This window comes from Plantibacter sp. H53 (genome assembly GCF_001650455.1).
GTDB classification, from domain to species: Bacteria; Actinomycetota; Actinomycetes; order Actinomycetales; family Microbacteriaceae; genus Plantibacter; species Plantibacter flavus_A.
In genome coordinates, this window is sequence record NZ_LWCT01000048.1 from 112,834 (window position 1) to 169,426 (window position 56,593).

Annotated in this window: 59 protein-coding genes (2 of these 59 running past the window's edge); all 59 read right to left on the minus strand. The window is 68.3% G+C overall.

What is annotated here, in order from left to right; all coding sequences use genetic code 11:
• Window positions 1–201, minus strand: the 5' end (the start) of a protein-coding gene (rpsI, locus tag A4X17_RS16155) for a 30S ribosomal protein S9 (RefSeq protein ID WP_064296683.1). 285 nt of this gene lie to the left of the window's left edge; the window shows 201 of its 486 coding nt (coding positions 1–201); it begins with the start codon at window positions 199–201; the stop codon falls past the left edge of the window.
• 28 nt (window positions 202–229) lie between these two features.
• The gene (gene rplM, locus A4X17_RS16160) at window positions 230–676 is read right to left on the minus strand and encodes a 50S ribosomal protein L13 (protein ID WP_064296684.1); all 447 of its coding nucleotides are present in this window, start codon (window positions 674–676) and stop codon (window positions 230–232) included.
• Window positions 677–852: 176 nt separating this feature from the next.
• Window positions 853–1,797 (minus strand): tRNA pseudouridine(38-40) synthase TruA, encoded by a 945-nt coding sequence (gene truA, locus A4X17_RS16165; protein ID WP_064296685.1) that lies wholly within the window; start codon window positions 1,795–1,797, stop codon window positions 853–855.
• Window positions 1,787–2,800, minus strand: coding sequence for a GNAT family N-acetyltransferase (locus A4X17_RS16170; RefSeq protein ID WP_064296686.1), 1,014 nt, complete (start codon window positions 2,798–2,800; stop codon window positions 1,787–1,789). Before A4X17_RS16170 ends, truA begins: the two co-directional genes overlap by 11 nt.
• A 94-nt stretch (window positions 2,801–2,894) precedes the next feature.
• Window positions 2,895–3,452: a 50S ribosomal protein L17 gene (gene rplQ / locus A4X17_RS16175; protein WP_064296687.1), complete on the minus strand. Its 558-nt coding sequence runs from the start codon at window positions 3,450–3,452 to the stop codon at window positions 2,895–2,897.
• A gap of 44 nt (window positions 3,453–3,496) precedes the next feature.
• Entirely contained in the window at window positions 3,497–4,489 is a 993-nt protein-coding gene (locus A4X17_RS16180) for a DNA-directed RNA polymerase subunit alpha (RefSeq protein WP_056008091.1), read from the minus strand.
• Window positions 4,490–4,646: 157 nt separating this feature from the next.
• Window positions 4,647–5,045, minus strand: a complete 399-nt coding sequence (gene rpsK, locus A4X17_RS16185) for a 30S ribosomal protein S11 (RefSeq protein ID WP_056008094.1) — start codon at window positions 5,043–5,045, stop codon at window positions 4,647–4,649.
• A 41-nt stretch (window positions 5,046–5,086) separates the two neighbouring features.
• Window positions 5,087–5,461, minus strand: a complete 375-nt coding sequence (gene rpsM, locus A4X17_RS16190; protein WP_064296688.1) for a 30S ribosomal protein S13 — start codon at window positions 5,459–5,461, stop codon at window positions 5,087–5,089.
• Window positions 5,462–5,623: 162 nt separating this feature from the next.
• The gene (gene rpmJ / locus A4X17_RS16195) at window positions 5,624–5,737 is read right to left on the minus strand and encodes a 50S ribosomal protein L36 (protein ID WP_021759549.1); all 114 of its coding nucleotides are present in this window, start codon (window positions 5,735–5,737) and stop codon (window positions 5,624–5,626) included.
• 80 nt (window positions 5,738–5,817) lie between these two features.
• Window positions 5,818–6,039, minus strand: a complete 222-nt coding sequence (infA, locus tag A4X17_RS16200) for a translation initiation factor IF-1 (protein WP_017885304.1) — start codon at window positions 6,037–6,039, stop codon at window positions 5,818–5,820.
• Window positions 6,040–6,188: 149 nt separating this feature from the next.
• Window positions 6,189–7,073, minus strand: coding sequence for an aminodeoxychorismate lyase (locus A4X17_RS16205; protein WP_064296689.1), 885 nt, complete (start codon window positions 7,071–7,073; stop codon window positions 6,189–6,191).
• A 53-nt stretch (window positions 7,074–7,126) separates the two neighbouring features.
• The gene (gene map / locus A4X17_RS16210) at window positions 7,127–7,921 is read right to left on the minus strand and encodes a type I methionyl aminopeptidase (protein ID WP_064296749.1); all 795 of its coding nucleotides are present in this window, start codon (window positions 7,919–7,921) and stop codon (window positions 7,127–7,129) included.
• A gap of 66 nt (window positions 7,922–7,987) precedes the next feature.
• Entirely contained in the window at window positions 7,988–8,596 is a 609-nt protein-coding gene (locus A4X17_RS16215; protein ID WP_064296690.1) for an adenylate kinase, read from the minus strand.
• On the minus strand, window positions 8,593–9,921 hold the full coding sequence (gene secY / locus A4X17_RS16220) for a preprotein translocase subunit SecY (protein WP_064296691.1): 1,329 nt from the start codon (window positions 9,919–9,921) through the stop codon (window positions 8,593–8,595). Before secY ends, A4X17_RS16215 begins: the two co-directional genes overlap by 4 nt.
• 93 nt (window positions 9,922–10,014) lie before the next feature.
• Window positions 10,015–10,611 carry a 50S ribosomal protein L15 gene (rplO, locus tag A4X17_RS16225; protein WP_079705265.1) on the minus strand — a complete coding sequence of 199 codons (597 nt, stop codon included), beginning with the start codon at window positions 10,609–10,611 and terminating at the stop codon, window positions 10,015–10,017.
• Complete coding sequence (gene rpmD, locus A4X17_RS16230; RefSeq protein WP_079001710.1) at window positions 10,611–10,793, minus strand: 50S ribosomal protein L30; 183 nt, start codon at window positions 10,791–10,793, stop codon at window positions 10,611–10,613. Before rpmD ends, rplO begins: the two co-directional genes overlap by 1 nt.
• Window positions 10,793–11,461 (minus strand): 30S ribosomal protein S5, encoded by a 669-nt coding sequence (gene rpsE, locus A4X17_RS16235; protein WP_229939737.1) that lies wholly within the window; start codon window positions 11,459–11,461, stop codon window positions 10,793–10,795. The genes rpmD and rpsE overlap by 1 nt, the downstream gene beginning before the upstream one ends.
• Window positions 11,462–11,499: 38 nt before the next feature.
• Window positions 11,500–11,859, minus strand: a complete 360-nt coding sequence (rplR, locus tag A4X17_RS16240) for a 50S ribosomal protein L18 (protein ID WP_064296693.1) — start codon at window positions 11,857–11,859, stop codon at window positions 11,500–11,502.
• Window positions 11,860–11,861: 2 nt separating this feature from the next.
• Window positions 11,862–12,398 carry a 50S ribosomal protein L6 gene (gene rplF / locus A4X17_RS16245; RefSeq protein WP_064296694.1) on the minus strand — a complete coding sequence of 179 codons (537 nt, stop codon included), beginning with the start codon at window positions 12,396–12,398 and terminating at the stop codon, window positions 11,862–11,864.
• Window positions 12,399–12,404: 6 nt separating this feature from the next.
• Window positions 12,405–12,803, minus strand: coding sequence for a 30S ribosomal protein S8 (gene rpsH, locus A4X17_RS16250; RefSeq protein ID WP_064296695.1), 399 nt, complete (start codon window positions 12,801–12,803; stop codon window positions 12,405–12,407).
• Between the two features lie 145 nt (window positions 12,804–12,948).
• The gene (rplE, locus tag A4X17_RS16255; protein ID WP_056008119.1) at window positions 12,949–13,533 is read right to left on the minus strand and encodes a 50S ribosomal protein L5; all 585 of its coding nucleotides are present in this window, start codon (window positions 13,531–13,533) and stop codon (window positions 12,949–12,951) included.
• On the minus strand, window positions 13,533–13,892 hold the full coding sequence (rplX, locus tag A4X17_RS16260) for a 50S ribosomal protein L24 (RefSeq protein WP_056008121.1): 360 nt from the start codon (window positions 13,890–13,892) through the stop codon (window positions 13,533–13,535). Before rplX ends, rplE begins: the two co-directional genes overlap by 1 nt.
• 3 nt (window positions 13,893–13,895) lie before the next feature.
• Entirely contained in the window at window positions 13,896–14,264 is a 369-nt protein-coding gene (gene rplN, locus A4X17_RS16265) for a 50S ribosomal protein L14 (RefSeq protein ID WP_064296696.1), read from the minus strand.
• A gap of 31 nt (window positions 14,265–14,295) precedes the next feature.
• Window positions 14,296–14,616: a 30S ribosomal protein S17 gene (gene rpsQ / locus A4X17_RS16270; protein WP_056008125.1), complete on the minus strand. Its 321-nt coding sequence runs from the start codon at window positions 14,614–14,616 to the stop codon at window positions 14,296–14,298.
• A gap of 2 nt (window positions 14,617–14,618) precedes the next feature.
• Window positions 14,619–14,954 (minus strand): 50S ribosomal protein L29, encoded by a 336-nt coding sequence (gene rpmC / locus A4X17_RS16275; RefSeq protein WP_064296697.1) that lies wholly within the window; start codon window positions 14,952–14,954, stop codon window positions 14,619–14,621.
• Window positions 14,954–15,373: a 50S ribosomal protein L16 gene (gene rplP / locus A4X17_RS16280; RefSeq protein WP_064296698.1), complete on the minus strand. Its 420-nt coding sequence runs from the start codon at window positions 15,371–15,373 to the stop codon at window positions 14,954–14,956. The genes rpmC and rplP overlap by 1 nt, the downstream gene beginning before the upstream one ends.
• A 2-nt stretch (window positions 15,374–15,375) precedes the next feature.
• Entirely contained in the window at window positions 15,376–16,164 is a 789-nt protein-coding gene (rpsC, locus tag A4X17_RS16285; protein WP_064296699.1) for a 30S ribosomal protein S3, read from the minus strand.
• A complete protein-coding gene (rplV, locus tag A4X17_RS16290; protein ID WP_056008137.1) occupies window positions 16,164–16,556 on the minus strand; it encodes a 50S ribosomal protein L22 in 393 nt (130 codons plus the stop codon). Before rplV ends, rpsC begins: the two co-directional genes overlap by 1 nt.
• Window positions 16,557–16,582: 26 nt before the next feature.
• Entirely contained in the window at window positions 16,583–16,864 is a 282-nt protein-coding gene (rpsS, locus tag A4X17_RS16295; RefSeq protein WP_064296700.1) for a 30S ribosomal protein S19, read from the minus strand.
• A gap of 12 nt (window positions 16,865–16,876) precedes the next feature.
• Window positions 16,877–17,716: a 50S ribosomal protein L2 gene (rplB, locus tag A4X17_RS16300; protein WP_064296701.1), complete on the minus strand. Its 840-nt coding sequence runs from the start codon at window positions 17,714–17,716 to the stop codon at window positions 16,877–16,879.
• A 28-nt stretch (window positions 17,717–17,744) separates the two neighbouring features.
• The gene (gene rplW / locus A4X17_RS16305) at window positions 17,745–18,044 is read right to left on the minus strand and encodes a 50S ribosomal protein L23 (RefSeq protein ID WP_056008147.1); all 300 of its coding nucleotides are present in this window, start codon (window positions 18,042–18,044) and stop codon (window positions 17,745–17,747) included.
• Complete coding sequence (gene rplD, locus A4X17_RS16310; RefSeq protein ID WP_064296702.1) at window positions 18,041–18,706, minus strand: 50S ribosomal protein L4; 666 nt, start codon at window positions 18,704–18,706, stop codon at window positions 18,041–18,043. Before rplD ends, rplW begins: the two co-directional genes overlap by 4 nt.
• Window positions 18,707–18,710: 4 nt before the next feature.
• Entirely contained in the window at window positions 18,711–19,364 is a 654-nt protein-coding gene (gene rplC / locus A4X17_RS16315) for a 50S ribosomal protein L3 (RefSeq protein ID WP_064296703.1), read from the minus strand.
• 24 nt (window positions 19,365–19,388) lie between these two features.
• Window positions 19,389–19,697 (minus strand): 30S ribosomal protein S10, encoded by a 309-nt coding sequence (rpsJ, locus tag A4X17_RS16320; protein WP_005050520.1) that lies wholly within the window; start codon window positions 19,695–19,697, stop codon window positions 19,389–19,391.
• Window positions 19,698–20,166: 469 nt separating this feature from the next.
• Window positions 20,167–21,987 carry a DUF4012 domain-containing protein gene (locus tag A4X17_RS16325; RefSeq protein WP_064296704.1) on the minus strand — a complete coding sequence of 607 codons (1,821 nt, stop codon included), beginning with the start codon at window positions 21,985–21,987 and terminating at the stop codon, window positions 20,167–20,169.
• A 170-nt stretch (window positions 21,988–22,157) separates the two neighbouring features.
• Entirely contained in the window at window positions 22,158–23,348 is a 1,191-nt protein-coding gene (gene tuf / locus A4X17_RS16330) for an elongation factor Tu (RefSeq protein WP_064296705.1), read from the minus strand.
• A 141-nt stretch (window positions 23,349–23,489) separates the two neighbouring features.
• Window positions 23,490–25,604: an elongation factor G gene (fusA, locus tag A4X17_RS16335; protein WP_064296706.1), complete on the minus strand. Its 2,115-nt coding sequence runs from the start codon at window positions 25,602–25,604 to the stop codon at window positions 23,490–23,492.
• 87 nt (window positions 25,605–25,691) lie between these two features.
• A complete protein-coding gene (rpsG, locus tag A4X17_RS16340; RefSeq protein ID WP_064296707.1) occupies window positions 25,692–26,162 on the minus strand; it encodes a 30S ribosomal protein S7 in 471 nt (156 codons plus the stop codon).
• Entirely contained in the window at window positions 26,162–26,536 is a 375-nt protein-coding gene (gene rpsL / locus A4X17_RS16345) for a 30S ribosomal protein S12 (RefSeq protein WP_056008169.1), read from the minus strand. The genes rpsG and rpsL overlap by 1 nt, the downstream gene beginning before the upstream one ends.
• Before the next feature lie 347 nt (window positions 26,537–26,883).
• Window positions 26,884–28,359, minus strand: a complete 1,476-nt coding sequence (locus A4X17_RS16350; protein WP_064296708.1) for a hypothetical protein — start codon at window positions 28,357–28,359, stop codon at window positions 26,884–26,886.
• A gap of 120 nt (window positions 28,360–28,479) precedes the next feature.
• Entirely contained in the window at window positions 28,480–29,121 is a 642-nt protein-coding gene (locus A4X17_RS16355) for a hypothetical protein (RefSeq protein WP_064296709.1), read from the minus strand.
• A 37-nt stretch (window positions 29,122–29,158) separates the two neighbouring features.
• Window positions 29,159–31,609 carry a transglutaminase-like domain-containing protein gene (locus A4X17_RS16360; RefSeq protein WP_064296710.1) on the minus strand — a complete coding sequence of 817 codons (2,451 nt, stop codon included), beginning with the start codon at window positions 31,607–31,609 and terminating at the stop codon, window positions 29,159–29,161.
• Window positions 31,606–32,985 carry a DUF58 domain-containing protein gene (locus A4X17_RS16365; protein WP_082916229.1) on the minus strand — a complete coding sequence of 460 codons (1,380 nt, stop codon included), beginning with the start codon at window positions 32,983–32,985 and terminating at the stop codon, window positions 31,606–31,608. Before A4X17_RS16365 ends, A4X17_RS16360 begins: the two co-directional genes overlap by 4 nt.
• Complete coding sequence (locus A4X17_RS16370) at window positions 32,982–33,950, minus strand: MoxR family ATPase (RefSeq protein ID WP_064296711.1); 969 nt, start codon at window positions 33,948–33,950, stop codon at window positions 32,982–32,984. Before A4X17_RS16370 ends, A4X17_RS16365 begins: the two co-directional genes overlap by 4 nt.
• A gap of 36 nt (window positions 33,951–33,986) precedes the next feature.
• A complete protein-coding gene (locus tag A4X17_RS16375; RefSeq protein ID WP_064296712.1) occupies window positions 33,987–39,245 on the minus strand; it encodes an Ig-like domain-containing protein in 5,259 nt (1,752 codons plus the stop codon).
• Window positions 39,246–39,353: 108 nt separating this feature from the next.
• Window positions 39,354–40,109 (minus strand): hypothetical protein, encoded by a 756-nt coding sequence (locus A4X17_RS16380; RefSeq protein WP_231884419.1) that lies wholly within the window; start codon window positions 40,107–40,109, stop codon window positions 39,354–39,356.
• A 53-nt stretch (window positions 40,110–40,162) separates the two neighbouring features.
• Complete coding sequence (locus A4X17_RS16385; protein ID WP_064296714.1) at window positions 40,163–41,806, minus strand: serine/threonine-protein kinase; 1,644 nt, start codon at window positions 41,804–41,806, stop codon at window positions 40,163–40,165.
• A gap of 1 nt (window position 41,807) precedes the next feature.
• The gene (locus tag A4X17_RS16390) at window positions 41,808–43,166 is read right to left on the minus strand and encodes an FHA domain-containing protein (RefSeq protein ID WP_157583574.1); all 1,359 of its coding nucleotides are present in this window, start codon (window positions 43,164–43,166) and stop codon (window positions 41,808–41,810) included.
• Window positions 43,167–43,176: 10 nt separating this feature from the next.
• Window positions 43,177–43,998 (minus strand): PP2C family serine/threonine-protein phosphatase, encoded by an 822-nt coding sequence (locus A4X17_RS16395; protein WP_064296716.1) that lies wholly within the window; start codon window positions 43,996–43,998, stop codon window positions 43,177–43,179.
• Window positions 43,995–44,543 carry a hypothetical protein gene (locus tag A4X17_RS16400; RefSeq protein WP_064296717.1) on the minus strand — a complete coding sequence of 183 codons (549 nt, stop codon included), beginning with the start codon at window positions 44,541–44,543 and terminating at the stop codon, window positions 43,995–43,997. Before A4X17_RS16400 ends, A4X17_RS16395 begins: the two co-directional genes overlap by 4 nt.
• Entirely contained in the window at window positions 44,543–46,189 is a 1,647-nt protein-coding gene (locus tag A4X17_RS16405; RefSeq protein ID WP_064296718.1) for a hypothetical protein, read from the minus strand. The genes A4X17_RS16400 and A4X17_RS16405 overlap by 1 nt, the downstream gene beginning before the upstream one ends.
• Entirely contained in the window at window positions 46,186–47,130 is a 945-nt protein-coding gene (locus A4X17_RS16410; protein ID WP_064296719.1) for a hypothetical protein, read from the minus strand. Before A4X17_RS16410 ends, A4X17_RS16405 begins: the two co-directional genes overlap by 4 nt.
• Entirely contained in the window at window positions 47,130–47,624 is a 495-nt protein-coding gene (locus A4X17_RS16415; protein ID WP_064296720.1) for a hypothetical protein, read from the minus strand. Before A4X17_RS16415 ends, A4X17_RS16410 begins: the two co-directional genes overlap by 1 nt.
• Before the next feature lie 122 nt (window positions 47,625–47,746).
• On the minus strand, window positions 47,747–48,043 hold the full coding sequence (locus A4X17_RS16420) for a WXG100 family type VII secretion target (protein ID WP_056008215.1): 297 nt from the start codon (window positions 48,041–48,043) through the stop codon (window positions 47,747–47,749).
• Window positions 48,044–48,164: 121 nt separating this feature from the next.
• Entirely contained in the window at window positions 48,165–52,685 is a 4,521-nt protein-coding gene (locus tag A4X17_RS16425) for an FtsK/SpoIIIE domain-containing protein (RefSeq protein WP_064296721.1), read from the minus strand.
• 48 nt (window positions 52,686–52,733) lie between these two features.
• Window positions 52,734–53,354, minus strand: coding sequence for a hypothetical protein (locus A4X17_RS16430; protein WP_157583576.1), 621 nt, complete (start codon window positions 53,352–53,354; stop codon window positions 52,734–52,736).
• Entirely contained in the window at window positions 53,341–55,734 is a 2,394-nt protein-coding gene (locus tag A4X17_RS16435) for a hypothetical protein (protein ID WP_064296723.1), read from the minus strand. The genes A4X17_RS16430 and A4X17_RS16435 overlap by 14 nt, the downstream gene beginning before the upstream one ends.
• Window positions 55,734–56,012 (minus strand): hypothetical protein, encoded by a 279-nt coding sequence (locus tag A4X17_RS16440; protein ID WP_139205334.1) that lies wholly within the window; start codon window positions 56,010–56,012, stop codon window positions 55,734–55,736. The genes A4X17_RS16435 and A4X17_RS16440 overlap by 1 nt, the downstream gene beginning before the upstream one ends.
• 132 nt (window positions 56,013–56,144) lie before the next feature.
• Window positions 56,145–56,593, minus strand: partial view of a hypothetical protein gene (locus tag A4X17_RS16445; protein WP_064296725.1) — the end only. The gene runs 868 nt beyond the window's last position; only the last 449 of its 1,317 coding nucleotides appear in the window; its start codon lies beyond the right edge, outside the window; the stop codon is at window positions 56,145–56,147.

A 56,593-nucleotide genomic window follows, 5' to 3' on the forward strand; every position in this document is an offset into this window, starting at 1 on the left:
GTCCTCGAGCGTGCGGCCGTTGACCGTGATGGTGCCGCTGCCGGGGACGAGACGCACGCGGGCGATGGCCTGCTTGCGACGGCCGACGGCTGCGCCGGGGACGCTCAGCACGGCGCGAGGCGCGGTGACTGCTGCTTCAGGAGCCGACTCGGTGGAGTAGCTCTGCGGGGTCTCTTCGATGGAATCTGCGATGTTCGCCACTGTGTAATCCTTTTTTCTTGTCCGGTGCTTACTGGGCGACCTGGTCGAGCGTGAACGGCTTGGGCTGCTGAGCGGCGTGCGGGTGCTCGCTGCCCGTGTAGACCTTGAGCTTCTTCAGCTGGTCGCGGCCAAGCGTGTTCTTCGGCAGCATGCCGCGGATCGCCTTCTCGACGGCGCGGATCGGGTTCTTCTCGAGGAGCTCGGCGTAGGTGACGGCCGAGAGCCCGCCCGGGTAACCGGAGTGGCGGTAGGCCTTCTTCTGCAGGAGCTTGGCGCCGGTGAGGGCCACCTTGTCGGCGTTGATGATGATGACGAAGTCGCCACCGTCCATGTGGGGGGAGAAGGTCGTCTTGTGCTTGCCGCGCAGGAGCGCTGCAGCGTGGCTGGCCAGGCGGCCGAGGACCACGTCGGTGGCGTCGATGACGACCCAGTCGTGCGTGATCTCACTGGCCTTCGGGGAATACGTGCGCGTCACAATAGTGCTGCTTTCTGGTCGGAGTTGGTCGTTCGTGAATCCCGCTCCTGTTGGGTGTTCCGAACGGAACGCCCGAGGTGGAGGGCTCAACTTCGGGTACCGCACCGCAGAAGGCGCAGGCACCAACGGGAGAGTCTACGCGACGACGTCCCGGCGGTCAATTCCCGCCGGGAACCTCACTCGGCGCTCGTTTCCACGTGCTCGTGGCTCCGCCGCTGGCGGGTCTCGGCGGCCCGCGCGTGCAGCAGCCCGGGCTCGGGATACCCGACCTCGACGAGGGTGAGCCCGCGCGCCGGCATCACCCGGAAGTCGATCTCGCGCCGCCCACCGTCGCGGAGCCGGACGACTTCGTCGAGCGACATGCGCCCCTCACCCACGGCGACGCAGGCACCGACGAGCGCCCGCACCATGCTGTGGCAGAACGCGTCGGCGGTGAGGCTCGCTACGAGCACGCCGGCTTCGTCCCGCTCCCAGCTGAAGGACTGCAGGGTCCGGATGGTCGTCGCGCGCGGCCTCGGTTTGCAGTACGCCTGGAAGTCGTGGAGCCCCACGAGCGAGGTGGCTGCCCGGTGGAGCAGCTCGACGTCGAGCGACGTCGTCGTCCAGCTCGTCGTCCGCCGGAGGATCGGGTCCTTCCGGACGTCGGCGTCCGCGAGGCGGTAGCGGTAGTGACGCCAGACCGCAGAGAATCGCGCGTCGAAGCCCTCCGGCGCCGGTTCCGCCGTGTGGATCACGACGTCGCGGTCCATCCCGAGCACGCCGTTCAATCGACGTGCCAGGAGGGAGCTCGCGGTCTCGTTCCGCGGCGTACCGTCGTGGTACTCGGCGTGGCGCCCCTGCAATCGGGTGATCTTCGCGAGCTGTGGCTCGGTGAGGTCGAGGTGCGCCACCTGACCGGCCGCGTGCACTCCGGCGTCCGTCCGTCCGGCCACCACGAACCGTGGCATCGGCGGGACGGCCTTGCCGAGCACGCGGTAGAGCGCCTCCTCCAGGACCCCCTCGACCGTCCGGAGCCCCGGTTGCTTCGCCCATCCGGCGAAGTCCGTGCCGTCGTACGCGATGGCGAGCCGGAACCGCTGGGTCGGGAGGACGTCCGCTGGCGCGACCTGCTCAGCGCTCACGGACGTACGCCAGATCACGCGTCGTCGCGACGAAGCCCTGTCGTTCGTACAGCCCGAGTGCACCCGTGGGGCTGGCCGTGTCGACCTCCAGCGTCGCCCGCTCGAGGCCGGCTGCCTGGATCCGACGAAGCGCCGTGGCGAGCAGTGCCGGTGCGAGTCGTCGGCCACGCCAGTCGCGCACGGTCCCGACGAGGGCGATGTACGCGCTGGTGAACCCTTGCGCGGACCAGCTGTCCTCGTCCACCTCGACCAGCGTGAAGCCGACGACCCGTCCGACGTCGTCGATCGCCACCACCGAGAGGTCGGCTCGGAAGTGGGACCCGCCGACGAACTGCTCCCACATCGCCGGGACCGTCTCCAGGCTGCCCCAGTGATCCCGGAACGAGTCGTTCCGAGCCTCTCTCGTGCGTTCGGCCACGTCCGGGTGGTAGGCCTCGAGCCGGACACCGTCGGGCACGTCGATCTCGTCGACGGGCGCGGAGAGATCGCGTTCCATGATCGTGAAGTACCGCGCCACGGCGAAGCCGAACCGCTCCAACAGCCGAGCCGCCCCCGGGTTCCGTTCGTCGACGTAGGCACGGGACGAAGCCGGGGCGTCAGTCTCCACGGAAGCCAGCTGCTGCTCGGACCGTTCCATCGACCACGCGAGCAACGCTCGGCCGATCCCCCGCTCACGCCATGCGGGATGCACGCCGCCGAAGACGTACGAATACACGGACACGTCTCGTGACGGCGACAGGATCACCATCGCGTAGGCGACCAGCGTGCCGTCGGCTGCGATCGCCAGCAGGCTGTCCGCAGCCATGTCGATCCACGCGTGGTCGAACTGGTCCGCGATCTCGTCGCGGCTCGTCACCCGGTGGGGGTTGTCGAACGGATCCATGGCGCGGCACAGCGCCACGATGTCGTCGATGTCCGCGCGGACCGCCGGACGCCACTGGTCGACGTCGGGGTGCTGTGGCAGGGCCGGCTGGCCGGCCGGAACGGCGGGAGTGGTACTCATGTCTCCAGCCTAGGACACCGTCGCAGCGCCGCCAGGAACGACGGAACCCCGCTCTCCAGGTGGAGAGCGGGGTTCCGTTCGTGTGTCGCTGAACCTACTTGGCGTCCTTCGCGGGAGCCTCGTCGGTGGTCTCGCCGGCGTCGACGGACTCGCCGTCGGTCTCGGTCGCCTCGACGGCTTCCGTCGCCTCTGCGTCGGCCTCGACCTCGGCGGGGGTCTCCTCGGCCGGAGCCTCGTCGACCGGCGCTGCGGCGTGCTTCGCGGACTGCTTGGCCGGCTTCGCCTTCGGCGTGACGGGCTCGAGGACGAGCTCGATCACGGCCATCGGAGCGTTGTCGCCCTTGCGGTAACCGGTCTTGATGATGCGCGTGTAGCCACCCTGACGGTCGGCGACGAGGGGCGCGATCTCCGTGAAGAGCTCGTGGACGACGCTCTTGTCGGTGATGGTCGCGAGCACCCGACGGCGGGCGTGCAGGTCGCCGCGCTTTGCGAAGGTGATCAGGCGCTCAGCGAGCGGACGCAGGCGCTTCGCCTTGGTCTCGGTGGTCTGGATGCGCTTGTGGGTGAACAGCGCAGCAGCGAGGTTGGCGAGCAGGAGACGCTCGTGGGCAGGTCCGCCTCCGAGGCGGGGTCCCTTGGTGGGAGTAGGCATTCTTGTCTCTCTTCAGGTTGGAAAGTCGTCAGGTGGATCGCGTGCTAGGAGACGGTCTCGTCGTCGTAGCCGCTGTAGAAGTGGGCGCCGTCGAACCCGGGAACCGAGTCCTTCAGGGAGAGGCCCATTTCGGTGAGCTTGTCGCGAACTTCATCCACCGACTTCTGTCCGAAGTTGCGGATGTTCATGAGCTGCGTCTCCGACAGCGCGACGAGCTCGCTGACGTTGTTGATGCCCTCGCGCTTGAGGCAGTTGTACGAGCGCACGGAGAGGTCGAGGTCCTCGATCGGGATCGAGAGCTCGCCCGGCAGCACGGCGTCGACCGGCGCGGGGCCGATCTCGATGCCCTCTGCGGCGGTGTTGAGCTCGCGAGCCAGGCCGAACAGCTCGGTCAGCGTGCGACCGGCCGACGCGATGGCGTCGCGCGGCGTGATGGCCGGCTTCGACTCGACGTCGACGACCAGGCGGTCGAAGTCGGTGCGCTCACCGGCACGAGTCGCCTCGACGCGGTAGGTCACCTTGAGGACGGGCGAGTAGATCGAGTCGACGGGGATCTGACCGGCCTCGCTGAACTCGTTGCGGTTCTGCGTGGCCGACACGTAGCCACGGCCACGCTCGATGGTGAGTTCGAGCTCGAACTTCGCCTTGTCGTTGAGGGTCGCGATGACGAGGTCCGGGTTGTGGACCTCGACGCCGGCCGGAGCCGAGATGTCGGCTGCGGTGACCTGGCCTGCGCCGGTCTTGCGGAGGTACGCCGTGATCGGCTCGTCGTGCTCGCTGGAGACGACGAGGCCCTTGATGTTCAGGATGATCTCGGTGACGTCTTCCTTGACACCGGGGATCGTGCTGAACTCGTGCAGCACGCCGTCGATGCGGATGCTGGTGACGGCTGCACCCGGGATGGACGACAGCAGGGTGCGACGGAGCGAATTCCCGAGGGTGTACCCGAAGCCTGGCTCGAGCGGCTCGATGATGAACCGGCTGCGGAACTCCGAGATGGATTCTTCGGTGAGCGTAGGGCGCTGTGCGATGAGCACTATGGATTCCTTTCGGCTAAGTGTCCGCTATATGACACTTGCGTTGGCGAGGTAGTGAATGGTGTTCGCTGGCCCTGGTCACCAGGACCATGCCGTGATCCGTCCGCGGCGATCGGACGATCGCTACGGACGGATCACGGCCGGTGAACCGAAGGAATTAGACGCGGCGACGCTTCGGGGGGCGGCAGCCGTTGTGTGCCTGAGGCGTGACGTCGTTGATCGAGCCGACCTCGAGGCCCGCGGCCTGGAGGGAACGGATCGCGGTCTCGCGGCCGGAGCCGGGTCCCTTGACGAAGACGTCGACCTTCTTCATGCCGTGCTCCTGCGCCTGACGCGCAGCCGACTCGGCGGCGAGCTGTGCGGCGAACGGGGTCGACTTACGCGAACCCTTGAAGCCGACGCCACCGGACGAAGCCCAGCTGATGACCGCGCCCGAGGGGTCGGTGATCGAGACGATCGTGTTGTTGAACGTCGACTTGATGTGGGCCTGGCCCACGGCGATGTTCTTCTTTTCCTTCTTACGCGGCTTCCGAACGGCCGACTTTGGTGCTGCCATGAATATCTCCTGAGTCCTATGACGAGGCGACTAGGCGGGGCCTAGCGAGCCTTCTTCTTGCCGGCGACGGTGCGCTTCGGGCCCTTGCGGGTGCGCGCGTTGGTCTTGGTGCGCTGGCCGCGGACCGGAAGTCCACGACGGTGACGGATGCCCTGGTAGGACCCGATCTCCACCTTGCGGCGGATGTCGGCGGCGACCTCACGGCGGAGGTCACCCTCGACCTTGAAGGTGCCCTCGATGTAATCGCGCAGGGCGATCAGCTGGTCATCGGTGAGATCCTTCACGCGGATGTCTCCGCTGATGCCGGTGTCGGCGAGGGTCTTGAGTGACCGCGTGCGGCCAACACCGTAGATGTACGTCAGTGCAACTTCCACGCGCTTGTCGCGTGGGATGTCTACGCCGGCGAGACGTGCCATGGTGGCTTCTCCTAGGAGTTGTGGAGGTGTGGAGCAGTTCCGGTGCTCGGGCCTCCGACCCGAGGTGTCACCCGCGGCGCACGATGTGCTGCGGGATCTGGAACTGCCGTTAGAGGGGTGGTGCTGTGTTGCTCAGGGCTGCGTGCTGCAGGTCCTCTGAGATCAACCCTGGCGCTGCTTGTGGCGCGGGTTCTCGCAGATGACCATGACGCGGCCGTTGCGACGGATGACCTTGCACTTGTCGCAGATCTTCTTGACGCTGGGCTTGACCTTCATAGTTCTCTCTTTTCGCTGTCATCGTGCCGGGCCCACCACCGGGTGGTGGAGGCGCGTCCGGCCGTTACTTACAGCGCGACCTACTTGTAGCGGTAGACGATCCGACCACGGGTCAGGTCGTAGGGGGTCAGTTCCACGATCACGCGGTCCTCTGGGAGGATGCGGATGTAGTGCTGACGCATTTTGCCCGAAATGTGGGCAAGTACCTTGTGTCCGTTGGTCAGCTCAACGCGGAACATCGCGTTGGGCAGAGCCTCGACCACTTGGCCCTCGATCTCGATGACGCCGTCTTTTTTGGCCATAGCCTCACTGTCGCTCAGGTTGAGTCGCACTGGTCGTGCGGATGGATTGCGGTGCGGATGTCGGCTCGCCGAAGGCATGCAGAAAGCACCAAAGATCGATTCTATGCTATGTTTCCGGGTTTCGCCAACTCAACGTCGGCCACGACCTCTCAGTCGGTGCGGGAGAGCAGCGCGTCGTTGATCTGCGTCGTGAGACCGGCGTCCACCGCCAGCGCACGTCCGTCCACCGCATGCACCGGTGCCGCCAATCGGACGCTGGAGAGCAGCCACGCCGCTTCCGCGTCGAGCACGTCCTCCGGCGTCAGCATCCGGTACTCGTGCGCGAGCCCCTGCTCCTCGAGATGGGCCCAGAGCGCGAGCTGCGTGGTGCCGGGGAGGATGCCGCTCGACGGCGGCGGCGTCACGAAGGTCCCGTCGATCCGCACGACCACGGTGGAGGTCGGACCCTCGAGGACGAAGCCGTCGCTGCTGACGAAGAGCACGTCGTCCGCTCCGCGACGGTGCGCCTCACGGAGCGCGGCCATGTTGACCGCGTACGACAGCGTCTTGGCACCGGCGAGCAGCCACGGCGAACGCTGCTGCACGTCGCTCGGGAGGCCTCGGTCGAGCAGGACGACCTCGATGCCGTTCTCGCGCTCCGGAAACCCGTCAGCCGGCGTCGCCGAGACCCACGCGGTCGGGCGTCCGCCACTCCCCCGCGTCACGACGAGTCGGACGGCGCTCTGATCGACGTCGGGGAGTTCCGCGACCGCACGGGCGATGGCGAGCCGCCACTGTGCGTGGTTCGGCGCCGGCAGATCGAGGATCGCCGCCGACTCGGTCAGTCGATCGAGGTGCGCCTCGACCGACTGCGGGTGCCGGCCGACGACACCGATCGTCTCGAAGATCCCGTCCCCCCGCGCGGGGCCCAGGTCGAAGACGCTCAAGACGCCGGACCCGTCGCCGGCCGGCGTGATCGTGGCCGCGAGGTCGGCGTCGTCGACGACGGTGTCTGCGGGGAGGACGTCGAGAAGGAACACGATCGGCACGCTCATGCCGAGCAACTCTACCGGGACGTGCGAGGTCCGGACGGCGATCGGGCGGGCGGTCAGGCTGGACGGACCGGGGTGACGCCGAATGCGGCGAGGGCCGCGGCCCCGCCATCGTGAGCGGTCAGGACCCAGATGCCGTCGCGGTGCACGGCGACGCTGTGCTCCCAGTGCGCCGCCGAGCCACCGTCGAGCGTGGCGACCGTCCATTCGTCGTCGCGGACGAAGGTGTCGGGGCTCCCGGCGACCACCATGGGTTCGACGGCGACCACGAGTCCGGGTTTCACTTCGGGGCCGCGCTGGCGGACGCGGTAGTTGAACACCGGCGGAGCCTCGTGCATCGTGCGTCCGATGCCGTGCCCGACGTAGTCCGTGAGGATCCCGTAGGGCTTCCCCACGGGTGAGTGGTCCTCGACGTACTCCTCGATCGCGGCACCGACCTGGTTGAGGTGTCGGGCGGTCACGAGTTCGGCGATCCCGGCCCACAGCGAGCCCTCCGTCACCGCCGAGAGACGCTCGCGCTCGGTGACGAGCTCCGGGCGCGTGGGATCGGGTAGCACGATGGTCATCGCGGAGTCGCCGTTCCAGCCGTCGATCTCGGCGCCGCTGTCGATCGACACGATGTCGCCCGCCTGCAGCACGCGGGGTCCGGGGATGCCGTGGACCACGTCCTCGTTGACCGAGGTGCAGACCGTGTGGCGATAGCCGGGGACGAGCTTGAAGTTGGAGTGCCCGCCGGCCGCGACGATGGCCGCCTCGGCAGCCGCGTCGAGTTGCAGCGTCGTCACCCCGGGGGCGACGAGCGCACGTACCGCATCGAGCGAGGCCGCAGTGGCCAGCCCCGGCGCGATCATGGCGCGGATCTGGTCAGGGGTCTTGTAGATCGACTTCCGGAACACCGTGGTGGATGCGTCGGTGCGTCAGACGGCCGGAACGATGATGCCGCGAGCGGCGAGGGCCGCGTCGATCCGCGCAGTGACGTCGTCGACCTCGCCGAGACCGTCGACTGCCACGACGAGCCCCCGGGCCGTGAAGACCTCGATCAGCGGCGCGGTCTCGTGTGCGTAGAGGTCGAGCCGGTGGCGGATGACCTCCTCCGTATCGTCGGTGCGACCCTGCTCGGCGGCACGCTTGAGGAGTCGTGAGACGACCTCTTCCGTGTCGGCCTGCAGCTGCACGACGGCGTCGAGGCTCGCGTCGTTCTCAGCGAGCAGAGCGTCGAGCGCGACGACCTGGTCGGTGGTCCGCGGGTACCCGTCGAGCAGGAAGCCCTCGACGGCGTCGGGCTGGTGGAGCCGGTCGCGGACGATCTCGTTCGTCAAGGAGTCGGGGACGTACCCGCCCTCGCTCACGATCGCCTGGACCTGCTTCCCGAGCGCCGTACCCTCCTTGATGTTCGCGCGGAAGATGTCGCCCGTCGAGATCGCGGGGATGTCGAAGCGCTCCGCGAGGAAGGCCGCCTGGGTGCCCTTGCCGGATCCCGGAGGACCGACGATGAGCAGACGGGGCTTGCCGGCCGCCGCGCTCAACGCAGGAGCCCTTCGTAGTGGCGCTGCTGGAGTTGCGAGTCGATCTGCTTGACCGTCTCGAGTCCGACACCCACGATGATGAGGATCGAGGCCCCACCGAACGGGAAGTTCGCGTTCGCACCGACCAGGGCCAGCGCGATGAGCGGCAGGAGGGCGATCAACCCCAGGTAGATCGATCCGGGCAGGGTCACGCGGGTCAGCACGTAGTCGAGGTACTCGGCCGTCGGGCGTCCGGCACGGATGCCGGGGATGAACCCGCCGTACTTCTTCATGTTGTCGGCGACCTCTTCAGGGTTGAAGGTGATCGCGACGTAGAAGTAGGTGAAGCCGACGATGAGCAGGAAGTACATGAGCATGTACAGCGGGTGGTCACCCTTGGTGAGGTACTGCTGGATCCACAGGACCCAGGGCGCCGGAGTGCCGGTCGTCGGCTGGTTGAACTGCGCGATGAGGGCCGGCAGGTACAGGATCGACGACGCGAAGATGACGGGCACCACACCGGCCATGTTGACCTTGATGGGGATGTAGGTGTTGTTGCCGCCGTACGTCCGGCGTCCGACCATGCGCTTCGCGTACTGCACGGGGATGCGACGTTGCGACTGCTCGACGAAGACGACGAGTCCGACGATCACGAGGCCGACGGCGAGCACGAGGAGGAAGACCTCCGGGCCCTTCGCGGTCCAGATGGCGGCCAGCGAGCCCGGGAACGTGGCTGCGATCGAGGTGAAGATGAGGAGCGACATGCCGTTGCCGACGCCGCGCTCGGTGACGAGCTCGGCCATCCACATGACGAGGCCGGTGCCCGCGGTCATGGTGACGACCATGAGGAGCATGCCGTACCAGGTGCCGCCCTGGGCGGTGATGAGGTCGGCGCAGACGCCGCCCTGGTTGCCGAACAGTGCACCGCTCTTGGCGACCGTGATGAGCGTCGTCGACTGGAGGATGCCGAGGAAGATCGTGAGGTACCGCGTGTACTGCGTCAGCTTGCCCTGGCCGGCCTGGCCTTCTTTGTGCAGCGTCTCGAAGTGCGGGATGACCACGCGGAGGAGCTGGACGATGATCGACGCGGTGATGTAGGGCATGATGCCCAGCGCGAAGATGGAGAGTTGGAGGAGCGCGCCACCACTGAAGAGGTTGACGAGCTCGTAGAGGCCTGATGCGCCGGCGGCCTGCTGGTTCGCGAGGCACTGCTGCACGTTCGGGAAGTTCACGAACGGAGCGGGGATGAAGGACCCCAGCCGGTAGATGGCGATGATCCCGAGTGTGAACCCGATCTTGCGACGAAGATCCGGGGTCCGGAAGATCCGGCCGATGGCGCTGAACAAAAGGGGCCTCCTGTGAGATGTTGCGGGGTCGGCCCGGGTGACCGGCATGATGCCGGCCACCCGAGTGAGCTCCTGTGCGGAGCCGGCCGAGGGCTACTTGACGCTGCCCCCGGCTGCCACGATCTTCTGCTCAGCTGAGCCGGAGACCTTGTCAACCGCGACATTCAGCTTAACCGAGATGTCACCGTTTCCGAGAACCTTGACCTTCTCGTTCTTCCGGACGGCACCCTTGGCGACGAGGTCCACCGTGGTGACGTCGCCACCCTTCGGGTACAGCTCGGCGAGCTTCTCCAGGTTCACGACCTGGTACTCGACGCGGAAGGGGTTCTTGAAGCCACGGAGCTTCGGGGTGCGCATGTGCAGCGGCATCTGCCCACCCTCGAAGCCGACCTTGACGTTGTAACGCGCCTTCGTACCCTTGGTGCCGCGACCGGCGGTCTTACCCTTGGACGCCTCACCACGGCCGACGCGCATCCGGGACTTCTTGGCACCGGCGGCGGGACGGAGGTGGTGCACCTTCAGGACCTGCTCGCGCTTCTCAGCGGGCTCGTCCTTCGCGGGCTTCTTGGCTGCAGCGGCCTTGGGGGCCGCCTTCGCCTTGGGCTCGGCCTTCGCGGCAGCCGTCTTCGGAGCTGCCTTGGCAGCGGCCTTGGGGGCCTTCTCCTCAGTGGTTTCGTTCTTCTCAGCCATTAGTCGATCTCCTCAACCTGTACGAGGTGAGCAACAGTGTTCACGTAGCCGCGGTTCTGCGCGTTGTCCGGGCGGACGACGACAGCACCGATGCGACGGAGACCCAGGCTGCGAAGCGTGTCGCGCTGGTTCTGCTTCTCACTAATTCTGCCCTTGATCTGGGTGATCCTCAGCTGGGCCATCAGGCACCTACCTTCGCAGCAGCGGCCGCCTGAACGGCCTCTGCCTCTGCACGGAGCAGGCGGGCCGGAGCGACCTGGTCGAACTCGAGACCACGACGGGCTGCGACGGCACGAGGTTCCTCGAGCTGCTTCAGCGCCGTGACGGTCGCGTGGACGATGTTGATCGTGTTGGACGAACCGAGCGACTTGCTCAGCACGTCGTGGATGCCGGCGCACTCGAGGACGGCGCGGACGGGACCACCGGCGATGACACCGGTACCAGCGGCGGCGGGGCGCAGGAGCACCACACCGGCTGCTGCCTCACCCTGGGTGGGGTGCGGGATGGTCGAGCCGACGCGCGGGACGCGGAAGAAGTTCTTCTTCGCCTCTTCGACGCCCTTCGCGATCGCGAGCGGGACTTCGCGGGCCTTGCCGTAGCCGACGCCGACCATGCCGTTGCCGTCACCGACGACCACGAGGGCGGTGAAGCTGAAGCGACGACCACCCTTCACGACCTTCGAGACACGGTTGATGGTCACGACGCGCTCCAGGAACTGGCTCTTGTCGCTGTCGCGGCTACCGCGGTCGCGGTTGGGGTTGCGCTCACGGCCTCCGCGGCGCGCCTCGCGCGGCTCGCGGTCGCCGGTGGGCGCCGTCGATGCCGCGGTCTCGACCGGGGCCTCGGCCACGGTCGCCACAGGCTCTTGCTGCTGCTTGTTGTCTTCGCTCACAGGTTCAATCCGCCCTCTCGAGCACCATCGGCAATTGCTGCCACGCGACCTGCGTAGCGGTTGCCTCCACGGTCAAATACGACATCGTCGATGCCGGCTGCCTTGGCACGCTCGGCGATGAGTTCGCCGACCTTGCGCGACTTGGCGGTCTTGTCGCCGTCGAACGTCCGGAGGGTGTCCTCCATGGTCGAGGCGGAGACGAGGGTGTGACCCTTCGTGTCATCGACAACCTGCACGAACACGTGACGGGCTGAACGGTTGACGACGAGGCGCGGACGGACCGCGGTGCCCTCGACCTTCTTGCGCAGACGCGTGTGACGACGGCCACGTGCGGCAGTCTTCGTTGGACGAGCCATGGTTACTTACCAGCCTTTCCGGCCTTGCGACGCACGATCTCGCCGGCGTAGCGCACACCCTTGCCCTTGTACGGCTCGGGCTTGCGGATCTTACGGATGTTGGCGGCGACCTCGCCGACGGCCTGCTTGTCGATACCGGCGACCGTGAGCTTGTTGTTGCCCTCGACGGTCAGCGTGATGCCGACCGGCGGCTCGACGGTGACGGGGTGCGAGAAGCCGAGCGCGAACTCGACGGCGCTGCCCTTCTGAGCGACGCGGTAACCGGTACCGACGACCTCGAGGCCCTTGGTGTAGCCCTGGGTGACGCCGATGATCTGGTTCGCGATGAGCGTGCGGGTCAGGCCGTGGAGCGAGCGCGAGTTGCGCTCGTCGTCGGGACGCGTGACGAGCAGCTGTGCGTCTTCGAGCTTGACCTCGATGGGGCTCGCGACGGTGAGCTGGAGCTCACCCTTCGGGCCCTTGACGGTGACGTTCTGACCGGCGACGTCGATGGTGACGCCTGCCGGGATGTCGATGGGGAGTCTTCCAATACGAGACATGACTGGCTACCACACGTAGGCGAGGACTTCCCCACCCACGCCCTTCTTCTCGGCCTGGCGGTCCGTGAGGAGGCCGCTGGAGGTGGACAGGATGACGACGCCGAGGCCGCCGAGGACCTTGGGGATCTCGTTCGACTTCGCGTAGACGCGGAGGCCGGGCTTCGAGACGCGCTTGATGCCGGCGATGGAGCGCTCGCGGTTCGGGCCGAACTTGAGGCTCAGTGAGAGCGTCTGTCCGACGGCCGCGTCAGCGACCTCCCAGCCGGAGATGTAGCCCTCGGACTTGAGGATCTCGGCGATGTTCACCTTGAGCTTGGAGTGCGGCATCGACACGGTGTCGTGGTGCGCCGAGTTCGCATTGCGCAGTCTGGTCAGCATGTCTGCGACCGGATCTGTCATGGTCATATCGAGTGTTTCCTTTGTTCACCAGGTTTCGACATCCTGTGCAAGGGTGCCGACCTGTGGTGGTTGAACCGTTCTGGGCAGGAGTGCCCCGAACGGGCGGAAGCCCGGTCCTCGACATACACCGAGGACCGGGCAGAAGCTCAGCCTACTTGGACTCAGCCGCCTTGAACGGGAAGCCGAGCGCCTTGAGCAGCGCGCGACCCTCGTCGTCGTTCTTGGCCGTGGTCACGACGGTGATGTCGAAGCCGCGGACACGATCGATCTTGTCCTGGTCGATCTCGTGGAACATCGACTGCTCCTGGAGACCGAAGGTGTAGTTGCCGTTGCCGTCGAACTGCTTGTCCGAGAGACCGCGGAAGTCGCGGATACGCGGAAGAGCGAGGCTCAGCAGGCGGTCGAGGAACTCCCACGCGCGGTCGCCACGAAGCGTGACGTGAGCGCCGATGGGCTGACCCTCGCGCAGCTTGAACTGCGCGATGGACTTGCGTGCCTTGGTGACCTGCGGCTTCTGGCCGGTGATCTTGGTGAGGTCCGAAACAGCGCCGTCGATGACCTTGCTGTCGCGAGCGGCCTCGCCCACACCGGTGTTGACGACGACCTTCACGAGTCCGGGCACCTGGTGCACGTTCGTGAAGCCGAAGTCCTTCTGCAGCTGCGGAAGGATCTCAGCGCGGTACTTCTGCTTGAGACGGGGCTGGATTTTGCCAGTCGCCACTTCTGTGTCGGTCATTACAGGTCCTTACCTGACTTCTTGGCGTAACGAACGCGGACCGTCTTGGTGACGCCGTCCTTCGTGACTTCCTCGTTGCGGTGGCCGACCTTGGTCGGGCCCTTGGTCTCCGGGTCGACGAGCGCGACGTTGGAGATGTGGATCGAAGCCTCGACGGTCTCGATGCCGCCGGTCTTCGTTCCACGCTGGGTCTGGCCGACACGGGAGTGCTTCGTGACGTAGTTGACGCCCTCCACGATCACCCGGTTCTTGTCCGCCAGGACCTCGATGACGCGACCCTGCTTGCCGCGGTAACCACCGCGGTCCTGCTTCGGGCCGGAGACGACCTGAACCAGGTCGCCCTTCTTGATCTTTGCCATGACTTAGATAACCTCCGGCGCCAACGAGACGATCTTCATGAACTTCTTGTCACGAAGCTCGCGACCGACCGGTCCGAAGATGCGGGTACCACGGGGGTCCCCGTCAGCCTTCAGGATGACAGCGGCGTTCTCGTCGAACTTGATGTACGAACCGTCGGAACGACGGGTCTGCTTGCGGGTGCGGACGATGACCGCCTTGACGACGTCGCCCTTCTTGACGTTGCCACCGGGGATCGCGTCCTTGACGGTCGCGACGATGGTGTCACCGAGGCCCGCGTAGCGGCGGCCGGAGCCACCGAGCACGCGAATGGTCAGGAGCTCCTTGGCGCCGGTGTTGTCGGCGACCTTGACTCGTGATTCTTGCTGAAGCATTGTTCGCTTTCCTCTCAGTAAGCCGCGAGGCCTACTTGGCCTTCTCGAGAATCTCGACCAGACGCCAGCGCTTGGTGGCGCTGGTGGGGCGGGTCTCGCTGATCAGGACGAGGTCGCCGATGCCGGCGGAGTTCGCCTCGTCGTGAGCCTTGACCTTGGAGGTGCGGCGGATGACCTTGCCGTAGAGCGGGTGCTTCACGCGGTCCTCGACCTCGACGACGATGGTCTTCTCCATCTTGTCGCTGGTCACCAGACCACGGCGGGTCTTGCGGTAGCCACGAGCAGCGGCGTCCTTGACGTCGTGCTCGGCCGACTCGTGACCCTCGGGGGCCTTGTCAGTAGCGGTAGCCATGTCTAGGCCTCCTTCGTGGTCTCGGCGTCGGCTGCAGCGGTGTCCTCGGACTTCGGTGCGGCCTTGGCCTTCTTGGTCTTCTTCTCGGCCTTGGCCTCGACGACCTCGACGGTCGGCGTGGCCCGGATGCCGAGCTCGCGCTCACGGATGACCGTGTAGATGCGAGCGATGTCGCGCTTCACGGCGCGCAGGCGGCCGTGGTTCTCGAGCTGCCCCGTGGCCGACTGGAAGCGCAGGTTGAACAGCTCTTCCTTGGCCTTGCGGAGCTCCTCGATGAGGCGCTGGTCTTCAAAGGTGTCGAGCTCGACGGGGGTGAGCTCCTTGGATCCGATCGCCATTATGCGTCGCCCTCCTCGCGCTTGATGATGCGTGCCTTGAGGGGCAGCTTGTGGATTGCACGGGTCAGCGCCTCGCGGGCCAGGGTCTCATCGACTCCGGCGACCTCGAACAGCACACGACCCGGCTTGACGTTCGCGACCCACCACTCGGGCGAACCCTTACCGGAACCCATGCGGGTTTCGGCGGGCTTCTTGGTCAGCGGACGGTCGGGGTAGATGTTGATCCACACCTTTCCGCCACGCTTGATGTGACGCGTCATGGCGATACGAGCGGACTCGATCTGACGGTTGGTCACGTAAGCGGGCGTCAGGGCCTGGATACCGAACTCACCGAACGACACCTTGGTGCCACCGGTCGCCTGGCCGGAACGGCCGGGATGGTGCTGCTTCCGGTGCTTGACTTTGCGTGGGATCAACATGGTTATGCCTCAACTCCTGCGGCGGCGGGCGCCTCGGCAGCTGCCTTGGGGGCGCTGCTCGGACCGGCGTTCCGACGGGGGCGGTCGCCACCGTCGCGACGTTCCGGACGCGTCGACTTCTGGTTGGCCTGCTCGCGAGCAAGCTCCTTGTTGGTGATGTCGCCCTTGTAGATCCAGACCTTCACGCCGATACGGCCGAACGTGGTCTTCGCCTCGTAGAAGCCGTAGTCGATGTTCGCGCGGAGGGTGTGCAGCGGCACACGGCCTTCGCGGTAGAACTCGGAACGGCTCATCTCGGCGCCGCCGAGGCGGCCGGACACCTGGATGCGGACACCCTTGACGGTGGACGTGCGCTGAGCGCCCTGCAGGCCCTTACGCATCGCGCGGCGGAATGCCACACGTGCGGAGAGCTGCTCGGCGATGCCCTGCGCGACGAGCTGAGCGTCGGCCTCGGGGTTCTTGACCTCGAGGATGTTCAGCTGGATCTGCTTCTTCGTGAGCTTCTCGAGGTCGGCGCGGATGCGCTCGGCCTCGGCGCCACGGCGACCGATCACGATGCCCGGACGGGCGGTGTGGATGTCGACGCGGACGCGGTCACGGGTGCGCTCGATCTCGATGCGGCTGACACCAGCGCGGTCGAGCGAGGTCGCCAGCAGACGGCGGATCTTGACGTCTTCCGCGACGAAGTCGCTGTAACGCTGACCCTTCTTCGTGCTGTCGGAGAACCAACGCGACACGTGGTCGGTCGTGATTCCCAGACGGAAGCCGTATGGATTGACTTTCTGACCCATTACTTGCTCACCTTCTTGGCCTTGGCAGCGCCGGCAGTCTCATCAGGCGTCGAGAGCTCGACTGTGATGTGGCTGGTGCGCTTGAGGATGCGGAACGCGCGGCCCTGTGCGCGGGGACGGAAACGCTTGAGGGTTGCACCCTCGTCGACGTACGCCTTCGCGATGTACAGGTCCTGCTCGTCAAGGAACACGTTGTCCTTGTCGGCCGTGACGCGAGCGTTCGCGATGGCCGAGGCAACGAGCTTGTAGATGGGCTCGCTGGCGCTCTGTGGTGCGAACTTCAGGATGGCCAAGGCCTCCTGAGCCTGCTTGCCACGGATGAGCGCGACGACACGACGGGCCTTCTGGGGGGTGACGCGGATGTGTCGCACGCGGGCGATCGACTCCACCATTTCTCTTCCTCCTTCACGTCACCGCGTTAGCGGCGACGGCCCTTCTTGTCGTCCTTCACGTGTCCACGGAAGGTGCGGGTGGGCGCGAACTCGCCGAGCTTGTGCCCGACCATCGTCTCGGTGACGAACACCGGGATGTGCTTGCGACCGTCGTGGACGGCGATGGTGTGACCCAGCATCGCCGGGATGATCATCGATCGACGCGACCAGGTCTTGATCACGTTCTTGTTGTTGGCCTCGTTCGCCGTGACGACCTTGCGGAGCAGGTGGTCGTCGACGAAGGGGCCCTTCTTGAGACTGCGTGGCATCTTCTCTTACTCCTACTTACGCTTCTTGCCGGCGGTACGACGACGAACGATGAGCTTGTCGCTTTCCTTGTTGGGGTGGCGCGTGCGGCCTTCCTTCTGGCCCCACGGGCTGACCGGGTGACGTCCACCGGAGGTCTTGCCCTCACCACCACCGTGCGGGTGGTCGATCGGGTTCATCGCGACACCACGGACGGTCGGGCGGACGCCCAGCCAGCGCTTACGGCCGGCCTTACCCCAGTTGATGTTCGACTGCTCGGCGTTGCCGACCTCACCGATGGTGGCGCGGCAGCGCAGGTCGACGTTGCGGATCTCACCGGACGGCAGACGGAGCTGCGCGTACGGGCCGTCCTTCGCGACGAGACGCACCGACGCACCCGCGGAGCGGGCCATCTTCGCGCCGCCGCCGGGACGGAGCTCGATCGCGTGGATGACCGTACCGGTGGGGATGTTCTTCAGCGGCAGGTTGTTGCCGGGCTTGATGTCCGCGCCGGCACCCGACTCGACCACGTCGCCCTGGCTGAGCTTGTTCGGAGCCAGGATGTAGCGCTTGGTGCCGTCCACGAAGTGGAGCAGCGCGATACGCGCGGTGCGGTTGGGGTCGTACTCGATGTGAGCGACCTTGGCGTTGACGCCGTCCTTGTCGTTGCGACGGAAGTCGATCAGACGGTACTGGCGCTTGTGGCCACCACCGATGTGACGCGTCGTGATGCGGCCCTGGTTGTTGCGACCACCGGTCTTCGACAACGGACGAAGCAGCGACTTCTCCGGCGTGGTGCGGGTGATCTCCGCGAAGTCCGCGACAGACGAACCGCGACGACCAGGAGTCGTGGGCTTGTACTTACGAATAGCCATTTCTTATTCCTCTTCGTTCCCGGCCGTCTTAGCCAACAGCCGTGAAGATGTCGATGGAACCCGACTTGAGCGACACGATGGCGCGCTTGGTGTCCTTGCGCTTGCCGGTGCCGAACTTGGTGCGACGGGTCTTGCCCTGACGGGTGAGGGTGTTGATCGAAGCGACCTCGACACCGAAGATCTTCTCGATGGCGAGCTTGATCTCGGTCTTGTTCGAGCGCGGGTCGACGAGGAAGGTGTACTTGCCCTCGTCGATCAGGCTGTAGCTCTTCTCGGAGACGACCGGCGCGAAGATGACGTCGCGGGGGTCCTTGTTGATCGCGGTCATGCCGAGACCTCCTCGGTTGCGGCCGTGTTGCCGGTCTTGCTGGCGACGAATGCCTCGAAGGCGGCCTTGGTGAAGACGATGTCGTCGGAGACGAGCACGTCGTATGCGTTCAGCTGGTCGTACGACAGCACGTGCACGTTCTGCAGGTTGCGGACGCTGCGGAGGCTGAGCTCGTCGTCGCGCTGGAGGACGATCAGGACGTGCTTCGAGGAAGCGACGTTCGTCAGGTACTCGGACACGGCCTTCGTCGACGGCTTCTCACCGATCGAGAGGGAGTCGACGACGTGCAGGCGGCTGCCGCGTGCGCGGTCGGAGAGGGCGCCGAGGAGAGCCGCGGCGATCATCTTCTTGGGGGTGCGCTGTGCGTAGTTGCGGGGCACTGGACCGTGGACGATGCCACCGCCGGTCATCTGAGGTGCACGGATGGAGCCCTGACGAGCGTTACCCGTACCCTTCTGCTTGAACGGCTTGCGGCCGGCACCGGACACTTCGCCGCGGCGCTTGGTCTTGTGCGTCCCCTGGCGGGCGGCAGCGAGCTGCGCGACGACCACCTGGTGGATGAGCGGGATGTTGGTCTGAACGTCGAACACCTCGGCAGGAAGGTCGACGGTGCCGGCCTTCTTGAGCTTGGTGTCGAGCACGTCGAGAGTAGCGATAGCCATGGAACTACGCTCCCTTCACTGCGGTGCGGACGAATACGATACGGCCACGAGCGCCGGGAACGGCACCCTTGACGAGCAGCAGGCCCTTATCGGCGTCGATCGCGTGAACCCGGAGGTTCAGCACGGTGACGCGCTCGCCACCCATACGACCGGCCATGCGCATGCCCTTGAAGACACGGCTCGGGGTCGAGGAGGCGCCGATGGAGCCCGGCTTGCGGTGGTTGCGGTGAGCACCGTGAGATGCGCCCATGCCCTTGAAGTTGTGACGCTTCATGACACCGGCGAAACCCTTACCCTTCGAAGTGCCGACGACGTCGACCTTCTGGCCGGCCTCGAAGACACCGTCGACGGTGAGCTCCTGGCCGAGCGAGTACTCGGATGCGTCGGCGGTGCGGACCTCGGTGAGGTGGCGACGCGGCGTCACGCCGGCCTTGTCGAAGTGACCCGCGTCAGGCTTGCTGACCTTGCGGGGATCGATCTGGCCGTACGCGATCTGCACGGCGTCGTAGCCGTCGACCTCGGGGGTGCGAACCTGCGTGACCACGTTGGGCGTGATCTCGATGACGGTGACGGGGACGAGCTTGTTGTTCTCGTCCCACACCTGGGTCATGCCGAGCTTGGTGCCGAGCAGACCCTTGCTGGTCTTCGTGTTAGACATGTCTTCCTTCCGTCTCTACCGAGCTCAGAGCTTGATCTCGATGTTGACGTCCGCCGGCAGGTCGAGACGCATGAGCGAGTCGACGGCCTTCGGGGTCGGGTCGATGATGTCGATCAGACGCTTGTGGGTGCGCATTTCGAAGTGCTCCCGGCTGTCCTTGTACTTGTGCGGCGAACGGATCACGCAGACCACGTTCTTCTCCGTCGGAAGCGGCACCGGGCCGACGACGGTTGCGCCTGCACGGGTGACCGTGTCGACGATCTTGCGCGCCGAAGTATCGATGACCTCATGGTCATACGACTTCAGTCGGATGCGGATCTTCTGTCCCGCCATGTGTGACTCACTCTCTGTCTCGCGTCATGCGGATCGCTCCGTATTGGACGCATATCGTGCGCTTTGCAACGTTCGGTTGCTCCACGCCATTGGCACTACTGGTGTCGCACCACTGTTCTGCTGTCAACGACCACTGGTGTCTTGCGACCCTCGTGGTCATCCACCGGGTTCCACCCCGACTCGTGGTCGGCGCTGGGCGTAGCACTGCTACGACCTGGATTGCGATGAAGTGATTGGTGTTCTGCTACCCGCGGCCTAGGCTCGATCCCTGTCGCGTTGCCGCGTCTGGGAGCTCCTATGCACTACCTGGCAGTGATTCGCCGGAGCGCGCACAGGCACGCTCGTCCGAAGTACTGAACTGGACTAGTTTGCCACGGATCCACCATGCGTGCAACCCGGGCGTGTCGCGGGCGTCGGATGGTCAGGATCCGCCCAGTCTCGGGCGTCCCGAGCACCGAGGCGCCGCTGCTCAGCAGAGCTCGACGACGTTGTCGACCTCGACCGGACGCACCCCCGGAGTGCCCAGGAACCGCACGGCGTCGACCGTCGCACCGGACACGTCCGCATCGACGTCGAGCGTCACCGTCGCGCCCGGCGCGATCGTCACCACCATGTAGGCCACCGGGCGTCCGTCGTCCGACCCGGCCGTGTACGGGACCTCGGTGCCGTCCACGCGAACCGAGCGGATGTCGGCACCGTCGGGCGCGTAGGCCATGACCCGCAGGCGCATCCAACCACGAGGGAGCCCCTCACGCTCGTGGAACCCCGCGATGTAGTCGAACGCCTCCGTGTCGAGCTCCGACTCCGTGTCGATCGTGTTCGAGAGTTCCGACGCGACCATCACTGTGCGAGTCCCGTCGACGTCGCACGAGCCCGCACGGACACGGACCTGCTGTCGGAGGTAGTACTCGAGCTTGGAGCCGACCGCGTCCGAGAGGTACAGCCCGAACGGCACCGAACGGGACGAACGCTCGGGCAGGCCGCCGCCGACCCCGGCGAGCACCAACGCCCGTTCCTCGACGCGGTCGGGACTCCAGGCGAGCAGACGCCGCTCGTCGACCGCCTGCACCCAGCCGCCGATCGCCCGGGGGACCGACATGGACCCCGCCTGCAGCTGCGAGGTGAGCGCCTGGACGACGGCGGTGAAGGTGGCGTCCTGCGCGCGGTTCGCCTCGTCGCTGAGACCGGGGTGATCCCGGTACACACCGTTCAGGAGTTCGTCGACCACCGTGTCGCTCGACAGCTCCGTACCGTCGGCGAGGACCACGGGTCCGGTCGCTCGCAACAGGTGGGACAACGCGACCGGGTCGACGGCGAGGACCAGATCGGGCGTGACGCCCTGACTCTCCTGCCACAGCCGGGAGGCCGCCTGCGCACCGTAGGGGAAGTCCGGCCTCGCCGTCACCTCATGGATGGAGGTGCCCGCGGTAGCGTATCCCTCGGTCCGGTAGAGCGCGTCGGCATCGGCCGGGAGGGGCACCACCGGATCGGCGTGCGACACGAAGTCCGCGCCGCCGAGGGTCCTCGTCACGCTGAGCACCCCATCCTCGATGTGCACGAGCACCGAAGCTCCCGCGATGCCCCCGAGGGCTCGGCTCTCCGCCGAGTTCTGGAACAGGACGACCACGTCTCGCGGCCCGTCCTCCCCCAGGAACCCGGGCAGCGCCCGAAGCACCGGTGCGAGCCGAGTAGCGAGCGGTGACGCCTCGCGCAGCGGACCGTCGAGCCCGACCAGCGCCGACGCCACCTGCGGGAGGAGCACCGAGTGGTCGAGGCGGTCGAGGCGCGCCACCTGCTCCTCGAGCCGCTCCAGCGCACGCGCCGAGGTGCGTGCGATGCTCCCCACCCGCGCCGCGTCCAGTCGTCCGTCGACCGCCAGTCCGTCGAGGGACAGGCCGAGGACCGGCTCGACGACCTCGTCGACGACGACGTGCGCCGCCTCGACGGCCGTGCGCACCGCCTCGAAGTTGGCCCCGGAGACGGGCACGCGTTCCGCGAGCCACCAGTCAGGCCGCTGCGTCGACGCCAGGGCCCGCTCGACCGCATCGCCGGCACGCTGCACGCCGTCGGGATCGATCGCGTCGGTGCCGACGCCATCGACGCCCGCTCGGATCGCCTCGATCTCAGGCAGGACCGAAGCGAGATCGTCCCGGACGGACATGGCCTCCACCGCCGCCGACACGGTGGCTCCGACGATGCCGAGCAGGATGGACAGGACGAAGACGCCCGGGATCAGGACACGTGGGCGCGACAGACGACGCGGACGGATGGACGAACGGGACACGGTCACCTCGGGCGGCTCGATACAGAATGGGTCGTCCGATATCTTACATATGAGTCCCCGGGGCGCTAATCGGCCGACAGCAGGAACGACGAAGGGCCCGGAGCGAAATGCTCCGGGCCCTTCGTGTGGAACCGTGTCGACCCTGAGGTCGATCAGGGGTTCGCGTCAGCGGATGCTTACGCGAGCACCTTGGTGACGGTGCCGGCGCCGACGGTGCGGCCACCCTCACGGATGGCGTAACCGAGGCCGACCTCCATGGCGATGGGCTGGATCAGCTCAACGGTCATGTCGGTGGTGTCGCCGGGCATGACCATCTCGGTGCCCTCGGGCAGGGTGATGACGCCGGTGACGTCGGTGGTGCGGAAGTAGAACTGCGGACGGTAGTTCGCGTAGAACGGGTTGTGACGCCCACCCTCATCCTTGGACAGGATGTACGCGGTGCCCTCGAAGTTCGTGTGCGGCGTGACCGAACCCGGCTTCACGACGACCTGGCCGCGCTCGACGTCTTCACGCTTCGTGCCACGGAGCAGGAGACCACAGTTCTCGCCGGCCCATGCCTCGTCGAGCTGCTTGTGGAACATCTCGATACCCGTGACGATCGTCTTCTGCGTCGGGCGGATGCCGACGATCTCGACCTCGGAGTTGATCGCGAGCGTGCCACGCTCGGCGCGGCCCGTGACGACGGTTCCACGACCGGTGATCGTGAAGACGTCCTCGATCGGCATGAGGAAGGGCTTGTCCTTGTCGCGCACGGGGTCGGGGACGTTGGCGTCCACGGCGTCCATGAGGTCGAGGATGCTCTGCACCCACTTCTCGTCGCCCTCGAGCGCCTTGAGGCCCGAGACGCGGACGACCGGTGCGTCCTCAGCGAAGCCCTGCGAGGCGAGGAGCTCGGAGACCTCGAGCTCGACGAGCTCCAGGATCTCCTCGTCGTCGACCATGTCGGACTTGTTCAGCGCGACGAGCAGGTAGGGCACGCCGACCTGCTTGGCGAGCAGCACGTGCTCACGCGTCTGAGCCATCGGGCCGTCAGTGGCGGCGACGACCAGGATCGCGCCGTCCATCTGCGCAGCACCGGTGATCATGTTCTTGATGTAGTCGGCGTGACCGGGGGCGTCGACGTGCGCGTAGTGGCGCTTCGGGGTCTCGTACTCGACGTGCGAGATGTTGATCGTGATACCACGCTGACGCTCTTCCGGCGCGGAGTCGATCGACGCGAAGTCGCGCTGCACGTTGGTCGCGGACGGGAACTTGTCCGCCAGGACCTTCGAGATCGCCGCGGTGAGCGTGGTCTTGCCGTGGTCGACGTGACCGATCGTACCGATGTTGACGTGCGGCTTGGTCCGCTCGAACTTGGCCTTTGCCACTGTGAGTCCTCCTCAGGACGTTGTGCGGGACGCCGGGCACCATTCGATGCCCGACGCACTGCAGGGATGTGTATTCATGTTACGCGATCCGCCCGGGTGTTCGCACACCCGGCCGGACCGCGGTGAAGAGAGAGTGAGTGACTACTCGCCCTTGTTCTTCTGGATGATCTCGTCGGCGACAGCCTTCGGGACCTCCGCGTAGCTCTCGAACGTCATCGAGTACACGGCACGACCGGAGGTCTTCGACCGGAGGTCGCCGATGTAGCCGAACATCTCGGAGAGCGGCACGTTGGCACGGATGACCTTGACGCCGGTGGCGTCGTCCATGGACTGGATCTGTCCACGGCGCGAGTTGAGGTCTCCGATGACGTCGCCCATGTACTCCTCGGGAGTACGCACCTCGACCGCCATGAGCGGCTCGAGGAGGACGGGGTTGGCACGCGAGTAGGCCTCCTTGAGACCCATCGAGCCGGCGATCTTGAACGCCATCTCCGAGGAGTCGACGTCGTGCGCCGCACCATCGGTGATGATCGCCTTGACACCCACGACCGGGTAGCCGGCGAGGCCACCGACCTGCAGGGCGTCCTGGAAACCGGCGTCGATCGACGGGATGTACTCGCGCGGGATGCGACCACCGGTCACGGCGTTCACGAACTCGTAGGTCGTCTCCGGAGTGACGTCCATCGGCTCCAGATCGAACTGGATCTTCGCGAACTGACCCGAACCACCGGTCTGCTTCTTGTGCGTGTAGCCGTACTTCTCGACCTTGCGCTTGATGGTCTCGCGGTACGCGACCTGCGGCTTGCCGACGTTGGCCTCGACGTTGAACTCGCGCTTCATGCGGTCGACGAGGATGTCGAGGTGGAGCTCGCCCATTCCCTTGATGACCGTCTGGCCGGTCTCGGTGTTCTGCTCGGTGCGGAACGTCGGGTCCTCTTCGGCCAGCTTCTGGATCGCGGTGCCCAGCTTCTCCTGGTCGGCCTTGGTCTTCGGCTCGATCGCGACCTCGATGACGGGCTCCGGGAAGCTCATCGACTCGAGGACGACCTGGTGCTGCGGGTCGGACAGGGTGTCACCGGTGGTGGTGTCCTTCAGGCCGATGACCGCGTAGATGTGACCGGCGGTGACGAAGTCGACCGGGTTCTCCTTGTTGGCGTGCATCTGGAAGATCTTCCCGATGCGCTCCTTCTTGCCCTTGGTCGAGTTGATGATCTGCGCACCGGAGTCGAGACGACCCGAGTAGACGCGGACGTACGTCAGGCGACCGAAGAACGGGTGCACCGCGACCTTGAACGCGAGCGCGGTGAAGGGCTCGGTCGAGTCGGGGTGACGCTCCACGACCTTCTCCTCGTCGCGCGCGTCGTGGGCCTCGATGGCCGGGACGTCGAGCGGGGAGGGGAGGTAGTCGATGACCGCGTCGAGCATCGGCTGGACGCCGCGGTTCTTGAACGCGGAGCCGCAGAGGACCGGGTACATGGTGCTCGTGATGGTGAGGTGACGGATCGCGGCCTTGATCTCCGCGACGGTCAGCTCTTCGCCACCGAAGTACTTCTCCATGAGTGCGTCGTCGGTCTCGGCGACGGCCTCGAGGAGCGCGGTGCGGTACTCGGCCGCCTTCTCCTTGAGGTCTTCCGGGATCTCCTCGATGGCGTACTTGGCGCCCATCTCGACGTCACCCTTGGCGTCTCCGCGCCAGGTCAGCGCACGCATCTCGACGAGGTCGACGACGCCCTCGAAGTTGGACTCGGCACCGATCGGCAGCTGGATGACCAGCGGCTTCGCGCCGAGACGGCTGATGATCGTGTCGACGGTGAAGTAGAAGTCGGCGCCGAGCTTGTCCATCTTGTTGACGAAGCAGATGCGCGGGACGTCGTACTTGTCGGCCTGACGCCAGACGGTCTCGGACTGGGGCTCGACGCCCTCCTTGCCGTCGAACACCGCGACCGCGCCGTCGAGGACGCGGAGCGAACGCTCGACCTCGACCGTGAAGTCGACGTGGCCGGGGGTGTCGATGATGTTGATCTGGTTCTTGTTCCAGAAGCAGGTCGTCGCGGCGGACGTGATGGTGATGCCGCGCTCCTGCTCCTGCGCCATCCAGTCCATCGTCGACGCACCGTCGTGGGTCTCGCCGATCTTGTGGTTGACGCCCGTGTAGAACAGGATGCGCTCGGTGGTGGTGGTCTTGCCGGCATCGATGTGGGCCATGATGCCGATGTTGCGGACCTTGTTCAGGTCGGTGAGCACGTCTTGTGCCACGGGGTCCTCCGGGGATAGGTAGGGGTGAGCTGATTCACTCAGGTGTGCGAGGGCGGACGGATCGTCCGCCCTCGCATCGGGCGGCGACTACCAGCGGTAGTGCGCGAACGCCTTGTTCGACTCGGCCATCTTGTGCGTGTCTTCACGACGCTTGACGGCTGCACCGAGACCGTTCGATGCGTCGAGGATCTCGTTCTGGAGACGCTCGGTCATCGTCTTCTCACGGCGGCCCTTCGCGTAGCTCACGAGCCAGCGCAGAGCGAGGGTGTTGGCGCGGTGAGGCTTGACCTCGACCGGCACCTGGTAGGTGGAACCACCGACGCGGCGCGAACGCACCTCGAGCGTCGGGCGGACGTTGTCGAGCGCCTTCTTGAGCGTGACGACGGCGTCGCCCTGGTTCTTGGCGGTGACGCCTTCGAGTGCGTCGTAGACGATGCGCTCAGCGAGGCCCTTCTTGCCGTCCAGCAGGATCTTGTTGACGAGCTGGCTGACGATGGGGGCGCCGTAGACGGGATCGGCGACGACGGGACGCTTCGGAGCTGGACCCTTGCGAGGCATTACTTCTTCTCCATCTTCGCGCCGTAGCGGCTGCGAGCCTGCTTGCGGTTCTTGACGGCCTGCGTGTCGAGGGCGCCACGGACGATCTTGTAACGGACACCCGGGAGGTCCTTCACACGACCACCACGGACCAGGACCAGCGAGTGCTCCTGGAGGTTGTGGCCCTCACCGGGGATGTACGCGGTGACCTCGGTGCCGTTGCGCAGCTTCACGCGGGCGACCTTGCGCATCGCCGAGTTCGGCTTCTTCGGGGTGGTGGTGTACACGCGGGTGCACACGCCGGCCTGCTGGGGGTTGCTCTTCAGGGCGGGCGCCTTGGTCTTGACGACCTTGGGGCTGCGGCCCTTCCGAACCAACTGCTGAATGGTTGGCACTACTTGCTCCTTGATGATGACTGCACGGTGACAGTGGTACTGCAGCATTCGTGGACCGGTCTCCCGGACCACGAGGTCGTATGGACCCACCGGTGACGCGCGAGTGCACGTCACTGAAGTGGTGGGTATGCCGTGGGGGCGATCTGCAACCGGGACCAGCCCGGCGGGGATCAACCCGATGGTGCAAGACTGCTGTCCGCTCCCCCGAGCCAGGCTCCGGAGAACGTGGACAGCACGAGAGCGCACGACAGCGCGCACACCCAACCAAGACTAGCCCGCGGAGGGCCTGTGGTCAAACGACGACGACCCCCGGGAGCAGTGCTCCCAGGGGTCGTACAGCTGTCGGTCTAGGGGAAGGGGACGAACGTCGCGCCCTCGTCGGTGAAGCCCTCGACCGTGCCGCCGACGATGAAGTCGACCGGGTTGATGCTGTAGCCCGGGCCGGTCTGGCCGGTGGCCGGGTCGGTCAGCGTGCACGTCATCGACATGCGCCCGACGGTCTCGGAGTCGACGGCCCAGCCGCCGCCCGAGAACTCGCCGACCGTGAAGGTCGGGCGCGTGTCGAACTTCCAGGTCACGCCGGACGGCGTGAAGCCGGTGTCGTTGCGGATCTCGAAGGGGCACCCCTCGGGGGCGAGCTCCGTCGCGGCGCCGCAGCCGTCGATGTACGCGTTGACGGCCTCCTCGACGGCGGTCGTCCCGGCGTCGGTGAGGGCGACGGCGAGCGTCGCGGGTTCCGCGGCCTGACCGAAGCCCACGGCCGTCGTGGTGGTCGCCTCGGCGGTGTACCAGTCGCTCTCGCTGAGGGCGACGTCGTAGGTGCCGGGGAGTGCACGCAGCTGGTACGACCCCTCGGCGATCGGCTCGACGTCGGTGAGGTCGACACCGCCGACCGTCGCCACCGCGTCCTCAGGGGCGACCACGTCGACCTGGACCGTGCTGAGTTCCGGAGCCTCGAGCTTCCACTTGTCGAAGAGCACGGCGTCCTTGCCGACCTTGGTGAGCGTGAACTCCTGGTCGACGCTCTCGCCACCCTGGGTGAGGCGGGCTTGGACGGTCGCGGTGTTCCCGTTGGTCGTGGTCTTCCCGATCGTGTAGCCGGAGACCTTGCCGGACGCGGCCTTGTACGCGTCGTCCGTCAGGAGCACGTCGGCCGCCGACACCTCGGTGCCGGAGAGCTTGAGCGCCTGTTCGGCGTCACCCGACTTGAGGGCGTCGAGGTAGCTCTCGACCGTCACCTGCGGGGCGTGGAGCGCGTTGCCGACGGTGACACCGACGACGCCACCCACGATGATGAGGAGGAGGGCGCTGCCGCCGGCGATGATGCCGGTGAGCCCCTTCTTCGAGAGCTTCTTCTTCGGCGGCTGCTGGCCGCCGCCATACCCGCCGGCGCCCTGCGCGTAGGGCGCCTGACCGTACTGCTCGGTGGGCTGCTGACCGTACTGTCCCGTGGGCTGCTGGCCGTACTGACCGGTGCCCTGCTGACCGAACTGCTCGGTCGGCTGCTGGCCGTACTGCGCCGTCTGACCGTACTGACCGGTCTGCTGGCTGTACTGGTCGGACTGCTGGCCGTACTGGCCCGTCTGCTGGCTGTGCTGGCCGGACGACTGCTCACCGTACTGGCCGGACTGCTGCCCGTACTGCCCGGACGGCTGGGTCGGCGACTGTCCGTACGGCGACTGCTGTCCGTACTGGCCCGCCTGCTGCTGGCCCGAACCCGACTGCTGCGGGCCGTTGCCCTGCCATCCCTGCTGCGGGTCGGGCTGGGCGGGCGGTCGCTGCCACTGGGGCTGCTGCGGGTTCTGATCTCCGGGATCGGTCATGGTGTTGCGCCCCCAATGAGCATGGATCGTGCTGATGACAAGTGCTCGAAAGTATAGTGACGGGTGTCGGACAGCACGATGGGGAGATCTCCCCTCCTGCGTCCGGGTGAGCCCCGACGACTACCAGGGCGAGGTGGGGGAATCGAGCTCGAGCGCGAGGTCGTCGAGGAGTGCGGCGACCTGCGGTTCGACGTACCGTTCGACGGCGTCGTGGATGGCGAGCCGGTGCCCGACGAGGAGTTCGCAGATGCGGCGCCCGGTCTCGTTCGCGCACTGGTCGGCGAGGGCGATCTCGGTGCGCAGCGCCTCCTTCGCGTCGTCGGACAACGGCGGGGGTGGTGGAACGGTCCTCGCCTGGGACTCGCCGAGCTCCGCGAGGGTGAAGAGGTAGGGCTGCTCCGGATCCGGATCGGGGTCGAGCTGCAGGCCGTCGAACTCCGGGTCGAGCCCCTCCCCCGGACGGTAGGAGCGCTGCGCCTCGCGCAGGTCGGCAGCGCGGAGTTCGGCACGAAGGACGGGGAGGTTCCGCTCGGTGTACTCCGCCACCGCGTGGTCGACGAGGGCCTTCATCCGGGTGGCGAGGCCGTGCTGCACCTGGTGCGGCACGTCGTCGACGAGGCCTGCTGCGCGGAGGATCGGGGATCCGATGCACCGGCGGCAGATCCGGGTGCGTCCACGGTGTGCGGCGGGGTGCCAGCGCGGCAACCACCGGAGCCAGGCGTCGACGGCCTGGCTCACACTGGTCTCGAGCGAGCGCTCCATACTCACCGAGGGTAGTGCCTCGGTGGCCGCAACGACCTCAGCGACTTCCGGTGGCGCGCTGGTCGCGTGCCGCTCGACGGACGAGCGAACCGGACGGCTGCAGCCGACTCACGAGACCGCGTTTCGCGCGGTAGCGGAACCGGCTCCGCTGGCGGGCGAACCAGCCGAGCGCTCCCTGCGCCCGTGACGCCTCGGCCTCCGACCGCTGCCACAGCTCGTCGGCCGTCGTGTCGTCCACGTCACGACCGGAGAAGACGACGTCGTCGGTCGTCCCCGCGAGCGCGGTGAGCGTGGTCGCGCCCGCCGGTTCCTGGGCTCCGAGCACGGACGCCGTGGTCGACCGCGTCGCGGCCGCAGGCACCGAGTACCCGAGCTCGGCGTAGCGGTCGATCAGCTCGTCCCACGCACCGGCCGCACTGCGGTCACCACCGCCCGCGCGGCGACGCTTCGTCCGCCGACGCTTCGCACCCGAGATGGCGAGGAGCGGGATGACGTACAGCGACACCGGGACACCCACGATCAGCGCGAGCCACCACACCCACTCCGGGATCACGAGTCCGTCGTTCTTGTCCTTGTCGTCGCCGTCGTCGATCGAGGCCTCGGTGAGGAGGCTGTCGTCGAGGTTGTCGCTGCGCGGCGGCTGACGCACCTGCGGCTGCGGCTCGGTCTTCGGCTTCGGGTCCTGGTCCTGCGGGATCTCGGTCTCATCGGGGGTCGGCGAGAACGCGACCCAGCCGTAGCCCTCGAAAGGCACCTCGACCCACGCCGTCACGTCGTCCCCGACGACCTGCACAGAACCCTGGCCCTCGGTCACCTCGGGTGCGAAGCCCATGACGACCCGCGCGGGGTAGCCGAGCGAGCGTGCCATGAGCGCGAACGCCGAGGCGTACTGCTCCTCGTCGCCAACCATCGGTGTGCGGGTGAAGAGCTCCGACATCCGGTCGGCACCGTGGCCGGCGCGCGACGGAGAGCTGTCCGAGGCGAGCCCGTGGCTGAGGAACCCGGTGGTGCGGAGGGTCTGTTCGATCCGCCGCAACTGGGCCATGGGGGTCGTCTCGGCGCCGACGAACTCCGAGGCCTTCGCGACCACGATGTCCGGGATGTTCGTGACGGGCGGCAGCTCGACCGCTGCGGTCGGCGTCGTCGCGAGGGCCGTGTCGCTCGGGACCGCCTGCGTGGTGGTCCGCTCCTCGTAGTCGTCACCCGTGCCGATGCCCGAGGTGATGACGGCCGCGCCACTCTCGGCGTTGTAGCGGATGTCCTCGGATCGCTCCGCCGCCTTGCCGTCGAGGGTGAGCGCGCTCGGGTACCCGACGCTGGGCACCCAGATGTCGTCGTAACCGGTGATGTCGATTGACACCCGTCGGTTGCTCCCCGGTGTCATGAGCTGGGGTGCGGGGAGGTGGTCGCCGACGAGCTCGAAGGCACCGGAACCGTCGGTCGCCGTGGAGGGCCCGGAGACGGTCCACAGACGGCCGTCGTAGCTGTCCATGGCCGCCAGACGGATCCGATCCCCCGGCTCGAGGCCGGTCGCGGTGAAGAGCTTCGTCTCGGCGAGGTCCTTCGTGTACTCGCGGAACCCGGCGAGCGGGCTCGGGTACTCCAGGGGGTCGAACGGCGGGGTGACGACCTCGCGGAGGACGAACCGTGAGTCCGTGGGAGGCGAGGCGACGACGGCCGCACCGCCGCCGACGACGACCGCGACCGCGGCGAGGACCGCCGTGCCGATGATCTTCTTGCGACGGAGGACGGCGGTGGTCGACGCTGCCGCGTTCTCGCCACGACCGGCACCCGGCCGCCAGCCGAGCCAGAGGAGGGCGATGAGCGCGAACGCGATCCCGCGGACGGCCGCCAGGAAGGGCGTCTGCGTGCCGAGGAGGACGCCGAGGGCGTAGAGCACGGTCGGGCCGACGAGCACGATCGCGCAGCGCACGGCGACCTGCGGACGGCGCGGCAGCCAGCGGACGGCGAGCACGGCGGAGACGACGCCGACGAGCAGCCCTGCGACGTAGGGCAGGGTCATGATGTACGCGGGCGCGCTCAGCGGGGTCTGCAGAGTGACGAAGTCCTTCCACCCGAACACCGCGCCGATGCTGATCCCGCCCAGGGTCCGCAGGTTCGGGAGGACCGCGAACGTCGCCACGGACGGCATCGCCAGGGCACTGCCGAAGACGTAGAAGACGAGGACGGTCGAGAGGCCGGTCAGGAGGGCGTTCAGCCGGAGGGCGTGGGAGGCGACGCCCACCGCCATGCCGAGCGCGAGGCCTCCGAGGCCCGCGAGGAGGAACCCGGTGCCACTGAGCGCCGCTCCGAAGCCGAGCAGACCGAGGGCCGCGAGGACGAAGACGACCGCGAGGTCGATCCAGGAACGGCCGGGCAACGGCCAGGGCGCGGTGAAGGTCGGAACGATGCCCTGGACGTCGACGTCCGCCGCCGAGCCGGGAACGCGCCCGGGGCGCACCGTCGTGCGCTCGTCGACCCCGCTCACAGGGCCCTCGACATGACCTTGGCGAGGTCGCTCAGCGCCCCGACGGTCATGACGTTCATCCCGGCGACGTCCTTGATGCTGGCTCGAGCGCCGCGCTCGACGCGGATGCCGAACACGTTGACGTCGGGACCGAAGAGACGCTGGATCCCCCGGTACTCCTGTGCCTCGAGTCGCGAACCGGCGACGATGATGACGACGCTCGGTGCCGGCAGGCGCTTCGTGGTCTCCCGGGCGAAGGTGCGCGGGGTGTCGAAGGTGCCCTCGGCGAGCTGCAGCCGGCAGCTGTCGTCGAGGAAGGACGTGACCGTGTGGGTCCGGAGCGCGAGTCGATCGGTCACGACGCTGATCGGCACCTGGTCGAGGATCACCTGGGTGGCGATGGACGCGGTGAGCGACACCGCCAACTCGAACTCGTCCTCGTCCTCGGCGTAGTAGCGGGAGTCGGTCGTCATCACCATGGTGAGCTGCGACCGCCGCGTCTCCTCGAACTGCCGGACCATGAGCTGGCCGGTCTTCGCGGACGACTTCCAGTGGATGTAACGGCGGTCGTCGCCGGCGACGTATCCGCGGAGGGCGTGGAAGGAGATGTCGTTGTTGGTGATGGTCTTCGTGACGAGGCCCTCGAGGTCGCGGATGAGACCGGCGGCCGTCGGGTGGAGGCGCGTGGTCTCGGGATGCACGAAGAGCTCGACCGGCTCCGTCCAACGCACCTCGCGACGCAACAGACCGAGCTGGTCGCCGCGGACCGAGACAGCGGGCCCGGCGGGGATCACGGCTCGCCGGTTCGTCGGTACGGCGAACAACTCCTCGTGCTCGCCGTCCTTCGGGATGGCCGGGATCGCGAACTCCGCCAGGCCGTAGCCCACGGGGACCTCGAGGCGCGTGGGCGTCGTGGCACGGTTGCCGGGGTTGGCGATGAGGACCTGCCCGATCGCGCGCTCCCCGACGGTGACCCGGCTGGGGTTCAAGTGGATGGAGATGCGGAAGGTCGACCGTCCGAAGAGGTAGGCGACGGAGGCGAGCAACGCGGCCAGCGGCACGAAGCCGAGGAAGACGAGTTCCGCCCACCCCAGGATGAAGCCTGCGACGGTCGCGATGACGCCGATCGCCAGCACGACCCAGCCGAGGCCGCTGACCACGGTGAGCACAGGCTGCGCCGCCGTCCAGGCGACCCTGACCCAGGGCACGACGACGGCGCCCACGCCGTCGACGAGGCCGCGGACCGGGTTCGGCCGTCGGGCCGGGACCGGCCCACCGTCGTCGTGCGCGTCGGGGCCGTCCGGGCTCGTCTCGGCAGGCGCGCCGACCGTCGCCGTGCGGACCGGGTCGGATCCGTCCGGCGCGGCGGCGGCGCGCTGCTCGAGGGTCTCGCTCATGCTGCGCGGTACGCCGGCGGAGCGATGCTGACGAGGACCCGGGCCACGACGTCCTGCGCGGTCACGCCGGCGAAGTCGGACTCGGGGTCGATGATGATGCGGTGCGCGAGGACGGCCTGCGCGAGGTCGTTGACGTCGTCGGGGGTGACGTAGGTGCGCCCCTGCGAGATGGCCCACGTCTTGACGGCGCGCACGAGCGCGAGGGCACCGCGCATGCTGACGCCGAGGGCGACGTCCTGGTCGTCCCGCGTGGCCGCCACGACGTCCGCGACGTACTCGAGGATGCTGCCGTCGACGTGCACCTCGGTCGCGAGCTGCGCCATCGTGATGACGGCGTCGGAGCCGATGATCGGCTGCACCTTCGTCGCGCGGGCCCGGTTGGAGGCGTCGAGCAGCAGGTTCACCGAGGTCTGGCGGTCGGGGTAGCCGAGCGTCGTCTTGATGAGGAACCGGTCGAGCTGCGCCTCGGGCAGCTTGTACGTCCCGGCCTGCTCGATCGGGTTCTGCGTCGCGATGACCATGAACGGTTTGCCGGCCTCGTAGCTCGTGCCGTCGATCGTGACGATGCCCTCCTCCATCACCTCGAGGAGCGCCGACTGCGTCTTCGGCGAGGCGCGGTTGATCTCGTCCGCGAGCACGATCGAGGCGAAGATCGGTCCCTTGTGGAACTCGAAGACGCCCTTGCCCTGGTCGTAGATGGTCACACCCGTGACGTCGGACGGCAGGAGGTCCGGCGTGAACTGGATGCGCGAGCTCGTGCCGTCGAGCGTGTTCGCGAGGGCCTTCGCGAGCACGGTCTTGCCGGTGCCCGGGTAGTCCTCGAGGAGCACGTGGCCCTCCGAGAGCATGGCCGTGACGACGAGCTTGATGACGTGCTCCTTGCCGAGGATGGCCTGCTCGACGTTGCCGACGAGCTTGCCGAAGGCATCGGCGAACCAGGTGGCCTGTTCCTGCGTGACAGTCATGGGTGTGCTCTCCGTGAAGTGAAGGTCGTTGTGGTTCTAGAGGTTGTTCCAGGCCGAGCCGGACATCGAGCCGATGGTGAACGTCTCACCGGTGGCGTTGTTCCGGAACGTCGCGGCGATGGTCTCGCCGCCGGTCATGACGCCGAGATGGTTGTGGTGCGTGAAGCTCCCGTTACCACCGACGGTCACGTTCATGGACGTGCCGATCGCGCGTCCATCGCGGGTGATGTCCACGGTGTAATTGCCCTGGGGCACGTTCTGGTAGTTCACACCGACGTCGTAGCAGCCGGTGCCGCCACTCTGACAGGCATGCGCGCCCCCGGACTTGAACAGGGAGCCGCTGGGCTTCGGCGGCGGCGGATCCTTGACCGTGGCCTCCGCCGGTCCGCCCTCCGGGCCGGTTCCGCCGGGCCCGGTCGCGGACACGTACACCTGATAGGTGCCCGCGCCGATGCCGCCGACGGAATCGCTGGTGCTCCCCGTCGTCCCCGTCTTCACGGTGCTCGAACCGCTCATGATCCGCCAGCTGTAGCTCGTGACCTGTCCACCGTCATCCGCTGGCCTCGCCCACTGCATGGTGAGGGTCGCCGGGGCATCTCCGGATGCCCGCAGCGACACGTTCTGCGGCGCGGTCGGGACGCCGTATGCGGTGGCCGTGACCGTCTCGGAGTCCGCGCTGTTGCCGACGGCATTGTGCGCGTAGGCGGAGAAGGTGTAGCTCTGCCCGTTCGTGACGTCGAAGGTGCAGTCGTTCCCCGGGGCGCACTGCTTCTCCCCGCCGCCGCTCCACTTCACCGCGTGGTACTCGATGGGCGCGCCGTTGCTCGCGGGCGAACCGCCGACGACGACGGTGATCTTGCCGCTCTTCGCGGTCTTCAGACTGAGCGACGGCGGATCGGGGACGTCCTTCACGATGACGGTGATGCGGCCCTGCACTCGTCGGTTGGGGTCGTTCGTCGCGTCCTGGACCGTGTAGATGACGCTGACGGTCCCGCTCTTGGACGAACCGGGCGTGACGGTGACCGAGCTCCCGGACACCGTGGCCGTCGCTCCACCCGCCGGGGCGCTCTCTACCGTGGCGTCGAGGATCTTGAGCGGCGTGTCGGGGAACGGGTTGTAGTCGTTGGCGAGCACGTTGATCGACTCGGCCTTGTTCTTCCGGCCCTCTTCCACGCGGTCGTCGATGGCACGCGGGAGCGGCCTCGTCGACGACACGACGCGGACGTTCACGGACCCCGGGACGGAGTACTCCTTGTAGTTCACGGTGAAGGTGAGCGTCGCCGAGGTGCCGGGCTGGGTGCCCTGCGGGGCGGAGATCGTCACCTGCGAGCCCGACAGGTTCCCCTGGACGCCCGCTGTGGTCCCGCCGAAGCCCTGGTAGGTGAGGGCTGCGAGGATCTTCGGGTTCGGGTGGTCGCTCGACGCCCGCAGGTCGACCGTGATGGGTGCCTCTCCGGCCTCGATCGTCACCGTCGGCGGCGTGAACGTCGGCGGGACGTCCTCGAGGTCCGGGTCACCCACCGTGATCGGCAGGGTGAGCAGTTTGCTGTCCCGGCCGTCGGTCGCCTCGAAACTCACCGACGCCGGTCCGCGGTAGTCCTTGGCCGGGGTGAAGGTGATCGTGGCGTCGTCGACGTAGCTCGACGTGCCGTTGCCCCGGAAGTTGACGACGCTGCCCTCGGAGGCGATGGTGACGGGCTTCCCGGACGGCGCCTCGGTGATCTCCGAGAGCTTCCAGGTCCGCGTCTCGTTGACCTTGACGATCTGCTCGGGCAGGGGGCTCTTGATCCGAGGCGGCTCACCGTCGGTCGCCGCCGGCACGATGATGAACGCCGCGCCGCTCAGCTGGGTGACGGGATCCGTCAACCGGTAGGCGATCGCCTGGCGTCGGTCGGTGAGGGTGACCCGGATGGTGCCACCGTCGCGCACCTCGCCGGACGGCGCGTTCGCACCCTCGAGGCTCGGCTGCAGGTCGTCCACGAGCCCCCCGGGGTTCTGCGCACCGTCGAGCACGTCGATGTCGACGGTCTTCTTCCCGACGATGTCGGCGTCCTCGAGGACGTGGTCGTCGGCCTCGGGGAACTGGGGCTTCGCGTCCTTCGTGACCTTGACCTGGATGTAGGCGCTGTCGATCCCGCCCTTGCCGTTGGTGATCTGGTATCGGACGGTGAAGAAGGCCTCCTCGTCCGGCACCTCGATCACGACGCGACTCTTGCTGACCTCGGCGGTGAGGCCGTCGTCCACCGAGAGCAGCTTCGGCTCGAGTTTGAGCTTGTAGCCGTTCGGATCGGAGTCGTTGGAGAGCACCGGCACCGAGGCGACCTTGCCGGGCAGCACCTCGATGTAGTCGTCGACCGCGTTCGGTTGCCCGTCGACCTCGGGACGCCCGATGACGCCGATCTTGATCGTGCCCACTGCGACCGCGCCGTAGGTGTCCTTGACCCGGTACTGGAAGGTGTCGGTGCCGGAGGAGTCCGGGGCCGCCTCGTAGACGAACCAGGTGCTCCCCTGCTCGATGACGCGACCGAGGAGGGGCGCGGAGGCGATGTCGTCGAGGACCACCGAGTCGCCGTTCGGATCCAGACCGTCGAGCGGGACGTCCACGCGGACCGTCGCACCGGCGAACACCCGGGAGGTGAGCAGCTGCGGGACGGGCGGTTGGTTGTTCTTCTTGTCCTCGCCGACCACGTTGAAGGTCACCGTGGCCGTGTCGGCCTCGCCGAAGGTGTCGTACACGCGATACGTGGCGGTGTAGGTGCCGGGCTCGGTCGGCGCCTGGAACCGCACCTCGTCGTCGTCGACGAAGGCCAGGCCGGCGGTCGGCACGTCGACCAGCTCGCGGTCGACCAGCATCACGGCCGCGTCGGGGTGGTAGTCGTTCTCGAGTACCGCGACGTTGGCGATGTCGCCGGCGCGCACGACGACCGCGTCGTCGCTGGCCACGGGAGCCTGGTGCTTGGGCAACGGCGGCACGGGGACGATGGTGACCGCCGCCGTCGCCGAGGAGGTCCCGTCGGAGACCGTGTAGGTGAACTGCAGTTGTCCCTCGAGCGGTGCCGAGGAGGAGACGCGCACCACGGCACTGTCGAGGACCTCGACGGAGAGGGAGGCGGACTCGTCCGGCACGTCGACGGACTGGAGCGCCAACACCTGACCGCCCGGCGACTCGTCGTTCGCGAGGACCGGGATCGTGATCGTCTCGTTCGGTCGCAGGTAGCCCTCGTCCTTCACGGCGACCGGTGGCTGCACGTCGGTGGGCTTCTCCAGCACGTCGACGCGGATGAGCCCGATGCTCGAGGCGATGCCGGCACCGAGCGTGTACTTCAGGTAGTAGGTGCCCGGCTCGTTCGACGAGACGGTGACCGACTGCTTCTCGAGACTCGGCGACGACACGAGTCCGCCCTGCAGGGCTTCGACACCGATGAGACCGAGGGGCGCACCGCTCGGTGACTGGTCGTTCGCGAGTGGCAGGACCTGTGCGGACTCGCCGACGAAGGTCGAGACGAAGTCCGGTGTACCGATGGGGCTGAGGGCGCCGGCGGGTTGCACGTCGACCTTGAGCGTCCCCTCCGCCGAGGTGACGCCGTCGGACACGACGAATTTGACGTCGCGCGGGCCCATCTCGGGCGAGGCGTGCGTGAACGTCACGAAGCCGTCCGGGGTGAAGCGGACGAGGTCGCCGGACGCCGGCGAGGCCGACTGGAGGAAGATGTCGTCACCGTCGGGATCGCGCCAGTCGGCGAGCACGTTGTAGGTGACCGTCTGCCCGGCCTCGACAGACACGGCGGCCTCGCGATGGGACGTGGGCGGCTCGTTGACCTCGGGCGGTTTGATGGCGATGCTCACGTTCGCCTCGGCCACGCCACCCGGCCGTCCATCGTTGACCGAGTACCGGAACGACGTCGTCCCGGCCACGAAGCCCTCTGCGGGCGTGAACTGCAATGCCCGCTTGCCGTCGATGTACTCCAGCTTGCCGGTCTCGGGACCGATGTCGCCGAAGTTCTGAATGGTCAGGACGTCGCCGTCCGCGTCGGAGTCGTTGTCGAGCAGCGGCAGGACCGTCGCGCGGCCCGGGCGGACGCCGAACGCGTCGTCGCGGGCGATCGGCGGCCGGTTCTCCTCGGTCCGTTCGGCGAGGGTGTCCTCGAAGGACTGCTCTGACGCCTTCTCGTCGCCGTCCTCGCCGTCCTCCTCCTGCGGAGGCGTCACCTCGTCCCAGTTGTCGACGAGGCGCATGTTCGCCTGCACGAGCCAGGAGTTGCCGGTCTGGACGTTGTTGAGCGCGATCACCGAGCGGTTCACCCGGAAGACGAGCTGCTGCCCGACGGTCTCCGGGTTGATGTCGGCGATGACCGGCTTCTTGTCGGCGCACTCTGCGGCATACCGGCTGGAGGAGGCCCACGCACCGTGCATGCAGCCGTCGAGGTTGACCGGGGCCGTGACCTCGGCCGCACTCGTCGCCTCGGTGACGACGTCCGCGTCGAGCACCTCCGGGTCGCCGCCACCGAGCGGGATGCGCACGAGGGAGTCGCCGGTCGCGATGACGGCAGCGTCGTCGGAGGCCGACGGCTCCTGGATCTTCAAGGGCTTGCCGGGCAGCTCGACGATGGAGCCGTCCTGCTTCACGAGGTCGCCGGACTTCAGGTCGAGGATGACCGCCTGCTCACCGGCCGCACTGAGCTGGTACTCGTCGAGCTTCGGGAGCTTCGACTCGGTCTTCGTGCCGTCGGGCAGGATGCGGTAGAGGATCCCCTTCGCCGGTGCCACCGCGAGGATGGTGCCCGTCGAGGTGACGACCGCCTGACCGGCCTTGCCGATGGAGACGATCGGTTTCGTTTCCGTGGGGTCGAACCGGAGTTCCCCAGCGGCGTCGACGGACCAGAGCTTGCCGGTCTCCCCCGCCACGACCGAGAGTCGGTCGCCGCCGTAGTGCACCGTCGCGCCGGTCGGCAGCGAGACGCGCTGGATGAGACTCGTGAACGCCGGGTCGATGCGCTCGAGCGAGGAGAGCGCCTTGTCCTGGAGGAAGACGTCGTCGCCGTCCTGCAGCACGTCGGCGTTGTTGGAGGCCGTCGAGACCGCTCCGTCGAGTTCGGAGATCTGGTCGTTGAGGCGCCCGGCGAGCAGGGACTCACCGTTGGTGACCCAGACGTCGCGGGACTCGAGGTCGACCTCGGTGACGGGGAAGCCCTGGTGGATGAGTGCAGCGGTCACCGGTACGGCGACGAGGACCGACAGTGCCGTGATGGAGGCCGCGGTCTTGCGCTTGCGCAGCCAGGCGCTCCAGTTGCTCACGATCCCCCAGGTGATGTTCGGTCAAGGCACGGTCCACGCACCGCGCTGCAAACGCGGAGTCACTCTAACAAACAAGTGCCGTCTGGAAAACGGTTGCGGGGGTCAACCTCAGGCTGGTCGTCCCCCGTCGACGCCCGCCTGGTCGGCATGGTCGAGGAGCGGCAGGTCGCTGGCGTCGACGAGCCTGGTCGAGACGGCGTACTCGACCAGTCGTGCGCGACGTCCGGTCGCGAGCTTGCCTGGTCCGCCGCGCAGCCCCTGCACCCCGAACTTGTCGAGCTTGTCGCAGACGTTGTCGAGCTTGCGGTTGAAGGTGGTCTGGCTCCAGCCGAGGCGGGCGGCGGCGGCCGCAGACGCCGGGATCTCACCGCGGCCGGGCGACGCCTGACGCAGGACGTCCTCGGCCAGGGCGACGATGAGGAGGCGCTGGCTGCTCGTCAGGTGGATCGGACCGACGGTCGTGGTCCCGGCGGTGGTCGTCGAGAGCTGCGACGGACTGAAGTACTCGAGATCCGAGGTGATCGTGAAGTCGTAGGTCGTCGTCCCCGCACTGAACAGCACCTGCAGCTCGGGGAACACGATCGGGAGCCGCGCGCCGGGCGCGAGCCACGCCTGCACGTTGCCGGTCGTGTCCGTCACCGTCGCGGAGAGGGTGTTCCCGATGTTCGTGAGCCACCAGAGCCCGGCGTCGAAGGTGACACTGAGGAAGGTGCGGTGCAGGAAGGGGTTCTCGTCGACGACGAGGTCGCCCTCGCGCCCGATCAGGAACGGCTTGCGTGCGTCCACGGCGTACTCCTCGCCGCAGAACTCGACGCGCACCGCCGTCTTCGTCGTCGTCGTGTCCGTCGCCTCGTCCATGCTCATCGCCCAGTCCCCCTGATATCTGTCATCGTGTCGCTCCCCGTGCGTCCGTCCCGCTACTGCTGCGAGCACATCTCGAGTGGATCGGGCGAGGTGACGCCGCCCCGGACGATCACCACCTCGATGCACAACTGCGCGCCCGGAGCACTCGGCTTCAGATCGACCGCGTACGTCGAGGTCGGTACCTTCGGCGAGTTCTTGCCGCTGCTCGTCACCTGGTAGATGTACGAGTCGCCGTCCTGCGGATCCGGGTTGTCCCAGATGAACGTGACGACGCTGCCGTCCTCGCTGATGTTCACCCCGAACGGCTTCGGCGAGGGGACGTCGCTCAGTTGGATCGGCGCCCCGGTCGCGGCGGCGGTCGGCTTCGGGTCGGCGGCCGCGCCCTGCCAGATGATCCCGGCCGCGATCCCACCGACCGCGAGCACCGCGACGCCGCCCACCACGAGGAGGCGGGTCAGTCGGCGACGTCCGCCTCGTCCGTCCGTATCAGCATCGGGGTCCTCCGCCGGACCTGCGGCGGCGGTCTCGAGGCGGTCGCGGCGGATCGTCTCGGAAGGCGCCGAGGCCGCTCCGACGGTGATCGGCGCCGACGGTTGGATCGGCTGCACGAGCGGTCCCGCCGAGCGGACCACCGTCTCGTCGCCGACCGGAGGCTGCACACTCGGCACGCCGGGACGTGGCTGGGCCTCGACCGTCGGGACCTGTCGGACCCGCGTCTCGTCCGACGCACTGCTGGACGTGTCCGGTCGGGGGGTCTGCGACTGCGGCTGCACGAGGTTCGGGATGTCGATGGGCGTCGGCGCGTACGCCAGCTCCATCTCGACGCGCTGCAACGCCCGCGCGAAGTCGACGGCGCTCTCGAAACGGTTGGCGCGGTCCTTCGCGAGGCCCTTCTGCAGCGTCGCGACGAGGGAAGCCGGTGCGTCGTCGCGCCCGAGCGGCGTGATGGTCCCGCGCTCGATCCGGCTGATGAGGTCGGCCGCACCGTTCGACTGCCCGGGGATCTCGAACGGCGTCCGCCCGGCGAGGAGCGTGTAGACCGTCGCCGCCAGGGAGAACACGTCGGACCGCACGTCCGGATGCGGCTCGTCCTCGAACATCTCGGGCGGCGACCAGGGGATGGAGAGACCGACCGTCTGCGTGCCCGAGGCACCGGTGGAACCGACGTCGCCAGGGCGCCCGGGGCCGGCGTTCGTCGGAACCTCGAGTTCGACGGCCTGTGAGATGCCGAAGTCGGTCAGCGCCGGCCAGCCGTACGCGTTGGTGAGCACGTTGGCCGGTTTGATGTCGCGGTGGAGGATGCCGGCCGCGTGGGCGGTCGCCACCGCACTGGCCAGGCGGACGCCGGTGCGCAGCGCATCGGCGACGGCGAACCGCCGCAGCTTCGCCTGCTCGGCGAGGCTCGGCCCCGCGCAGTACTCCATCGCGAGGTATGGTCGTCCGTCCGGGGCGACGTCCGCCGTGTAGATCGTGACGATGTAGGGGTGCGCGGAGAGCTGCGCCATGAGGTTCGCCTCGGCGACGAAGGCCTCACGGGTCTGCTCGCTGAGGTGCTCGGCGAGGAGCACCTTGACGGCGACCTGACGCCTCGGCAACTGCTGCTCGTACAGGAAGACGTCGGAGAACCCACCCGCTCCGAGCTGTCGTTCGAACCGCAGCCCGGGGATGGCCGGCGGTTGCGAGGGTGAACGGCGCACGTCAGCCCTCTCGGACGCGCAGCGCGACGCCGCCGCCGAGGTCGATGACGGTCCCGACGATCACCGGTGTCGGCTCCCCTGGTCGGAGGGACTGCGGTGCCTGACCGGGCAGGACGACCTGCGTGCCGTTCCGCGAGTGGAGGTCGGTGACGACGACCGTGCCGCCCTCGACCGCGACGCGCACGTGGCTCCGCGAGATGTCGTCGCCCGTGAGCGTGACGAGTGTCGGGACGACGGACGCCGGGACCTGCGAGACGCTCGGCGCCCGGCCGAGGACGACGGGCGAGGCGAGCGATTGGCGAGTGCCGCCGGGGAGTTCGAGATACGTGAGCGGGGTCGCCGACGGCGTGGACGACCGGGCAGGCGGAGTCTCGGCCGCTCGACGCGCACGCAGCGCGGCGAGGTCCTCGGCGAGGATCGTGTGGCCGTCGTGGTCGCCGAGGTCCGATGGTCCGACTGCCGCGGGTTCCGGCGCGGCGACCGCGGTGGCTGCCGCCTGCTGGTGCGCCGACTCCTCGGCCGCCGCGCGTTCCGCGTCGCCGGCCTCGTCGACCGCCGCCGCACCGACCGGTCGGAGCACGGTCTGGCCGAACAGGAAGTCGTAGCCCTCGTCGACGGGCTCCTCCGGGGTGGAGGGGGTCTCGTCCGGGTCGTCCTCGTCGTGGAAGAACTGGGTGTCGGAGACGGACGGCACGACGTGGAGCGACTGCGCCGGCTCGATGTGCGCCACCGGGGTCGCCTCGTCGCCGTCCGTCCCGTCGTCCGCGTCGTCCGAGGTCGCCGCGGACGCAGCGGGCTCGGCGGGAGCCGGGACGGGCGGGGCCGCGAGCTGCTCCGCCGCCGTCGGCGCATCGGTGGACGATTCGGTCGACGGGCGCTCGTCGCTGGTCGGAGCGGCGACGGAAGCCGTGGACTCCTCGTCGAGGGTCGCCGTGATGGAGGTCGTCCAGACGGCTCCCGACCCGAGCGGGAGTCGCACGCCGGACGGGTTCGGCTGGTCGCTCCGGAGCGTGACGCTCACCGCGTCCGCGTGGTGTTCCTCGACCCAGGTGGTGGCGCGGGCCCCCAGCACCGTCTCGGTCCCGGCGGCGCTCGTCACGACGGCCGCGGCGAGCCCGCGCACGATGACCGTCGCTCCCGATCCGTCCCAGACGGCCGCGGCGAACGCGGGCGTGTTCGAGAGACCGCCGGCCGCGAGGCGGTCGACGATCAACGACAGCGACGCGTCGCCCGGGAGGTCTGCGGCGAATGCGGCAGCAGCGGTGTCGTCACCCTGGGCGTCGACCAGCACCAGTCTGCCGGGCCCCGCCACAGCGAGCCAACGGCGGACCTCGGCCGGTTCCATTTCGTACGAGTACACGGCCACTCCTCTAGCCTCGCGGCATCGTCTCTTCAAGATACCCGAGACCACCCGCGTCATCGTAGCCGGGGCCACTGGACATCAGCGAGGTCGACACGACGTCGACGACCAGTGCGGTCACGTTGTCCCGCCCACCGGCTGCAAGCGCGAGCTCCACGAGGCGGTCTGCCGCTCCCTCGAAGCCCTGCGACAGGACCTCGGCGATCCGCTCGTCGGACAGCTCGCCGGTGAGCCCGTCGGAGCAGAGCAGGAACCGCTGCCGCCCGACGACGGGAAGGAGCCAGACGTCCGGGTCGATGCCGGCCTCGACGCCGATCGCCTTCGTCACGATGTTGCGATCGGGGTGTTCGCGCGCCTCCGCCTCCGTGATGGAGCCGGCGTCGACGAGTTCCTGCACGGCCGAGTGGTCGACGGTGATCCGACGGAGTGCGCCGTCGGCCCAGGTGTACACCCGGGAGTCCCCCACGTTGAACACCATCCAATGGAGGTCGGTCTGCGGCGACAGCGCCACGAGCGCGAGGCCCGCGACGGTCGTGCCGATGACCCCGTTCGGCGTGGGGATGCCGCGGATGACCGCGTTGGCGGCGACGATCGTGGTCACGACCGCCTCGGTCGTCGTCGGGATGCCGATCGGGATGCCACGTTCGAGCGCCGCCGCGACCTCACGGCTCGCGACCTCGCCGCGTTCGTGCCCGCCCATGCCGTCCGCGACGACGAAGGCGGGTGCGCCGGCGTAGAACGCGTCCTCGTTCAGGCGTCGGACCAGGCCGGTGTCGGTCCGCCCCTCACTGCGCAGGGTGTGCGTGGACCGCGCGGTCTCGATCGTCGTCATCCCTCTCCTGCCAGGTCGTCCGGAAGCGCTGGGACTTCGCCGGGCCAGGTGCCGTATCGGTCGTCGAGATCGACACCACGCAAGGAGACGACGTCGCCGCCGTAGGGGATCGTCGCGACACCGAGCGTCGTCAGGGTGTCCGTCACCCACGCCGTGTCGCGACCGGCACCGGTGACCCTGAGCGTCACGAAGCGCTCCGGGGCGTCCTCGGTCTGCGACCAGACCTGGGCGAGGACGAAGTCGAGCAGCGCCGCGTCGCGGTTCGCACGCCGCTCGGGGACGACACCGGCATCGTAGGTCTCATCCAACTCGAGGTTGACCGCGAGATAGCGCGTGGAACCGTCGTTGGCCGGCGAGATCCGCGCCGCCACACCCGTCACCTCCTCGATGGCCGCGATCGCCTCATCGGTCGATCGCGCCTGTTCGGACGAAGGCCCGGGCGCCCCGGTCGACGCGGGCCGCCGGGCGCCGGGCAGCAGCGCACAACCGGCGAGCAGGCCGGTCAGCACGACGGAGACGACCACGACACTGAGGATCCGATGCATCAGTTCCGCCTTCCGTGATAGTCCACAACGGTCTGTTCGCCGCTGAAGAATCCTCCCGCAGAATCGAGGAACGCGTCGACACTCGGATCACCGGCGCGGCTGACCTCGTCGGCGAACTGCTCGTACCGGCGCGAGCTGTGCGACGACGCGATGCCCGGCTCGTGCGGTTCCAGTTCGCCGCTCTCCGGATCGACGAGCCGCGGGGCGTCACCCTGGACAGACGTCCAGTTGGCGCTGTCCGGGTTCTCACGGCCGTCCAGGCGCGCGACCGGGTCCTCCTCGAACTCGAGCGACAGCACCTCGACGTCGTCGGGGATGTCGTAGCGCGCGATGGGCGAACCCGCTGTGACGACATGGGTGATGTTGAACGGCACAGACGGGTCGGAAGCGATCAGGCCGGCCGTGATGCCCCCGAGACTGAAGCCCTCGAGCATGACCGGATCGGTCGGCGAGATGCCCTGGGCGCGCATCGCATCGAGGACCGCCGCCGCCAGCGCGGTCTGCTCACCTTGCATCGCGACGACGTCGGATGTCGAGTCGTTCGCAGCCGACCCGGCGTCGGGGTTCCAGACCATCGTGCTCGGGATCTGGACGATGAACGACTTGGGTGGGCCGGCCGTCTCGACGATCCTGATGTCGCTGAACTCCTCGCCGCCGATGCTGTCGATGGCGCTGGACCCTCCCATGAGGTCACCGATGCCGCGGACGTCTCCGTGCAGGACCGGGATCCCCCGGGGGCTTCCATCGTGTCCGACCGACAGGCTGGCGGAGCCGTCCTCGAAGAGCCCGAACCGGTTCCCGCCGCCCGCGATCGCCGCCACCGCCTGCTCGTAGGTGAGCGGTGGCCAGACCTGCCCGGTGAACGCGGTCATCAGCCCGTTGAACCCGGGGATCACGTTGCCGACGAACGCGAGACCGGTCAGCAGGCCGGGTGCCCCGTCCGTGAGGACGTCGACGAGCCAGGCGTTCTCGCCGAGCACGGTGTTCCCGAGCGCCGCCAGTTCCTGGAGGTTCTCGAGCGCCTCCGAGTAGGTCTTGGCCGTACGGTCGATCACGTCCTGCGGTGAGTACGCCGAGATCGAGTTGGTCGCGAAGAGTCCGGCTACACCGGCCGGCGAGAGCAGCAGCCAGGGGTTGTCGCCGATCTGGTCCATGGTCTGCTGCGCGCCGTCGACCAGCGACTCCACGCCCTCCAGGACCACGTTGCCACCGGCGACGCCGAGCATCCACGCCCCGCCGACCACTGCGGCGCCCGCCGCGACGACGACGCCGACCGGCACCGCCAGGACGCCGACGACGAAGGCGACACCGTTGTGGAGGGCGACCGTCGCTGCGGCGATCAGCTGGTCGGCGGTCTCGTAGGCGACGACGGCGCCCTCGAGGAAGACGGCGGAGACGCCGGTCTCGGTCGCCACGAGGAGGAGGGAACCGGAGGCGAGGACGATGGCGCCTTCCGCGGCCGCCCCGGTGACCGGTGACAGGATGATCGACTCGAGGAGGTCGCCGTCGACCGCCTTCGCGGCCGCGGTTCCCGAGCGCCCGATCAGCTCGGTCGACAGCGTGGACAGCTGTCGTGCCTGCAGCCGCATGTCGTCGAGCTTCGCGCCGACGCCTCCAGTACCGCCGGAGACCGTGATCCCGCTCATGCGCGTGCTCCCTGGATGGTCGCGGCGATCGCCAACACCTCGGCGACGATGTCCGCGCGACGGACGGCCCGGATCGAGACCCGGGTCCCCTCGGCGACGGTGGTCGGGTCCATACCCGCCGCTTCGACGTCCGGCGTGTCGACCGACACGGCGACCCAGCCGTCGGCACCGCGGAGCCAGGTGTCCGTCCACCGTCTCATGGGCTCCCCGCTCCGGGAGAGCGCATCGAGCCGGAAGCCGCCGTCGATCCGCCGCGCGACACCGCCGAGGAGCACCGCGGCCTCCGGGCTGTGGAGCTGTTCGACGACCGCGCCGACGACGTCCGGTCGGTCCTGGCGGAGCGCGAGGACGAGCGCCTCGGCGTCCGCGAGCGGGAGGACGACCACGTCGGTCGAACGACCCCGCACATCCGGGACGTCGTGGAGCGCGGAGAGGGGCCGCAGGAGTTGCTGGGCCAGCCCGGCGGTGTCGAAGGCGCGGATCTCGACGGCGTCCTCGTCGCGCGCGGCCGTGCCGTGCTCGACGACGGACGCGTCCGAGTGGTCGACCCGCTGCGTCCGCAACAGCGCCAGGGCGTGCGCGCCGATCACGGAGACGGACTGGATCGCCGTCCGGTCGAGGGTCCAGCAGGAGGCGTCGACGGCCGCCGTCGCGAACTGCGGCATCGACAGGAAGGCGGCGAAATCGGGATCGACGTCGGCGGTGAGGTCGTCCGGGAGGCTGTCGTCGCCGCGGGCGAGGAGTCGCCGCTCCCGGAGCCGCGCGACGGCTCGCTGCTCGCGCTCACGGACGTCGGCGGACGACACCTCCGAACCCCATTCGCTGTGGAAGGCGGGTGGCAGCACGATGTGCGGGGTGCGGTGCTCCAGGACGTGGAGTTCGTCGGCGGTCAGCAGGAAGGCCGCCGCGGCCGGAGCCGGGCGGGTACGGGTCATGGGCATCAGGGGGTCCATCCTCGGCTGCGGTAGAGGTCTGCAAGGTCCAACCAGCTGCGGTCACCGGGGGTCGGCAGCGATGGCGTGGAGGCGACGATGTCCTTGGCCTGGTGCACGAGGAAGTCAGGAACCTCCTGGCCGAAGAACTCGAACACCTTCGCGGCACCGTCCTTCACGGTCTCGACCGCACCGGAGACGAGGTTCACCGCGTCGTTCCAGCGGTCGCCCACCCAGCGCGCGGCGTCCTCGATGAGCTGCTTCACGTGTTCGACGGCGGTCGCGTGCGCGTCGAGTTTGTCAGCGGCGTCGTCGAGCTGCGTCGCCGAGTTCTCGAGCGAGACCGCCCGGGTGCCGAGCTGCTCGATGAAGGTCTCCGCCGCGGTGGAGGTCCACGCGAGCTCGGCCGCCGAGCGGAGGTCTCCGGCACGGCCACGGACCTCGGTCGCGAGGGTTCGGAGCTCCGTCGCGCGGAGGCGGATCTGTTGGGTGTCGCCGTACACTGCTCGCTCCTCGTCGGGTGATGCTGCCTCGCTGGCGCCGTGGGTCGCCTTCGCCGGAAAAACCGCGCGCCCTCACCGACACGTGGTCGGGAGGGCGCGCAGAGCGAAGCCGACGGTGGTGACTACTGGCCGGCGCCGGCAGCGAGCGCTGCGTCGGTCTGCTCGAGCGTGGTCACAGCGTTGTTGAGGTAGCCCGACAGCTTGTCGAGGTGCTGGATCGTGACCGTCGCGCTCTGCGTGAAGGCCGTGTAGGTCTCGTTGAAGGTGCCGGACGCGGTGTCGGTCTGGAACCCGGAGGACACGAGGTTGTTGATGAGGGTCTGGAGGCGGTTGAGCGTGGTCTCGACCTCGCCCTTACCCGTCGTCAGGTTGACGGCGGCCTGCTTGATCTCGCTGTAGTTGACGTTGATGTTGGCCATGAGTCTTGCTCCTTCGTTGTGGTCACCGGCACCGTCGGTGCCTTCATCATGTAACCACAACGCCTCGCGGGAGCACATGGGGAGCACTCCCCATGCAGTCCCCATCCGGGGACGACGCCGCTCAGGCGACGGGGAACTCGGGCGCGATCGGCAGCTGCACGCGCGACAGCGCACCGCGGTTCGCGTACATTCCGCGCCCCTGCGGGAAGTCCTTGCGTGCGAGCCGGGGGAAGGTCGTCCGGAGGACGAGATCGCCCTCCATCTGCTCCGGCTGCAGCAGGATGCCCCGCCTGGCGCTCTTGATCTCACCCATGAGCGGCCAGGACGACGACCATCCCGACACCTCGTTCTCGGCGATCACGAGATGGTCGCTGCGCTTGATGGCCTTGATGAGCTCCACCAGCGGTGGGTCGGCGATGCCGTTGAGGTAGTCCGACAGCGTCTCGATGACGACGACCGTCCGGCCGGTCACCGTCTCGGCCGCGATCGCCGCGGACAGCGCCTTCGCCTGCTCGGCGATCGTCTCCGGGGTGACGGCCGACTCGTCGAAGCGAAGCTCCCGCAGCAGTTCCGAGCGCTTGGAGCCGAAGTAGACGAAGCGCGTCGCCGGATCGAAGCGTCGCATGGCGCCGACCAGGGATGCGACGGCGTTCGTCCGACCGCTGCCGGGAGGGCCGCCGACGAGGAACGCGCCGGTCGGGTCGAAGCCGATCGGTGCGAGGTCGGCGTCGCCGATGCCGAGTACGGGGCGGTCGCCGACGCGCTCAGGCAGCTCGCGCGCCTCGATCTCCTTCGGCAGCGCGCCGATCGGCGGGGCCGTGATCGTGGCTCCCGCGCGGGACATGGCCTCCGCGAGCCGGACCGTCGCGACCGACTGGTCCGACAGCACCGGCGAACCGCCGAGGATCGCGACCTGGACCTCGAGGCCGTCGACGATCGCCCGGCCGGCGGGCGACTCGGGGCCGAGGATGTCCTTCGGCACCCCGAGGAGCTGGTAGCCGGTCTCGTCCGCGAGACGCAGCACCACGCGTCGCTGCACACCGGAGCTGATGTTCGTCGGGACGGAGCCCGGGCGGTCGGCCGAGAACGCGATGTTCACGCCGAGCTGGCGGCCGTCGGTGATGAGCTGCTGGAACAGCGTGTACCAGGAGGACAGGCCGAGCGTCGTCTCGTACTCCTGCCGGAAAGACTGGAAGCCGTCGACGAGCAGGAGGATGCGGCGCTCGTCGTTGCGACCCGAGACGCGGCGGTAGTCGGTGATGGAGGACGCGTTCGCCTCGGCGTACCGGACGCTGCGCTCGTCGACGATCTCCTTGATCCGGCGGAGCAGTCGGATGACGCGCTCCTGGTCGTCGCCGGGGATGATCGAGCCGACGTGCGGCAACGCCTCCAGCATGCGGAGGCTGCCCGCGCCGAAGTCGAGGCCGTACACCTCGACCGGACCACCACGCGGCGTGATGCCGGCCGCCGTCGCGAGGGTCCGCAGGACGGTGCTCTTGCCCGAGCCACCGGTGCCGAACACGGCGATGTGGCCGTCGACGTCCGGCCGGAAGTAGACCGGACGCTGCTCCTGCGAGTCCGGGAGGTCGGCGACACCGATGAGGAGTTCGGCGTCGGACCGCTGACGGAGCTTGCTGAGATCGTAGACGGGTGCCAGCTCGTCGAGCCAGGGTCGTCGCGGCGCCGGGATGGACGCACGGTCGGCTGCGGCGATGATGCTCGCGACGAGCCGCTGCTGGTCGGTGGGGCCGAGGTCGCGCTCCTCCTCGGCGTCGGCCGCGCGGGGCTCCTCCCAACGCGTCTCGCCGCCGAACCGGAGCTCACGGACCTCGATGTCGGAGCGCTTGGGCTCGTCGCTCGTCCAACCGCCCGCGTAGCCCGACTGGAAGATGCTCAGGCGGCCGGGGCCGGTCTTCGCGATGCCACGCCCAGGCACGCCCGGGTCGAAGTGCGCCGCGTCCTTGACGCCGACCACGTCCTGGCTGTCGGACTCGTCGGCCATGCGCAGCGCGACACGGAGGTTGGTGTTGGCGCGCAGGTTGTCCTTGATGACACCGGCGGGCCGCTGGGTCGCCATGATGAGGTGGATCCCGAGGGAGCGACCGCGCTGGGCGATGTCGACGACGCCGTCGACGAACTCCGGGACCTCGCCGACGAGCGCCGCGAACTCGTCGATGACGAGGACGAGGGCGGGCGGCGAGTCCGGGTCGCCGCGCTTCTCGAGCTCGAGGAGGTCCTTGGCCTTCTTCCGGTTGAGCAGGTGCTCGCGGAAGTGCAGCTCGGCCCGGAGGCTCGTGAGCGCCCGGCGGACGAGGTGCGGGCTGAGGTCGGTGACGAGTCCGACGCAGTGCGGGAGCGTCACGCAATCCGCGAAGGCCGAACCGCCCTTGTAGTCGACGAAGAGGAACGAGACGCGGTCGGGGCTGTACTCGGCCGCCATCCCGAGCACCCAGGCCTGCAGGAACTCGCTCTTACCGGCACCCGTCGTCCCGCCGACGAGGGCGTGCGGGCCCTGGGATCGGAGGTCGAGGTGCATGGCGTCGACACCGCCCGATCCGACGGTCGCGCGCAGCTGGCCGGCCCGGCGGGGCTTCGGCGGGAGCCCGGGCGTACGGTCGTGGATCGAGGAGTTCTGCCGCCAGCGGTCGACCACGGCGTCGCTCGAGGTCGTGAGCTCCGGCCCGAGCAGCGTGACCATGGACACCGACCGCGGGAGGTCGCTCGAGTCCTCGACGAGAGCGCCGGCGTCGATCACGGACGCCATGCGCCTGGCGTAGTCGAGGGCCGTCACGGGGTCGACGAACTCCGGGCGGGCGTCGTCGACGGAGTAGCCGAGGCGGACCATGCCGACCGTCGCCGGTGCGTCGACGCCGGCGCCGGCCTCCGGGACCTGCAGGAAGGTGCGGCAGGCGGCCGGCAGCGAGACGACGTCGTCGGCGATCCAGATCGGGAAGACACCCGCGTCCGCCGCGATCTCGGCGAGCTGGACGAGGCGTGCGCGGTCGACGCCGACGTCGTCGGAGATGAGCAGGACGATCGCGGGGATCGGGGACTTCGTGCCGGTGTCGTTGGAGCTCTTGGTCCCGATCTCCGCGCCGCGCTCCTGGGCGGCCTGCTTCTCGGAGATGGCTCCGCGTCGGGCGTCGCCGGCCCTGGCCGCCTGCAGGCGGGTCTGGACGAGTTCCTCGATCGCTGCCAGGAGCAGGTTGCCGCTCGACACGCTGTCGGCGAGGTGGCCGACGTCGAGCGGGCTGTTCGGCGACGACGCGTGCGGGAGCCACTTGACCCAGGAGAGGGCGTTCGACCACGCGGGCGAGACGATCGCCGAGACGACGACCTCGGCCGGCGAGTGGAGGGCGGTGAGCTGCACGAGGATGCCGTTCACCGCTCCCCCGGCGGTCTGCGGTGAACCGGCGATGCCGAGCGCGCCCGCGTCGTAGAGGTTGTCGATGATGGGGACGTCGGCGACGGTCGCGTACTGGTCTTTGAGCTTCTCGAGCCGTTCCTGGAACTCCGGCAGGAAGCTGTCACGAGCCTTCGCCGAGACCTCGTTCCTCGACGGCATCGTGCCGACACCGAGCCGGAGGTTCAGGAAGGACCAGTGCTCGGGGCGCCTCGTCCACAGCAGTGGCCCACGCGTGAGCGCGTGCTTGAGCGCCTCCGAGGTGGACGGTGCCTCGCGCATGCGGACGTCGTGCTCGATCTCCCGCTCGGCCGCGAGCTGCTTGCCGAGGGACTCGAGCCGCTCGTCGAAGATCTTGATCTGCTGCTTGAGCTTGCGCTTGTTGCGCCCGCGACCGGTGAAGTAGTTGCCGATGAGCATGAGCGGCGTCATGGCGATGAAGATGAGCGACAGCGGGTTCTTCGTGAAGAAGTACATCGCGCCGCCGAGGAGCATCGGCGTCAGCATGCCGAGGAGCGGGAACGGCTGGTTCTCACGCTCGGTCGGCGGCTCGGGGGCGGGGAAGGTCTCCCCCGCGTAGCGCTGTTCGACCCGCGGCGACCGGTTGAAGTAGACCGGTCCGGCCTTCGGGACGACACCCGCGCGACCGACGGTCCCGGCGAAGCCGATCTCGACCTCGGTGTCGCCGATGAGCACGCGCTCGGGTTCGATGACCTTGAGTCGGGGCACGATGCCGCCGTCGACGACGATGCCGTTGGCCGCGCCGAGGTCGACGAGTTCGATCTCGCCACCGACCTCGAGCCGCGCGTGCCGCTTCGAGACGAGCGGGTCGTCGAGGACGATGTCGCAGCTCGCCTCGCGACCGATGGTCCAGCTGCCGGCCGGCAGGGTGAACTCACGGCCGGCGTCATCGCCGGAGAGGACCCGCACCACCGCGACGGCCGGCGCCTGACCGGTGCGCGCCGCGGAGTAGTAGACGCCCGCGTCGGCGAGCTCGATGACGGCACCCGAACCGACCCACGCCTCGCCGATCGGGGCCTCCGGCGGGAGCGGGAGGGTCTCGGTCGAGCCGGGAAGGCGGGCATGCAGCGTGAAGTCGGCGTTCGCGGAGTCGGGCCCCTGCGGGTCGACGCGCGCGATGGTCGACGCGACCTCCGCGATGCTCGCCGCCGCGTCCGTCGTCACGACGATGTCGGCGGACGAGCCCGACGGCCTGGTCAACGTCAGCTTGATGCGCATGCAGGATCCCCTTGGTGGTGCGGGTCGCTCGGCGCGACCCCGATCAGCCTAGCGAGCGTCCGGTTCTGCCCTGACGATGTCGTCGATCGAGGTGACGCCGCTCGGCGTCGGCGCCGGATCGAACACCCCGACCGGCAACTCGGTCTGCGAGCAGTCCAGATCGGCGCCGGCGGTCGACATGACACGGATCGATCCACTTGCTTGTTCGAGGCGGTAGGTGATCCCGACCGCTCCGAACGACGGTGGCGGTGTTCCAGCGTCGTTCGCCCACTTTGTCGCCAGGCAGCCCGTGACCTCCGCCTTCCCGGATCCGTCCGCATCGACGACCACCGGGGTGAATGGCCAGGGACCTGGCAGGAGACGAGTCACCTCGCCGGCGCTCACGGTACGGACCGCTGATGCTGACAGTCGATCACGAAGATCCGGCCCGGTCGTGTCCACGAGCTGCTCGATCGTGAAGTCGTTGCGATTCCGGGCGACCGCCTGTGCCTCGAGCGAAGCACGGACGGCCATCACCCATTCCGAGTCTGCGAATTCGGTCGGGGCTCCACCGTCCCACCGCACGTCGGGATACGGCTGTGGCTGCTGTGGCGGAGGCGTACAGGCGGTCAAGGACATGAGGAGCGCCGCGAGCAGGGCGACACCGCCAAGACGACTACCGCTGGCCATGTGCGTTGAACGCTGCATAAGCATTCGAGTAGTCGCCCTGCAGTTCTTCGATGTCCCGATGAGACAGCAGCTCGTCGAACGCGTCCATGGTGTCGGGATCCGAGGCCCAAGCGAACTGCTCCTCAGGATCCATGGTGGAGGGATCCGGCATGCCGGCCGGCTGCAAGGTGTCGTAGAGGAACAGACCGAGCGTGACCGCCGCCGCGCGCTCTCGCGGGATCTCGAGCTCGCCCTGCTGGTTGAGGAGTTGTTGTTCGGCCGCGCCCCACGTCGACAGCCCGACGTCCTTGGCCGCCCCGACGAGCTGACCGGTCACGTACCCTGATCCGCTGCTGACCAGGTGATCGATGACGGCATCGCCGGTCACGCCGACGAGCTTGTCCAGTCCGGGGATGGGGAGGAAGCCGACGCCCGTCTCGACCAGCCCGAGCGCACTCTCGACTGCGGCATCGCGATCCGCCGCTGCATCCAGGGCCACACCGTCCGTCGACCCGTCGAGGAGGCCCTGCAGCGCCATGATGCGCTTCGACGCCTCACCCGGGTCGGACAGCCCCGTCTGCACGGTCGCGCTCAACGTCTCCTGATAGTGGGCGACGACGGTGTCGAGGGCTGCGGCTCCGGCGTCGTTCTGGCCTGCGACACCGAACACCTTCGCCAGCGCCTCCTTGGACAGGTTCGCGTAGTCGAACTCGTCGAGTCCGTCGATGCCGAACATCGAGGAGGGGTTCGTGCTCGGCATGTCCTCGCCCTCGATCCCGATGGGCTCGCCCGCGATGGGACGCTCGATCAGACCGGGGAACTGATAGGACAACGCTTCGACGAGCTTGACCGCACCGAGGTCGGAGATGGAATTGCCGTCGAACGCGTCGTTCCCGGGCACGTACTCACCGACCTCCGCGTCACGGGGGTTGCCGACGAGGCGCTCGATGACATCGTGTGAGAGCGTGGCGACACGCGTGTACGCATCCGGGTCCGCACCAGCAGGGTCGGCGGGGCCTCCGGGGATCGACTCGGCTCCAGCCCACAGGGCGAGGACGCCTTCGAATCCGTCGAGTCCAGAGTCCCGGCGACCGAACCAGTACTCGAGACGGTTCGCGCCGAGCTCATTGCTCTCATAGGGCTCGTCCGGGTACAGCGGCGCGTCGCGGTACGGGTCCTGCTCCGTCGAGGTCAGCCAGTCCATGGCGGCCTCGGGGTACTCACCCAGCGTGCTGAAGACCCGCGAGGTCCAGTCGCCCAGGCGGTTGACGTCGTAGCCGGCCTGCTCCGCCTCGGCGAGGCTGAGGAAGCCGCCGGGGCCCATGACGCCCTGTGCGGGTCCGTACATGCCCTCGTGCGCGCCGGGCAGACCGCGCTCCATCTCGTCGGCGATGTTCGCGAGACCGACCGTCGTCGTCTCTCCGATCGGGTTGTCCTGTTCGTCGCCGAACAGGAACGCGAGGCTCGTCCAGCTCTCCGTGCCATGAACGGACGCGGAACCGTCGTAGAGCTCCTGCGCGAAGTTCTGGCCGACCGCGTCGGTCCAACGCTGGGATCCGACGGACAGACCACCGCGGACGGACTGTGCAAGGAGCAGCGCCGCTGCCGGGGTCATCCACCCGTTCGCACCGGCGTCGTCGATCCGGCTGATGAGCGAGATGAGGTCCTCGCCGCCGAGCGCCAGATTCATCTGCGCCATGACGGACGGGTCGTTGCCGTAGAGCGCGTACAGCGACTGCAGCTGTGCCGCGAGATCGGTCTCGAACGTGCCGTTCCCGAGTTCGGCCGCCATCTCCGCCATGCCGCGGGCGACGGCGGACGGGGTGAGGTCGGATGCGGAGGTGATGCCGATGGCCGCGAGGGCGGCCTGCTGCCGGTCCCAGTTGTCACCACCCGGTGAAGACAGCGCCGACGCGAGCGCATCGTCGGCGGCCTGGCGCTCTTCCGACAGGGCGTCGAGGAGGCGCTGCGCGCTCTGCCGATCGGCGACGGCCGCCTGGTGGACCTGGTCGCGCTGCATCTGCTGCTCGGGCGTCGGCCCACCCATCGGGTCGAGATAGGTCTGGTTGGCGGAGATGTTGGCCTGGAAGATCATCTCGGTGTAGCTCGTCGCACGGGTCTTGATGTCGTCGACCGTGGTCGTGTACGTGGCGATCGCGTCGCGCACCGCAGCCATCGCCGGGGTGATCGCGTCGATCTTGCCGATGGGGGTCGAGAGGGAGGACACCCAGGCGGTCGCGGCGTCGCCGCTCCAGATGGCGTCTGAGATGCCACCCTGAGCGGTGACCGCGACCGTGCGTGCCTCGGTCAGACTCGTCTCGGTCGTCTGGATGGTCGTCGCAGTGGTGCCGAGCGCGCCAGAGTCGATCCGCCCCGGATCGTCAGCAGTCCAGTTGGCCATCAGCCCTCTCCTCCGGGGTTCAGTTGTGCGTCGGTCTGCTCCCAGGCGGTCACGATGTCGCTCGCCGCGCGACCGGCTTCGACCATCGCTCCGCCGGCGAGGGCCACGTGCACGGAGATGTACATCGCGAAGCTCTCCGCCGCGGCGGTCACCGTGCTGCTGCAGCTGCCGGAGAAGTCGAGCGGGACGTTCTGCGGCAGGCCGGACCCGCTGGGTGTCAGTGGTGCGGCGACGGCCAGGATCTGGTCCCCGTCGACGACGAGTGGTTGCTCGCTCATCATTCCCCTTCGTGACACCGGCGCAGTGGACCTGCGCCGCCCGCCGATGGCTCCTCAGCGGGTACGTCGTTCAGCGTAACCGAGAGCGCGGGTGACGACGATGGGGAGCACTCCCCATGCCCCGGAGGCCCGTCAACCGACGACGACGCGGATCGGGAACTCGCCGATCCCGATGGTCGACCCGGCTTCCGCGACGTAGGCCTCGCCCGGCTGGCAGACGGTGACCGCGCCGGACGCGTCCGTGATCGTCGTGCCGTTCGTGGAGTGCAGGTCCGTCACGCGGAGCGACCGTCGTCCGGGTACGACGACCGTGTGCGTCTTCGAGACGGACATGCGCGGGTCGACGAGCGAGCGCAGCTCGGCGTCGGGCTGTTCGGGCCGCGCCGCAGGGTTGCGTCCGAGCAGGATCGGCCCGCGGAGCGGGATGCGCTCGCCGTCGGGCAGCTCGAGCGCGAAGTCCCCCGCTCGCAGCGATGCGGAGACGACCGTCGCGCCGAGGTCGGCATGGACCGGCGCCTGCTCGGTGGCGCGCGTTGAGGCACCGGCGGGCGCGTCGGGCGCTTCCGGGGCGATCGGAGCGC

Excerpts from the sequence above, each read along its gene's own strand:
- A4X17_RS16425 (WP_064296721.1), bottom strand. The coding sequence starts at position 52,685 with ATGCGCATCAAGCTGACGTTGACCAGGCCGTCGGGCTCGTCCGCCGAC.
- rpsG (WP_064296707.1), bottom strand. The coding sequence starts at position 26,162 with ATGCCTCGCAAGGGTCCAGCTCCGAAGCGTCCCGTCGTCGCCGATCCC.
- rpsK (WP_056008094.1), bottom strand. The coding sequence starts at position 5,045 with ATGGCAGCACCAAAGTCGGCCGTTCGGAAGCCGCGTAAGAAGGAAAAG.
- A4X17_RS16170 (WP_064296686.1), bottom strand. The coding sequence starts at position 2,800 with ATGAGTACCACTCCCGCCGTTCCGGCCGGCCAGCCGGCCCTGCCACAG.
- A4X17_RS16440 (WP_139205334.1), bottom strand. The coding sequence starts at position 56,012 with ATGAGCGAGCAACCACTCGTCGTCGACGGGGACCAGATCCTGGCCGTC.
- A4X17_RS16410 (WP_064296719.1), bottom strand. The coding sequence starts at position 47,130 with ATGCCCATGACCCGTACCCGCCCGGCTCCGGCCGCGGCGGCCTTCCTG.
- rplC (WP_064296703.1), bottom strand. The coding sequence starts at position 19,364 with ATGTCTAACACGAAGACCAGCAAGGGTCTGCTCGGCACCAAGCTCGGC.
- A4X17_RS16380 (WP_231884419.1), bottom strand. The coding sequence starts at position 40,109 with ATGAGCATGGACGAGGCGACGGACACGACGACGACGAAGACGGCGGTG.
- rplE (WP_056008119.1), bottom strand. The coding sequence starts at position 13,533 with ATGACCGACACAGAAGTGGCGACTGGCAAAATCCAGCCCCGTCTCAAG.
- A4X17_RS16355 (WP_064296709.1), bottom strand. The coding sequence starts at position 29,121 with ATGGAGCGCTCGCTCGAGACCAGTGTGAGCCAGGCCGTCGACGCCTGG.
- A4X17_RS16365 (WP_082916229.1), bottom strand. The coding sequence starts at position 32,985 with ATGAGCGAGACCCTCGAGCAGCGCGCCGCCGCCGCGCCGGACGGATCC.
- rpmD (WP_079001710.1), bottom strand. The coding sequence starts at position 10,793 with ATGGCCCAGCTGAGGATCACCCAGATCAAGGGCAGAATTAGTGAGAAG.
- A4X17_RS16370 (WP_064296711.1), bottom strand. The coding sequence starts at position 33,950 with ATGACTGTCACGCAGGAACAGGCCACCTGGTTCGCCGATGCCTTCGGC.
- A4X17_RS16205 (WP_064296689.1), bottom strand. The coding sequence starts at position 7,073 with ATGAGCGTGCCGATCGTGTTCCTTCTCGACGTCCTCCCCGCAGACACC.
- infA (WP_017885304.1), bottom strand. The coding sequence starts at position 6,039 with ATGGCCAAAAAAGACGGCGTCATCGAGATCGAGGGCCAAGTGGTCGAG.
- rpmJ (WP_021759549.1), bottom strand. The coding sequence starts at position 5,737 with ATGAAGGTCAAGCCCAGCGTCAAGAAGATCTGCGACAAGTGCAAGGTC.
- rpmC (WP_064296697.1), bottom strand. The coding sequence starts at position 14,954 with ATGGCGATCGGATCCAAGGAGCTCACCCCCGTCGAGCTCGACACCTTT.
- rplV (WP_056008137.1), bottom strand. The coding sequence starts at position 16,556 with ATGGTGGAGTCGATCGCCCGCGTGCGACACATCCGCGTCACCCCCCAG.
- rpsM (WP_064296688.1), bottom strand. The coding sequence starts at position 5,461 with ATGGCACGTCTCGCCGGCGTAGACATCCCACGCGACAAGCGCGTGGAA.
- rplF (WP_064296694.1), bottom strand. The coding sequence starts at position 12,398 with ATGTCTCGTATTGGAAGACTCCCCATCGACATCCCGGCAGGCGTCACC.
- rplO (WP_079705265.1), bottom strand. The coding sequence starts at position 10,611 with ATGGCTGAGAAGAACGAAACCACTGAGGAGAAGGCCCCCAAGGCCGCT.
- rplX (WP_056008121.1), bottom strand. The coding sequence starts at position 13,892 with ATGGCAAAGATCAAGAAGGGCGACCTGGTTCAGGTCGTCTCCGGCCCG.
- rpsQ (WP_056008125.1), bottom strand. The coding sequence starts at position 14,616 with ATGGCTACCGCTACTGACAAGGCCCCCGAGGGTCACGAGTCGGCCGAG.
- A4X17_RS16420 (WP_056008215.1), bottom strand. The coding sequence starts at position 48,043 with ATGGCCAACATCAACGTCAACTACAGCGAGATCAAGCAGGCCGCCGTC.
- rpsC (WP_064296699.1), bottom strand. The coding sequence starts at position 16,164 with ATGGGTCAGAAAGTCAATCCATACGGCTTCCGTCTGGGAATCACGACC.
- rplN (WP_064296696.1), bottom strand. The coding sequence starts at position 14,264 with ATGCTTCAGCAAGAATCACGAGTCAAGGTCGCCGACAACACCGGCGCC.
- A4X17_RS16395 (WP_064296716.1), bottom strand. The coding sequence starts at position 43,998 with ATGACGACGATCGAGACCGCGCGGTCCACGCACACCCTGCGCAGTGAG.
- A4X17_RS16435 (WP_064296723.1), bottom strand. The coding sequence starts at position 55,734 with ATGGCCAACTGGACTGCTGACGATCCGGGGCGGATCGACTCTGGCGCG.
- rplD (WP_064296702.1), bottom strand. The coding sequence starts at position 18,706 with ATGGCTATCGCTACTCTCGACGTGCTCGACACCAAGCTCAAGAAGGCC.
- A4X17_RS16430 (WP_157583576.1), bottom strand. The coding sequence starts at position 53,354 with ATGGCCAGCGGTAGTCGTCTTGGCGGTGTCGCCCTGCTCGCGGCGCTC.
- rpsS (WP_064296700.1), bottom strand. The coding sequence starts at position 16,864 with ATGCCACGCAGTCTCAAGAAGGGCCCCTTCGTCGACGACCACCTGCTC.
- rplR (WP_064296693.1), bottom strand. The coding sequence starts at position 11,859 with ATGGCTCGTCCAACGAAGACTGCCGCACGTGGCCGTCGTCACACGCGT.
- rplQ (WP_064296687.1), bottom strand. The coding sequence starts at position 3,452 with ATGCCTACTCCCACCAAGGGACCCCGCCTCGGAGGCGGACCTGCCCAC.
- rpsH (WP_064296695.1), bottom strand. The coding sequence starts at position 12,803 with ATGACCATGACAGATCCGGTCGCAGACATGCTGACCAGACTGCGCAAT.
- rpsJ (WP_005050520.1), bottom strand. The coding sequence starts at position 19,697 with ATGGCGGGACAGAAGATCCGCATCCGACTGAAGTCGTATGACCATGAG.
- map (WP_064296749.1), bottom strand. The coding sequence starts at position 7,921 with ATGATCGCGCCGGGGCTGGCCACTGCGGCCTCGCTCGATGCGGTACGT.
- rplB (WP_064296701.1), bottom strand. The coding sequence starts at position 17,716 with ATGGCTATTCGTAAGTACAAGCCCACGACTCCTGGTCGTCGCGGTTCG.
- A4X17_RS16405 (WP_064296718.1), bottom strand. The coding sequence starts at position 46,189 with ATGAGCGGGATCACGGTCTCCGGCGGTACTGGAGGCGTCGGCGCGAAG.
- A4X17_RS16350 (WP_064296708.1), bottom strand. The coding sequence starts at position 28,359 with ATGACCGATCCCGGAGATCAGAACCCGCAGCAGCCCCAGTGGCAGCGA.
- A4X17_RS16400 (WP_064296717.1), bottom strand. The coding sequence starts at position 44,543 with ATGCATCGGATCCTCAGTGTCGTGGTCGTCTCCGTCGTGCTGACCGGC.
- rplW (WP_056008147.1), bottom strand. The coding sequence starts at position 18,044 with ATGACCGCGATCAACAAGGACCCCCGCGACGTCATCTTCGCGCCGGTC.
- rplP (WP_064296698.1), bottom strand. The coding sequence starts at position 15,373 with ATGTTGATCCCACGCAAAGTCAAGCACCGGAAGCAGCACCATCCCGGC.